The organism is Nannocystis pusilla (assembly GCF_020073745.1).
GTDB lineage: Bacteria > Myxococcota_A > Polyangia > Nannocystales > Nannocystaceae > Nannocystis > Nannocystis radixulma.
This window is the reverse complement of sequence record NZ_JAIRAU010000060.1, coordinates 1-54,324: the sequence shown is the minus strand read 5'-3', so window position 1 is coordinate 54,324 and position 54,324 is coordinate 1. Positions and strand designations below refer to the sequence as shown.

Here is a 54,324-nt window from a genome sequence, read left to right as displayed (position 1 = left end):
AAGGCCGAGCCCGAGCTCGTCGAAGAGATCGAAGAGATCGAAGACGTGATGGATGACGGCGCCTGATCCACAAGAAGTGGCGCTCGTCGCCGCCGCCGCCGAGGTCCGCGGCGCCGCCCGCTGTCCGTACAGCGGCTTCGCCGTCGGCTGCGCCCTGCGCGACCGGAGCGGCCGGATCTGGACCGGCGCCAACGTCGAGAACGCCAGCTACACCCTCGGGCTGTGCGCCGAGCGGGTCGCGCTCTTCTACGCCCTGACCCACGGCGCCGACGCCATCGAGTCGATCGCCGTCGTCACCGGCGCCGACCGACCCGCCGCACCGTGCGGCGCCTGTCGCCAGATCTTGTTCGAGTTCGCCGCCGAAGCCGACCTCGTGCTCGTCACCACCGGCGGTGCCGAGCTCCGGACGCGCGTCCGCGACCTGCTGCCCTTCGCGTTCGACGCCAGCTTCCTCGCGCCGCGCGAACCATGAGCCCCGAGCGTCCCCACGAGACGCTGCCCGCGAGCGCAGCGTTGCCCACGCTCGTCGCCACGCCGTCGGTCGACGACGAGGTCGTCACGATCCCGCCCTCCGAAGCGCCGCCGCCGCCGGCGACGCCCTCGCCCGCGACCAGCCGCCTGCCGCAGATCGATCGCAGCACCTACGTGATCGCCGGTCCGTTCGCGCAGGGCGGCATCGGCCGGATCTTGCGCGCGCACGACCCCAGCCTCGATCGGCCGGTCGCGCTCAAGGAGCTGCTCGTCCACGGCCGCCCGGTCGACGAGGAGCGGTTCGTCCGCGAGGTCCTGCTCACCGCGCGCCTGCAGCACCCGGGCGTCGTCCCGGTCTACGCCGCCGGTCGCTGGCCCACCGGCGAGCCGTTCTTCGCCATGAAGCTGGTCTCCGGCCGCTCCTTCGACAAGGTCCTCGCCGAGGCGCGGACCCTGGGCGCGCGCCTGGCCCTCCTGCCGCACGTGCTGGCGATCGCCGAGACCGTCGCCTACGCGCACAGCCAGCGCATCATCCACCGCGACCTCAAGCCGCACAACGTGCTCGTCGGCGCCTTCGGCGAGACCGTCGTCATCGACTGGGGCCTCGCCAAGGAGCTCGACGTCGCCGAGCTCGCGCCGGCCGGGCCCATCAATTCCGCCGCGCCCGGCAAGGACCTCACCTTCGTCGGCGCCGTCGTCGGCACGCCCGGGTACATGTCGCCCGAGCAGGCCGAGGGCGCCGAGGTCGACACCGGCACCGACGTCTACGCGCTCGGGGCGATCCTCTACCACCTCCTCTCCGGTCACCTGCCGTACGACGCCGGCAACGCGATGGAGATGATCTACAAGACCGCCTTCGAGTCACCTGTCCCTTTGCGCAGCCGCGAGCCCGACGCGCCGGAGGAGCTGGTGGCGATCGTCGACAAGGCGATGGCGCGCGACCGCAGGCGCCGCTACCCCAGCGCCAAGGAGTTCGCCGACGACCTGCGGCGGTTCCAGACCGGCCAGATCGTCGGCGCTCACCGCTACACCGCGTGGGAGCGGGTGCGCCGGTTCGTCCGCCGTCACCGCGCCGTGCTCGGCCTGGCGGCCGTCAGCGTGCTCCTCATCGTCGGCGTCACCGCCCTGAGCTTCGCCCAGGTCCGCGAGCAGCGCGACCTCGCCGAGAGCGCGCGCGACCTCGCCGAGGACGCCGAGCGGCGGGCCCAGGCCGCCCAGGTCGAGGCCGAGCGGCGCGCCGACAACCTGTCCTTCGAGCAAGCTCGCCTCGTCCTCGACAGCGACCCGATCGAGGCCCTGCGGCTGCTCGACGGGCTGTCGCCCGCGGCCGACTGGCGGCGCACGCGGCAGCTGGCCGCCGACCTCGACGCGCGCGGCCTGCCGCGGGTCCTCCGCGGCCACCGGGCGGCCATCAGCCGCGTCGCCTTCTCGCCCGACAGCGGCCGCCTCGCCACCACCAGCGACGACTGCACCCTGCGCGTCTGGGACATGTCCTCCTGGACATCTCGCGTCTTCCGCGGCCACACCAGCGACGTCTGGCGCGCCGCCTTCTCGCCCGACGGACGCAGGGTCGCGACCACCAGCCGCGACCACAGCGTGCGCGTGTGGGACCTCGACAGCGGCGAAGCGCAGGTGCTCATCGGCCACACCGACGGCGTCCGCAACGTCGTCTTCGGGCCCGACGGGCGCACCCTCTACACCGCCGACGACGCGCTGGCCGTGCGCCGCTGGGACCTCGACACCGGCGCCGGCGAAGTCATCGACCGCTGCTTCGCCAACACCGTCCCGTGGACCGCGCGCCAGATCGGCTGCATCGACGTCGACCGCAACCGCGCCTACCTCCACGACCTCGTCAGCGGCGCGCGCACCGTCGTCGACCCCGGCGACGACGTCGTCCTGACGCAGGCCGGCGGCGTCTCGCCCGACGGGCGGTGGTTCGCCGGCACCGTCGCCGACGGCGGCGTGTGGCTGCACGACACGCGCAGCGGCTCCGGCAGGCTGCTGCGGTGGACGCTGCCTGCCGGCCAGTCACAAGTGGGTTCGTTGCGCGAGATCCGGTTCTCGCCCGCCTCCGATCAATTGCTCGCGCCGGCCACGATCTTCTACCTGCGCCACTACGACCTCGTCGCCGATCGCGGCCTGCTGCTCACCCCGAACGAGGGCTACGTCCGCCGCGCCGCGTTCTCGCCCGACGGCAGCAAGGTCGCCTCGGTCGGCGGCGACTCGCGCGTCGGGATCTGGGACTTCGCCACCGACACCGCCTATCCGCTCGCCGTGCCCGCGCACATGCTCGACGCCCAGTTCTCGCCGGACGGTCGGTGGGTCGCCGCCGTCGGCAACGACCCGCGCGTGTTCGTGTGGCCGGCCTCTACGTTCGCCCGGGAGCAGTGGGTCGCGCCCGAGCCGGTGGGGCGCGGCGCGATCGCCATGGCCCCGGCGGCCACGCGGCTCGTCCTGGGCGGTGCGACGGCGATCCACGTCCTCGACACCGCGAGCATGCGATCGATCGCCGCGATCCCCACGCCGCGACCGGTCCAGCGGGTCGCGCTGGCCGAGGACGGCCGCCACGCGCTCGTCCTCGACACCGGCGGTGAGTTGCTCGGGCTCTCGCTCCCCGACGGCGCCGTCGTCGTCCGCACCCAGCTGGGCGCCGGCTGCGATGGTTTTCGCGCCGGCGTCGATCCGTCGCGCCCGCGCTTCAGCGTCGCGTGCGAGGACGGCCGGCTGCTGCTGGTCGACCTCACGGCCTCCGAGCCCGTTCGCGCGCTCGAGCGGGTCGACGGCGGCCCGCCGACGCTGTTCTTCCGCGGAGAGGAGGCGTTCCTGCTCGGCGGTCCGCAAGGTCAGCTGCTGCGCCACGATCCCGGGGCCCCGGGCTTGCGCGAGCTGTTGCGCGTGCGCCAGCGGATCGCCGCCCTCCGCGGGATCCCGGGCACGCGTGAGCTCGTGTTCGCCGCCGAGGATCACGTCGAGCACGTCGATCTCGACGGCCGCCGGCTCGGCGAGCTCCGCGGCCATCGCTTGCAGGTCGGCGAGCTCGGCGTGTCGGGCGACGGCCGGTGGATCCTCACCGTCAGCCGCGACAACATCCTGCGCGTGTTCGACCGCGTCAGCCACGAGCTGCGCATTCAGCTCGCCCCGCCCGATCTCGTCGAGCGGATCGCCGCCATCTCGCACGACGGCAGCCGGATCGCCGTCGCCCTCACCAGCGGTGACCTCGTCTTGTGGGACATCGGCGACGAGCCCGATCCGCTGGCCGCCCGCCGCGACTTCCGCCGCCTGCGCGGGCTCGACGAGGTGTCCGCCGCCACGATCGAGAGTGACGGCCGCAGCGTCATCGCCGTCGGCGTCGACGGCCGCGTGATCCGCTGGCGCGACACCCTCCCGACCGACGCCGACAGCCTGCGCGAGTTCATCGCCGCGCGCGCCGACGCCGACGACTTGCCGCCGGCCGAGGTCGGCTGCGCGCCCGAGGAATGACATGCTTGAAGCGACATGCGCGCTCGCGCATGTCGTCTCGATCATGTCCTTGGCGCCATGTCCTCTTGGACATGCCCCTCCAGACATGTTCTGATGCGTCAGGCCTCATGCCGCGGCGTCGAACATGCCGGTCTCGCCGGCCTGGTCGTCGGAACAGGCCGAGAGCACGCACATAAGAAAGATTGATACGCCAAATCTCGAGTAAGCCATGCCGGCAGGCATAGCAGCCTGCCGGTAGGGCTGCACATCGTCAGCCGCCGAGGCGGGCCAGGGTCGCCTGCAGGCGCTCGAGATCGCCGCCCAGCTCGACCAGACGCGCCTCGCCCTTGGCGATCACCTCGGGCGGCGCCTTGGCGCGGAAGCCCGGGTTCTGCAGCTTCGCCGTCAGGCCGTCGGCCTCCTTGCGCGCCTTCTCCAGGTCCCTGGACAGGCGCGTGCGCTCGGCCGCGAAGTCGACCAGACCGGCGAGCGGCAGGATCACCTCGCCGCCGCGCACCACCTCTGTCGCGGCCTCTTTCGGCGCGACCTCGTGCGGCTCCATCAGACGGAGCTGCTGCAGCTTGGCCAGGTGGACCACCAGCGGGTGCAGGCGGGCGATGCGGGCCCGCACCTCCGGGTCGTCGCTGCGGACCAGCACCTCGACGCGCTTGCCCGGCGGGAGCTTGAACTCGGCCTTGAGGCTGCGGGCCGCGGTCGTCAGCTCGACCAGCGCCGTCATGTCTTCGCGGGCGCGGAGCGTGCCCTCCTCGGCGAGGATCGCCCCGACGCGCGCGACCGGGCCGTCGAGCTCGAGCACCTTCTCGCCGTCACGCACGCGCGGGCGGGGGAACGGCGCCAGCATCAGGCTCGCCGGCGCGCCCGCCGGACGCGGCAGGCGCTGCCAGATCTCCTCGGTGATGAACGGGACGATCGGGTGCAGCACCCGCATCACCAGGTCGAACACCGTCGCCAGCGTGCCCTGCGTGGCCCGGCGATCGGCCGGCGGCGCCCCCTCGCGGAGGTTGCTCTTGGCCAGCTCGAGGTACCAGTCGCACAGCTCGTACCACACGAACTGGTAGACCGCGTGGGCCGCGAGGTCGAGGCGGTACTGCGAGAACAGCTCGTCGACGGCGATCGCGGTCTCGAGCGCGCGCGCGAGGATCCAGCGGTCGGCGATCGCCAGCGGTCCGACGTCGGCCTTCTCGATCACCTGCGCGCGGTAGGCCGCGAGCTCGGCGGGGCCGAAGTCCTCGAGGTTCATCAGCGCGAAGCGGGCCGCGTTCCACAGCTTGTTGCAGAAGTTGCGATAGCCCTCGACGCGCGCGCGGCTGAAGATGATGCCCTGGTCCTGGCCGGCCATCGTCGACAGGTAGAAGCGCAGGCTGTCGGCGCCGTACTTCTCGATGATCTCCATCGGGTCGACGACGTTGCCGCGCATCTTCGCCATCTTCCGCCCGTCCTCGCCCAGCACCATGCTGTGGAGGAACACGTTGCGGAACGGCACGTCCCCGCCGAAGTACATGCCGAACATCATCATGCGCGCGACCCAGAAGAACAGGATGTCCCAGCCGGTCTCCATGAGCGCCGTCGGGTAGAAGCGCTGCAGGTCGGCGCTCTGCTCCGGCCAGCCGAGGCAGGTCAGCGGCCACAGCCCGGACGAGAACCACGTGTCGAGGACGTCCGGGTCCTGCTCGATCGCCGTCGAGCCGCAGTGGGCGCAGGCGCTCGGGTCTTCACGACCGACGGTGATCTTGCTGCACGCGGCGCAGTGCCACGCGGGGATCCGGTGGCCCCACCACAGCTGACGCGAGATGCACCAGTCGTGGATGTTCTCCATCCAGCGGAAGTAGTCGCCCTCGCGGTGCTCGGGCAGGATCTTGGTGCGGCCGCTGCGGACCGCCTCGATCGTCGGCTCGGCCAGCGGCCCAGTGCGCACGAACCACTGGTCCGAGGGCAGCGGCTCGCACACCACGCCGGTGCGCTGCGAGTAGCCGAGGTTGAGCTTGTGCGGCTCGACCTTGATCAGCGCGCCCGCCTCGGCGAGCGCGGCGACCACCGCCTCGCGGCCCTCGGCCACGGTCAGGCCGCGGAACCGCTCGGGCACGTTCTCATTGAGCCGGCCGCGCCTGTCGATCACGACCACGAGCTCGAGGTCGTGGCGCTTGCCGACCTCGAAGTCGTTGAAGTCGTGGGCCGGCGTGACCTTGACCGCGCCTGTCCCGAAGTTCATGTCGACGAGGATCGGGTCGGCGACGATCGGCACCTTGCGACCGGTCAGCGGCAGGATCACCCGCCGGCCGATCAGGTGCTTGTAGCGCGGGTCGTCCGGGTGCACCGCGACCGCGGTGTCGCCGAGCATCGTCTCGGGGCGGGTGGTAGCGACCACCAGGACGTCGCTCGAGTCCTCGACCGGGTACGCGAGGTGCCACAGCGAGCCGTCGGACTCGCGGTGCTCGACCTCGAGGTCACTGAGCGCGGTCTGGCTGGCGTGGTCCCAGTTGATCAGGCGGAACGCGCGGTAGACGAGGCCGTCCTCGTAGAGGCGGACGAACGCCTCTCGCACGGCCCGCGAGGAGATCGGGTCGAGGGTGAAGCGGTAGCGCGTCCAGTCGAGCGAGGCGCCGAGCGCCTCGTGCTGGCGGTCGATGATGCCGCCGTGCTCGCGGGTCCACTCCCACGCGCGGCGCACGAACTCCTCGCGCCCGACCTGCTCGCGGCTGGTGCCCTCCTTGACGAGCTGGCGCTCGACCATGACCTGCGTCGAGATCCCCGCGTGGTCGGTGCCGGGCAGCCACAGCGCCGCGTCGCCGCACATGCGGCGCCAGCGGACCAGGGTGTCCTCGATCGTCGCCGTGAGCGCGTGGCCCATGTGCAGGCGACCGGTGACGTTCGGCGGCGGCAGCACCACGGTGTAGGTCGGCCGGTCGGCGCCGGGCGCCGGCTTGAAGTTCCCGGCGTCGCGCCACCACGAGTAGAGCCGGGCCTCGACGGCCTGCGGCTCGTAGACACTGTTGAGCTTCTCCATGCTCCCTCCGGCCCCCATCGGGGCGGCATCTTCACTCGCACTCGTCCGGCCCATCTCGCCGAGACTCTGTCACGTCCCCGCGAGTGCGCATCTTCTTCGCCGCGTCGTGGGCTTATGCGAACACGGCAAAGCCGCCACGCATCGACCTGGGAGCGATCCAGATCGCGCGAGGCGGCCAGTCTGATTCAAGATCCGGGGTCATGCCCCGGGACGGCGCTCAGTGCCGGGCCTGTTGCCCGCGCGCGAGGATCTGCTCGGCCATGTCCGGGACGACCTCCCAGACGACCTGCTCGATGACATCGCGGCTGAGCGACAGCAGCGCCTGGACGGCCTTGGGGTCGAGCCCGGTGCCGGCCCCGCCGGCCGCCTGGAGACGCTTGAGCATGCCGGCGGTCGGCGCATCGGCGGGAGCGAACGGGATGGGGGTCGCGATCGGGATCTTGCTGGCCATATCCTCTCCTGAGGCGAAAGCTGCCGGGAAATTCTTGTTGCCGCCGGTCGCCGTGGCCGCAGCGGGGCGCGCGGCGGGCGTGGCAGCGACCGCGGGCTTGGGCGCCGCGGCCGGAGGCGTGGAAGGAGCTTGAACCGGACGCGCGACGGCCGGCGTCGGGGCGGCAGCCACGGGCGCCGGCGCGGGTACCGGAGCCGGACGCGCGGGCGCAGCCGTGGGCTGCGGCGCAGGCGCAGCCTTCGGGACCGGCTTGCCGCTCGAGATCGACTTGCCCTGCGCCAGCGCAGTGACCTTCTCGAGCATCTCCTGGGTGTCGAACGGCTTGGTCATCGCCCCGTTGGCGCCGCAGGCCTGGACCTGCGCGTCGTCGATGCCGACCTGATTCGAGACCAGGAGGAGCACGGGGATGTGGGCTGTGTCGGGGTCGGCGCGCACCGCCCTGACCACTTCGTACCCCGAGGGCTCGCCGGCGGCGAGCGCGGCGTCGACGATCAGCACGTCCGCTGGCATCTGCTTCGCGCGAGCGACCGCCTCGGAGCCCTTGCTCACCGCGACCACATCATAGTCTTCGGCCGCGAAGGTGATCTTGATGGCGAGGCGCATGGTCTTGCTGTCGTCGATCGCGAGGATCTTGGTCGGCATCGAGGCTCCTTCGAGGGTCCAAGGGGTACCATGGAGCCTGTGAGCGGGTCAACGAATCCACGGTCGTCGGGTGCGAAGGGCCGCCAGGGCGCGGCCGCACCGCCTCCGCGGTCGAGCGAATCGACCTGGTGGGGCGCTCCCGTGCCGGCGATGACAGACCCCGTCCCCAGCGCCTCCGAGCTGGCCCAGGCGCTCGCGGGCGAGGCCGTGCTCCGTCACGTCGCCGGCCGTCGCGTCCTCGACCTCGGCCACGGCGCGCCGGAGATCACCCAGTGGACCCGCCGCGTCGCCAGCTCGGTCTCGGTGGCCCCGCTGGCCGAGCTCGACCAGGACGGCGACACGCTGCAGATCCCGGCCGAAGATGCTGCCTACGACGCCGTGTATTGCCTGCGCACGCTGGCCCACCTCGGCCGCGACGAAGACAGCTCGCTGGCGCTGGTGCGCTCGCTGCTGCGAGAGGCCGTCCGCGTGACCGCTCCCGGCGGACTCCTGCTGCTCGAGATCAACAACCCCCGCAGCCTCCGCGGCCTGGCCCACGGGATCCGGCACCCGATCACGATCGTCGCCGCGGGCGGCGTGCTGGTCGAGGGCGACCACCACGTGACCCGCTACGACTCGCTCGGCCGCCTGCTCAAGCTCGCCCCCCGCGAGCTGGAGCTCGTGCGGGTCTACGGGATCCGCGTCCTCGTGCCGATCTCCCGGATCCTCTCGCTCCCGCTGATCGGCAAGGTCCTGGCGGCCGGTGAGTGGTGGGCCCGGGACAGCTTTCTGCGCCAGTTTGGCGCGCACTTGCTCGCCGTTCTGCGCAAGCCCGACCCCAACGCGGGCCGGATCGCGCATCCTTGAGGCCGCCGGACGGGAGCGCGCGAGATACCCCAGACCGCCGTGCGAATCTGGATCCTTGCATCGGAGCCGAGTGTGATCGAATTTTGAATAAAGTTTACCTAGGAAGTGAAGCGGCCAGCCCCCGCGAGCCGCGTGTCACGCCGACAGATCCAGCAGCCTCCCCCCACCGGCTGGCCTTCGGCCGATCCACCGACGCGAACATGTCCCCCCACGCCCATCGCCCGCCTCCCCCACCACGCCCTGGTCGCGCGCAACGGGGCCTGTCGTCCCTCGACTCGCTGCTCGTGGTCGCGATCGCCGCGATCCTCGCCACGCTCGCGGTGCGCGAGCACGCGGCGATCAAGCGCCACGAGCGTCACACGGAGGCCGTGACGGTCATGGGCGAGCTGTTCAACGCCACCGCCGCCTACTACCACGAGCGCCGGCCGAGCTTCACCGGCGACGGCGCCGAGGCGCCGCACCGCTGCCCGCATCCGCTCGGTCAGCCCGCCGGCGGCGAGACCGGCTTCACGCCGCCGCTCGACGTGGTCTGCCGCGACGCCGACGGCGGCGCCTGCACCCCGGGGGGCGAGGACGTCGCGGGCGCCTACCCGCTCAGCGCGTGGACCGAGCACCCGATGTGGATCGCGCTCGGCTTCGTGCAGACGACCCCGCACGCCCACCATTACAATCTGGTCACGCACAACAGCAACCCCGACGAGCACGGCGTGTGCCGCTTCACCGTGATCGTCCGCGGCGACGACGAGCACGACGCCTGCAACGAGTTCCGCCGTGAGGGCGTCGCCACCGCCGAGGGCGTCGTCGCCGGACCGCTGCAGGCCTGCCCCGAAGCGCTGTCGCGTTGACGTCGGCGTGCGCCGCTGACCCGAGGGCAATGCCCCTCAGGGCATGTCCGATAGAACAGGTTCCATCGGTGCCGCCCCGGAGCCTCGACGGGGGCTCCGAAGCCTCGCTCACGTGACGCGGCTCGAACCGCGGACGCGTCCGCGAGGCCCGCCCATGGCGCTTCACCGTCCAGCATCCTGACCGCTGGCGTCGCGCTCGCGCCGGCCGTCGGTCCTGTTCACCGCCGAGCGGACCGGCCTTGGCGCCTGTCCGAAAGCACAGGACCCGAAGGCGCTTGCCTTCGGGTCCTGTTCGAAGGGCCATGGCCCATCGCACCTGTCCGCGCGGACAGGCAAGGCGCTCGCCTCAGGGCGTGCCCTTGATGACCTGCGCGCCGTCGGTGGCGGTGATCTTGCGCGTCTCGGTCTTGCCGTCGGGGTACTTCCACTTGATGGTGTGCGATCCCGGGGCGACCATCACGGTGACGGGCGTCGGCTTGGCCTGCTTCTGGTTGTCGACCCACACGGTCGCGGGCGGCCGTCCGGGCGCGCTGCCGATCTTGAGCTCGGCGGTCTTGGCCTTCGGCTTCGGCTTGTCGGCCGGCGGCTTCGGCTTGTCGCTCGGCGGCTTCGGCGTCGCGTTGTTGTTGTTGGCGGGCGGCGTGACGACCGGGTTCTCCGGCGTCGGCGGCGTGACGCCCTTGGCCTTGACGAGCACGACCTCGGCGGTGTCGGACGACTCGCCGCTGAAGCTCACCGGCACCTCGCTCGGGTCGAACCCGGGCGCCTCGACCAGGACCTTGTAGGCCACGTTCGGCTTGCGCGACAGCTTGAAGCTCTCGCCGCCCTTGCCGACCGGCAGCGGCGCGGCGCCGGCCTCGAGCAGCTTGACGGTCGCCTCCGGCGGCTTGGTGTTGATCGTCAGCGTGACGTCGCGGACCTGCAGCTTCACCGGCAGCGTGAGCTGCTGGCCGGCCGCGATCGGGACGTCCTGCTCGAACGGCAGGTAGCCGGCGTCCTGCGCGACCACCAGCTTGTGCGTGCCGGGGCCGAGGTTGGAGATCAGGCGCGGCGTGTTGCCGGGGTACTCGACGCCGTTGACGGTGACGCGCGCGTCGGCGGGCTTGACGTCGAGCTGGATGGTCCCGACCGTCGCGGTCGGCTGCGGCGGTGCTGTGTCGGCGGATGCGACCGGATCGGTCGGCGCGCTCGGCGTGCCGTCGCCGCCGCTGAAGACCATGACGACGAGCACGATCAGCAGCAGCGCGCCGATGCCGGCGCCGGCGTACAGGGCGATCGGCGGCGGGCGCTTGCCGGCCTCGGTGTCCTCGACCTCGACCTCGGCGGTGACGGCGTGCGTCTGCGGCTGGGTGGTGGCCGGGCGCGGGGGCGCCGTCGGCCGCGGCCCCGAGACCGCCGGCGCGACCGCGGGCGCGCGGCCCATGCTCGACGACGACGACGGATGCGAGCCCGCAGGCGGGGCCGGCATCGCCTGCGCGGGCCCCTGAGCCACCGACGCGGCCAGGATCACGGCCGCGGCGCTCGGCGGGATCTGGACCGTCGGCGAGCCCTCGTCGGGTTCGGACTCGATCTGGCCGGCCTGCGGCGGCGGCTCGGGCCGCATCGGCCCCTCGCTCTCCCGCTTGGCCTTGGGCGCGCCGACCGGATCGTCGAACAACTTGGTCTCGAGCTCGTCGTCGTCCCAGTCGAGGTCGGACGCCGGCGGAGGCGGCGACTTGGCGGCGGGCGGCGCCGCGGCCACGCGAGCCGCCGCGGCGCCCATCTTGGCCGGCTGCGGCGGCGCGCCGCCCGGGACGATCGTCGACTTGAGCGGGTCCTTGGGGCCCATGCCCGGCGGCAGCGTCGGCACGCTCCCGGTCGCGGGCGTGCCCGGCTTGAGCGTCGACGGCCGGTTCGACGGCGACATCAACATCGTCTTCGACCGCTTGCGCGCCGCGGCCAGTTGGTCCTCGCTCGGCTGCAGCGCATCGCCCTCGGACCTCGGCGTCTGTACGGCCGGACGGCCTCCCGCGGGCGGGATCGGGGCCGACCTCGCGGCCTGCGGCGGCACCGTCTTGTTGCCCGGCGGGCGCGGCGGCGGGGCCTTGCGCGGCGGGGCTCCGGGCGGCGCGGGGCGCTGTCCGGGCGCCGGCGGGGCCTTGCCGGTGCCCTTCTCGAGCTCGATCTCTCGCGCGTACTGCTTGCGCATCCACGTCGCCAGATCCTTGCGACTGTAGAACATGCCGTGCGCGAACATGAAGGCCTGGAGGTCGTCGTGGAGCTCCATGGCCGTCTGGTAGCGGGTCTCGGGCTCGCCCGAGAGCGCCTTCATGATGATGTTCTCGAGGTCCTTCGGGATCTCCGGGTTCTTGGAGCTCGGCGCCGGGACGTCGACGGTGCGCACCATCTCGAGCGTGGCGAAGTCGGTCTCGCCCTGGAACAGGCGGTTGCCGACCAGCACCTCGTAGAGCACGACGCCGAGCGAGAACACGTCGCTGCGGCGATCGAGCGGCATGCCGCGGACCTGCTCCGGGGACATGTAGCCGAACTTGCCCTTGAGGATGCCGGCTTGCGTGCGCGAGACCCGGCCGGCGGCCTTGGCCACGCCGAAGTCGATCAGCTTCACCTCGCCCTCGTACGACACGAGGATGTTGGGCGGGCTGACGTCGCGGTGGACGATGTTGAGGTGGCGGCCGTGCTTGTCGCGCTTGTTGTGGGCGTAGTCGAGGCCCTCGCACACCTTCATCACCACGAAGCAGGCCTGCGCGAGCGGCATCGGCTTGCCCTGCTGCTGGCAGCGGGTGAAGATGTTGCGGAGGTCCTTGCCGGCGACGTACTCGAGGGCGATGTAGAAGCTGTCGCCCTGCTGGCCGAGGTTGTAGATCTGGGCGATGTTCCCGTGCTGGAGCTGGCCGGCGATCTTGGCCTCGTCCTTGAACATCGTGATGAATTCGTCATCCTCGGCGATGTGCGGCAGGATCCGCTTCACGGCGACGATCCGTTCAAAGCCCTCGACGCCCTGCTCGACGGCCTTGTACACCTCCGCCATGCCGCCCACGCTGATCCGCTCCATCAGCTTGTAGGGGCCAAATTGGGTGATCTGATTCAACGCGAACTCCGGCCCATGCACGCGAGGAAGCAGGGCCCCGCCATGTGACCCCGGGTGCGAGCGAAAGTCAATCGGCCGGCACCGGCGGCCCCCCGCGCGCCCTGACAGCGGTCACCGGCAGCGTCTGGGACGGCGCGTGGGGCCGCGTCGTCGGCAGGGCCGGCGGGCACCTCGACGTCGCGCCGCGGTGGTGGCCACCGCCTCGCCGGCGGGTGACCTCGCCACCTCACGCGCGGCTCGCCGGTCGCGCGCGCCGCCCCCTCGGGCGGGAGTGAGCGCGCGCCCCTGACAGCGCAGGCCGGACCTGTTACCTTCGCCGGCGAGACTGATGCGGCCCATCTCCGACGACCCCACGACGGTCACCGGCATCGCCCGCGCCGAGGGTCCGCAGACCGTGGGCGCCGTCGCGGCGGAAGCCGTCGCGCCGGCCGCGTCGACGGCACACGTCGCGGCCAGCGAGGCGCTCGCGGCCGCGGTCGCGGCCGGCGCCCTCGAGCCGGCGGTGGCGGCGGAGCGACTGATCGCGGCCATGGTCGCGGCCCAGCGCCCGACCCGCGTCAGCCCCGAGGTGTGGGCCGCCGTGGAACGTGAGGTCTCGGCGCTCCTGGCCGACGACCCGGCGCTGGCCGATCTCTTGGCCCCGATTTAGTGCCCGGCCCAGGGGTTTTGCCCGGCGCGCGACACGAACGCGCAGACGTCCGACCTGGACTTCGTCGCGCCGATGCTGTTCCGAAGACCAGGCGATCGCACGAGCTGTCCCGAAAGACATGTCCGTGCCGGCGCTCACGCCTCGCCGAGCAGCGCCCGCACCTGCGGCGACACGAAGTGGGCCTCGGTGTCGAAGCCCTTCAGCGAGTCCGCCAGCACCTGCAGGCGCTCGGCCGGCTTGAGGCGCTTGTCCATGATCACTCGCCACTCGCCGCGGACCTTGCACAGGCCGCCGCTGCCCTGCGACAGGCCGGTCATCGCCTCGTAACAGACCCGCACCCCGAGGTTGCTCGCCAGCTGCTCGAGCTCGCCGAGCTGCTTCTGCACGTCGCCCGCCACCGGCCGTCACCTTAGCGCCAGTCGGCCGCGCCTTGGAAGCCCCGGCCGTGAGGCGTCACGGCTTTTTGCCGGCGAACGGCGACAGCGGGTAATGCGTGCAGACCGCCGTCTGCAGCGCGCCCGACACCGCCGCGCCGAAGTCGAGGGCGCCGGACGCGACCTCGTCGATGTCGAACACGGCCCCTCCGGTGGCCGCCGGGATCGCCTGCTGCCCGCGGTAGGGCACGAACAGGCCGGGGCGCACGTCGAGGCACTCGCACTGGCCGCCGACCTTGGCGGCGAAGCTGAACACGCGCACCGCGGCGGCCTGCAGCGCCGCGACCGTCTCGCGGTAGCTGTGCTGCACGGCCTGGCCGCTCTGGATCGCCGGCGCCTCGCCGAAGTCGTCGTCGGTCGCGTGGATCACCGCGCGCAGAGTGGTCGCCGGGTCGCGCCAGGCGAACCGGGTCGCGGCCGCGTGGAGCGCGTCGAGCGTGTTCTCCGGCCAGTCGAGGTTGCTCTCGGGCGCGCCGATCTGGCGGTTGCTCGCCGTGAAGTGCTGCCACTTCGTCAGCTCCTGCTGCAGCGCAGCCAGGTCGGCGAACGGCTGGCCGCCGTGCGTCACCATGACGTCGTCGACGAACACGACGAGGCCGTAGCGGGCGTCGAGGTTGTGCGCGCGCACGGTCGCGTCGACCGCGGCGATCTCGCGGCCGATCTTGCCGAGCATGAAGTTCATCGTCGTCGAGACATCGACCGCGAACACGACGTCGATCTGCTGCTTGCGCACCACCGCGGGATCGGGGCACGACGCCGCGGCGACCGCCGCCGCCACGCCGTCGAGCTCGCCCTTGAGCGCCTCGCCGCTCGGGTCGTCGTGCGAGTGGAGCCCGCCGGTCGTGCTCTTCATCGTGAGGCCCGGGACAGGTCCTTCGGGACCTGGCGCGAGGGCCATGTCCATGGGAACAGCCTCGACGCCGCCGAGCACGCCGCCGACGACCCCACCGACCTCGCCGCCCTCGACGCCCTCGCCGAGGCCGCCGCCACCCTCGCCGCCGAGCGCGGCGATCATGCCCCCGTAGGGGATCGAACCATCGGTGCTGATGGTGTCGATCGTGCCGGAGTCGAGCACGCTGAGCACCGCATACTCGACCAACTCGGGCTCGGGGCGGGCGCGCTTGCTGCGGCGGACGGTCTTGCTCGGGCGCGCCTTCTCGATCGGCGGCTGGTCGGCGTGGTCGGGCGCCGGCGGCTCCCCCTCTTCCGCGCCGACGACGGCGAACCCGAGCGGCGTGGGCCCGGTGGTCACGACGTCTTCGCCGGGCTCGACGGGCGGCGCGGCGGGCGGCGGCGGCGGCGGCAGGTACGCGGCGTAGAACTCGCGGGCACGGACGACCTCGACGGGCTCTTCCGTGGGCGCGAACATCACCCGCAGGAGCAGCGAGTCGACGTCCTCCGCCCTCGGGTCGCCGCGCAGCTTGAGCACGTTCTCGACCGTCTCGACCCGCCACAGCAGGGCCGCCATGGCGACCAGCGCCGCGCCGGTGACCAACTGGCGGGCCAGATCGCGGGCGTGGAAGCGGGCCGACCACGGCAGGTGCTCTCGCGTGACCCGCTGGATCTCGAGCGCGATGTCGGGGTGGGCCGCGACGCGCAGCGAGGCGCGGTCGCCGGGAGCCAGCGTCACCCTGCCCTCCGCCGCCGGCTGCGTGCGCTCGCCGACCTGGAGCTCGCCGACCAGGCCGGCGGGGACGACGAGGGTCGCGCCGTCGGTCAGGACGGTGCGCTCGCCCAGGCCGGGGAGCACGAGATCGCAGTCCTTTCGCTCGCCGAGAGTGATCGGGGCGGCGTCGCCGGCCCCGAGCTGGGCCACCGTGCGTCCGAGGAAGGTGAGTTGAATCCCCCACCCGCAGGGGTCCCCGGGCGCGGCGCTGGCCTTCGGCATCGCCCCGTGAACGTAGCCCTGCGGCGCGAGATTCACCAGCGGCCTGCCGGGGACGGGCGTCCGGGCCGGCCGGGGCTTGTGAGCTACGCCGCGCACGCGCGCGGGTCGGCGCGCGGGGGGAGCCCGTGGTAGAAAGCGCGGGCTGTGTTTGAGACGATCTCGAAGGGATTTCGGTCGGCGCGGGAGCGCCTCACGGGCAAGGGCGAGCTGACGGACGACGTCGTGGCGGCGGCGCTCAAGGATGTCCGCCTCAGCCTCCTGGAGGCCGACGTCGAGTTCAACGTCGTCAAGCGCTTCCTGCAATCCGTGAAGGAGAAGGCGCTGGGCGAGAAGGTCACGCTGGTGGCCAAGAAGCAGGGCGAGACGATGCGGGTCCGGCCGGAGGACCACTTCGTCAAGATCTGCCACGACGAGCTCATCGCCCTGATGGGCCCGGTCGACACCTCGCTGAACCGGGCCCGGCGCGGCTGCACCGGCATCATGATGGTCGGCCTGCAGGGCTCGGGTAAGACCACCACCGCCGGCAAGCTCGCGCGCAAGCTGCAGAAGGCCGGCTACAAGGTCATGCTGGTCGCGGCCGACGTCTACCGGCCGGCGGCGGTCCACCAGCTCAAGGTGCTCGGGCAGAAGATCGGCGTGCCGGTGTTCTCGGTCGACGGGGCCAACCCGGTCGACATCTGCGCCGACGCCACCGACCACGCCGCGGCCGAGGGCCTCGACTTCGTCATCTACGACACGGCGGGCCGCCTGACGATCGACGAGCCGCTGATGAAGGAGCTCGACGACATCAAGGCGCGGGTGCAGCCGGCCAACATCTTCCTCGTCATCGACGCGATGATCGGCCAGGACGCGGTCACCACCGCCAAGACCTTCGACGAGCGGCTCGACGTCACCGGCGTGATCCTGACCAAGCTCGACGGCGACGCCCGCGGCGGCGCCGCGCTGTCGGTCAAGGCGGTCACCGGCAAGCCGATCAAGTTCCTCGGCATCGGCGAGTCGCTCGACAAGCTCGACGAGTTCCGCCCCGAGGGCCTCGCCAGCCGGATCCTCGGCATGGGCGACATCGTCGGCCTGATGAACGACTTCACCGAGGTCGTCGACGAGGAGCAGGCGATGAAGGACGCCGAGAAGATGCTCTCGGGCTCCTTCACGATGGATGACTTCCTGAGCCAGATCAAGACGATCCAGTCGATGGGCAGCATGAAGGACATCCTCGAGAAGATGCCGCTCGGGCAGATGTTCGGCGCCAACATCCCGCCCGAGGCGCTCGAGAAGGCCGCCGACGACAAGGAGCTCGTGCGCGTCGAGGCGATGATCCGCTCGATGACGAAGGAAGAGCGCAAGAACCCCGAGGTGTTCCTCGACGACGAGGGCGACGGCGGCCGCAGCAGCCGCCGGCAGAAGCGCTCGGTCCACAAGAGCGCCAAGGAGAAGGACCCCAACGATCTGCGCCCCGAGGACTTCGTGGCCGCCCGCGTCGCCCGCGTCGCTCGCGGCTCGGGCCGCACCGAGGACGACGTCCGCGGGCTCGTCAGCCGCTTCATGACCATGCGCGGGATGTTCGGCATGCTCGGCGACATGTTCGGCGGCCTCATCCCCGGCATGCCCGCCAAGCCGCAGGGCATGATGGACAAGGTCCCGGGCATGAAGATGCTCAAGCAGATGAACGCGATGCGGAAGATGATGTCCGACCCCAACGCGCTCGGCTCGCTGATGAACAGCCTGGGCGGCGGCGGCGGCATGCCCGGCGGTCTGCCCGGCATGGGCGGCCTGCCCGGCATGGGCGGCTTCCCGGGCATGGGCGGCCTCCCGGGCATGGGCGGCCAGAACGCCGGCGGGTCGGCGCCGCGGCAGACGCCGAAGGTCGACTACAAGAGCCTGGCCGACAAGCGCCGCGCCGAGAAGCTGGCGCGCCGCAAGAACCGCGACAAGAAGTGAGGCGCGCCCCAGGCGGCAGGAAAGGACCTGCTCGAACGGGCAGGTCCTTTTCTACATGTCGCTTCGGTCATGTCTTTGCGAACATGTCTCGGAGAGCAGGCTCGGAACACGCGTCGCGGGCCGCGGTCTCCCACCCTCACCCTCGGCGCCGAGAGCGGGCCGCTCGCTTCACCGCGCGCCAGCGCCACGGCTCACGCCAGGCACATATCGCCGGCGGCCGCGGCTGTCCGGGCCGCGCGCTCGCTACGGGCTCGCCTCAGTTGGCGCCGCGCACCCCGGGCTCCTCGTCGTCGGCCGTGATCGGCCGCGAGATCCGGTAGGCCTCGCCGAGCCAGTTGCCGAGGTCGATCGTCTTGCAGCGCTGGGAGCAAAACGGGCGGTACGCGAAGTCCTCGGGGACCTCCTGCTCCTTGTGACAGATCGGGCAGCGGATCTTCATCGCTGCCGACGCTAGCACGCCCGCACGCCGACGCCAGCAGCGCCGCCGAGGCCGGCGTCGTGATGGAGGCACGCGAGACGGCGCGCGCGCACCGATCGCGGGGCGGCGCGAGCCTCGAACTCCGCCGTCGCTGTTCAGCACCCGGTCGCCGCGCACGTCGACCCTGCTCGCCGCGACGACCACGGCGCGACTCACCGACGCGACCTCGGCCGCTGCGGCGCGGCGCGAGCACATCCCTATACTGGCCGCGAGCATGCGCCTCGGCTTCGTCTTGCTCGGCCTTTCGCTCGTCCGCGGGCCGCGGCTCGCCGGGTCGACCACGGATCGTGAGCGTGTCCCCGAGAGCGGGCGCGCAGCCGCGGAGGCCACGGCGCACGACGAGCCCGGGGCTCTCCGCGCCGCGCCCGACGATCAGCGACGCGAGGCCGCGGGCACGCTCGACAGGCGCCGCGAGTCACGCCACGGATCGATGAAATTCGCGTCGCCGTCCCGCGCGCCCGCTCCTGCCCCGCGCGCCCGGCCGGCAGCGGCCACGGGCTCACGCGAGCCGCAGGGCGTGGGGGCGCCGACGCCGCCTCGCTGGCCGTTGCCGCGGGCCGCCCGGATCCGCCGCAGCGCGGCTTTGTTCGCGCTGGCGGTGCCGACGCTGGCCACGGGCGTCGCGCTGGTGGTGCTGCGGACCCGCAGCTTCGAGCGCCACGTCGGCAGCTGCGCGCTCGGGGCGGACCAGCCGCTGTGCACCGGCTCGGCGATCCGCGATCACGCCCGCGTCGCGGCGGCCGGGGCCGGGCTCGTCGGCGCGGGCCTCGGTCTCGTCGCGGCAGGCATGACCGCGGCGGTGCCCGTGCGCCGACGCGTGTGGATCGCCGAGGCCGTCGTCGGCGGCTCGGCGCTGGCGCTCGGCGTCGCCTGGCTGGCCGCCGAGCGCGTCGCGTATCGCCCGGGCGCCGCCCGCGAGGACCTGGCCCGGCTCGGGCCGTGGTTCGAGCGCCGGGCCGTCGCGGCCTCGCTGCTCGGCGCGGGCCTCGGGCTGGCGCTGGGCGCCGGCGTCGGCCTGCTGCCGCCGGCGCGCCGGGCCCCGCGGTCGGTCGTCGCGCCCACGCTGCTCCCGCCGGGCCTCGCCGTGGTCGGGCGCTTCTGACGACGACTGCTCGCTCGGCGCGCGTCCGGCGACCAAACGGCCGAGGAGGCCGGCGGCCTCCTCGTGCGCGTCACGACAGGTCCTTTCAGACCTGCGCGTCAGAGCATGCTCCTCAGAACATGCTCCTCAGGACATGCCCTTCAGGGCGCGGGGCGATCGGCGCCGGCGTAGTCGGTGGCGCCGTCGGTGCCGGGGCGCGAGTCGCCGTTGAAGTCGGTCACGGGGTCGCCGTCCTTCCACACGGCGAGCTCGGCGATCGCGGTGTCCGGCTTGGCCTTGTAGACGCCGCCGACCTGCGGCTCGAACCAGGCCATCGCGTCCTCCATGAGGGCCGAGATGTTGGTGTCGCCGTCGACCTTGCCCTCGTCGATGGCGGAGTTCTCGAAGGTCACCGTCGGGCAATCGATCGACGGGGCGACGAAGGCGATGACGACCGAGTTGCGGACCGTGGTCGGGCCGGCATCGGCGTCGCACCGCAGCGAGCGCGCGCCGACCTCGGACAGGTTGTTGACGATGGTCGAGTACAGCAGCTGCAGCTCGTGGCCCTGGCCGGTGAGGAGGCCGCCGTAGTTGGACTCGGCGTTGGAGCCGTTGTTCGACACGTAGCTGTTGACGACCGACGTGGCGCCGACGCCGAACGCCGACAGGCCGCCCGAGGTGTTCTTGTAGAACACGCTGCGGTTGAAGGTCGCCGAGCAGTCGGTGCCGACGTAGCCCTGGCGGTTGAGGCTGAAGGTCAGGTCGGTGCCGTGGATCTGCGCGCCGCTGCAGGTCAGGCCGCTGTCGTCGGCGTTGCTGGCGAGGTTGAGCTTGCCGAGCGTGACCTTCGACCCCGGGTTGATCTGCAGGGTGGCCGCGGTGGTCGAGCGGATCTTGGCGATGCCGCCGTCGCCGACGAGCGCGAGCACGCTGTTCTCGGGCACGACCAGCGCCGGCTGGATGTAGTTGCCGGTCTTGACCTTGATGGTCCAGCCGAGCGACGGGTCGCCCGCCGCGACCACGTCGAGGGCTTGCGTGATCTGGCAGAACGGCATCCCCATGGTGCCGTCGCCGACGTCGCACGTCGCGGCGGCGTCGACGTAGACGACGTTCTCGGGCGCGAAGCAGGCGCCCGACTCGGGGTTGCACGCGCTGTCCGGGCAGTCGTCGTGCTCGACGCAGCCGACGCACTCGTTGGTGGCCGCGTCGCACACCGGCGTCGCACCGGTGCACAGACCCTTGTTCTCCGGCGTGCACACGACGCAGGCGCCCGAGTCCTGGTCGCACACGGGCGTGTCGCCGTCGACCTCGGCGCAGGTGGCGTCGGGGTCCGGCGTGCCGTCGCAGCCGACGCACGCCTGATCGACGCAGAACGGCGTGTCGGGGTCGGAGCAGTCGCCGTCGCCGTCGCAGCCGACGGGGCCGGTGGTCGGACCGCTGGTCGACGTGCTCGTGGTGGTGGTCGAGGTCTCGGGCCCGGTGGTCGGCTCCACCGACGTCGTCGAGGTCGTCGTCACCTCGGGCGTCGTCGCCGTCGAGGTTTCGGATGCCGCCGTGTCGGTCTCGGCCCCGCTCTCGGTCTCCCCGGGGGTGTAGGTCGGCGGACAACCAGCGACCAGCGGCACGCAGGCCAAGAGTGCGACGGTCCAGTGCGTTCGTGTCATCGGTAACTCCTAGTGCACAAAGGGGATCGGCGGCCAGGATGCACCGGCCCACGCGAGTTGTCCACAAACCCCGCCGCGACGCGGCGAAACCGGCCGCCGGCCCGCCGACCGCGGCGTAATTCGCCTGATTCCGCGCTCATGGCGGGGGCTGATCCGCGCCGGGGAAGCTCAATTCGTCGGTCGGCCGCGGATCTCCCTCAAAGTCGAAGTCGGGGTCTCCACTGGCGAACTGCGCCACCGCGTCGAGCTTGGTGCCCGGCATCGGCCGATACACGCCGGGCAGGCCGGGATCGGGCGCGATCAGCATCGGCACCTCGGCCGTCGCCACACCGACGTTGTCGTCGTTCGGCTCGTCGCTCCCGGCCGAGAACGCCGTGTACGTCACGACCTCTGCGCCCTCGCAGTTGAAGGTGCTGTAGCCGACGGCGTTGAAGGCGATCGAGTTGCGCAGCTCGATCGACTCCGCGGCCGCGTCGGGGTCGCACTCGACCGACAGCCCGCCGCCGGTGTACGCGTTGTTGCCGACCAGCGTCGCGTAGACCAGCGTCGCCTGGGCGCCGCCGGCCAGCGCGAGGCCGCCGCGCGGGTTGTCGGCGTTGAGCTTGTCGCCGTTGTCGCTGATGAACGTGTTCTCGATCCGGACCGAACCACCGGACACGAACAGGCCCTCGCCGAGGTTCTTCGTCAGCACGCTCGTCCGGACCCGCACGTCGCAGTCGACGGCCGCGACGCCGCTGATGTTGTGCTGGCGGATCAGCGAGCGATCGATCCAGAGCAGTTCGCCGTTGTTGCAGCCGACGCCGCTGCCGACGTCGTTGCCGCGGATCTCGAGGCCGTCGAGGTACACGCGGGCGTTCGCGCCGATCGCCAGCGCCTCGTCGCCGGTGCCCGTGATCTCGACGTCGCCGGCGCCGACGCGGACGACGGCGACGACGGCGTTCGCGGGCACCACCAGCGGTTCGCCGTACGTCGCGGGGCGCACCAGGATCGCCCGCGGGGCGTCGGCGGCGACCCGCGACAGCGCCCCGGAGATCGTGCACAGCGGGTCGTCCTCGCCGCCGCCGGCCCCGTCGTCGCAGTCACCGGCGCCGTCGACCCATAGGGTGTCGGCGGCCGGGAAGCACGCGCCGGTGGCCAGGTCGCAGGCGCCGCCGGAGCACTCCTCGTGCCGGGTGCACGCGTGGCACGTGTTGGTCGCAGGGTCGCAGATCGGCGCGCCGTCGGTGCAGCCCGAGGCGTCGCTCGCGGTGCAGGCGACGCAGCGGCCGCTGTCGGCGTCGCAGGCCGGCTTGCTCGGATCGATCGCGGCGCAGCTGGTGATGCCGGAGCACGCCACGCACTCGCCCTGCTTGCTGCAGTACGGCTCCGCGGCGTCGCACTGGCCGTTCTCCTGCTCGTTCATCGGCTCGCACTCGCCGACCGACGTCTCGCCGCTCGTGGGCTCGCTGGCGGACTCGGTGGCGACGCCGGTGCTGGTCTCGTCGAGCGGGACGCAGATCTTCGACGCGCACACCAGCGCGCCGTCGCAGGTGCCGCCCGGCGTGCACTGACAGCCGACGCTGCCGATCGGGCAGTCGGGGCTCTCGGTGGTCGTGCCGGTGCCTTCCGTGGTCGTCCCGGTGGGGCCCGTGCACGCGACGCCGAGGGAGACGCCGATTCCGAGCCAGAAAGCCAAATGCGCTGGCGAAAGCCGCATGAGTCGCTCGAGTATTCCCGTTCGCCGGTCCGCTCGCAACCTGTCCCTCAGGACACCCCATGAAACCGCGCAGGCGCGCGAGCGCGCGCCGCGAACGCTCGCTCGATCGCCTCGCGCGGGCCGAGGAACGGCGATCGCAGGCGAGATCGAGGCGTCGCGTGCTCGCGGTCGATCACGCGACGTCGTCGATCACGGCAGACGATCGGCACCGGCCCAGTCGGACGCGAGGTCGACGTCGGGCCGCGGATCGCCGTCGTAGTCGACGGCGGGATCGCCAGAGCGCCAGCGTCCCAGCTCCGCGAACGGGGCGCCCGCCTTGACGTGGAAGTCACCGCTCGCTGCGCCCGTGAACCAGGACGACTGCGCGCTGACCTCGACCGTCACGTTGTCGCCGGCGAGCAGCGTGCTGTCGACGATGCTGTCGCTGGCGACGGCGCCGTCGCAGCTGACCGAGGTCGCCTGCGACTGGCCGAACAGGACCGCGTTGCGCAGGGTGACGGTGCCGGGGTCGAGGCAGTGGAGCGAGTCCGCGGTGGCGTCGCTGTTGTTGCCGACGATCGTGGCGTAGACGATGTTGAGCTCGCCGCCGCTGACGACGTGGATCCCGCCGTACTGCGAGAAGTTGCTGCCGTTCGAGGTGACGAAGGTGTTCTCGATCCGGGTCGTCCCCTTGTCGACCTTGATGCCGCCGCCCGGGTTGGCGTACACGCGCGAGCGCCGGAGTTGCAGCGTGCAGCCGATCGCGTCGATCGCCACCGACTCGCGCGACGAGAAGTCGACCGAGTCGGTCCACACCTCGGCGTTGAGGCACACCACGCCGTTGCCGGCCGACATCGAGGTGCCGACGAAGCGCAGGTCCTTGAGGTAGACGCGCGCGTCGTCGTTGACCAGCAGCGCGTCGACGTCGACGTCGATGGTGGCCGCCCCACCCTCGCCGACGATCGCCGCGATCACGTTGCTGCCGACGTCGATCTTGGCCTTGTACGCGGTCGGCCCCGGCACCACGCGCACGAGCGTCGGCGTGTCGGTGGGGATGACCTCGATCGCGTCCTGGATCTCGCAGAACGGGGCCTCCTGGGTGCCGTCGCCGTCGCAGCTGGCGGCCTTGCGATCGACCCACAGCGCATCCTCGAAGCACGCGCCGGTGGCGATGTTGCAGGCGCCGCTCGGGCACTGCTCGTGGTCGACGCACTTCGTGCACGCGTTGGCGGCCGCGTCGCATACCGGCGTGTTGCCGCCGCAGGCAGAGGCGTCGTCCGCGGTGCACTCGACGCACAGGCCGCTGTCGGCGTCGCACGCCGGGGTGGACACGTCGATGTCGGCGCAGCTCGTCAGCCCGGCGCAGCCGGAGCAAACGCCCTCGGCCAGGCAGTACGGGGTCGGATCGGGGCACGTCTGCGACATGCCGGGGCCGTCGTTGCACTGCGGGGCCTCGGTGGTCATCGAGCCCTCGGTGGGCTCCGTGGTGTCGGGCTCGGTCTCGCTGACTGAGGTGGGGGTCGCGGAGGTCGACGTGATCGTCACGTCGGTCGTGGCCTCGCTGCCCTCGACGCAGTAGCCGGAGGCGCACACGAGCCCGGGGTCGCAGCCGTTGGCCTCGCACACACAGTTGAGCGAGCCGGGCTGGCAGGAGTCGGTGTCGCTCTCGGACGAGGTGTCCGTCTGCTTGCCGCCGGGCGTACACGCGGCCGCGATGAAGCCGAAGCCGAGGCCGAACCCGACGCCCCGCCAAAACAAGGAGATACGCATGGTGCCGGCATTATCCCCATGCGTTCCGCGGGCCGCAACGCGGGCAGTTCGCGCGCCCTCGTCCGCGGGGAGCGCGCAGCCGCGCACCCTCCCCGTGCAAGGGCGTTCACGGCTTGGCGAGCACGTCGGCCCCGACGGGCTCGGGCTGCATGTGCTTGGCCTGGCGCGGGTCGCCATCGAAGTCGACCTGCGGATCGCCCTTCTCCCACATCGCGAGGTCGAGGTCCGAAGGATCGAGCTGGTCCTTCTCCTCCTGGGTGTCCCCCGGATCGGGGTCGATCGGGCGGGCCCCCGTGATCAGGTTGTCCTGGAAGTACTGAAGGATGGTCTCACCGGCCTTCTTGCTGTTGCCGTCCTTGAATTCGTCGCTGTCGATGAGCGAGGTCTTCACCGTCAACATCTGGATGTCGCACTTGATGGAGGACATGTTCCCCATCGGCTTGCGCCCGATGACCGAGTTGCGGATCATCCCGCCCACGTTGTCGCCGATGCAGTGGATCGAGTCGCCCCGCGCGGCCGGATCGTTGGCATCGACCTCGGCGTTGTTGCCGAGGATCGCGCTGAAGTTGATGTCGAGCGTGGCGTTCTCGGCGACGATGCCCCCGCCGCCGTCGCCCTGGAAGTGCTGGTTGTCGGTGAGGTAGCTGTTGACCATGTGGAGCTCGCAGTGCTGCTCGGCGCAGTTGAGCTCCACGCCCTCGGTCTTGCTGCTGTAGACGCTCGAGCGGCGCAGGTACAGGTCGCAGCCGAACGAGCGGATCCCGGCGCCGCGGGTGCCGCGGATGAAGCTGTCGTCGAGGAACACGGTCGAGTTCGACTGGCACAGCACCCCGACGCCGTTGTCGCTCTGGGCGACGCTGTAGACGGCGAAGTTGTCGACGTACGCCGTGATGTTGGCGCCGATGTTGATCACCGGGTTGCTGGACTGCAGCTGGGTGTGCTGGTGCTGGCTGGCATTCTCCTGCGAGTACTCGCCGACGTGGACGAACGCGTAGCTGATCGGCTCGTCGACCTGGACGGAGGGGGCCGTGATGCTGCCGTGGAACGAGTTGAAGATGGCGGCCTCGAGGAACTTGAAGGTCCAGCCGCTGCTCGGCCCCTCGGACTGCGCGTGGGCGATCGCCAGGTTGGCGTTGCAGTACGGCGCCTCTTCCGTCCCGCCCAGGGGCACCGTGTCGGTGCAATGAGGGGGCATGGCCTGCGAGGAGCCGTGGCGGATGTACATGATCCGGTCGCTCGGGAAGCACTCGCGCTTCAGGATGTCGCAGGCGGTCTCGGGGCAGTGGCTGTGCTCGAAGCAGCCCTCGCAGGCGTTGGTGGCCGGGTTGCACGCCGGCGTGGCGCCGCCGCACAGCGAGGCGTCGTCGAGCGTGCACTCGACGCACTTCCCGTCCTCCGGGTTGCAGAGCGGCGTCGACGGGTCGATGATCGCGCACCCGTCGGGCGGCAACACGGTGCAGCCGCCGCACACCAGCGAGTCGGAGCAGTACGGCTGGTCGGCGTCGATGGCCATGCAGTCCGGGTTCGGGTTGCCGTCGGCCGGGTCGCACGGCACCGGAGGCGCAGTCGTCGAGGTTTCCTCGATGGTGGTGCTCGACTCGCCGCCGGTGCTGCTCGTCGAGGTCAAGCTCGTCGGCCCGTCGGTGGTGGTCGGATCGTCGCCGATGCACGTCTGATCGGGCGAGCACATCAGGCCCGGGTTGCATCCGCCGCCTTGCGTGCAGGGGCAGCCGAGGTCCCCGATCGGACAGTCTCCCGCGGTCTCGGTGCTCTGAGTCTGTGCGTCCGTCGTCGGGTCACCGTCGGTCGTCGTCGCCGTCGAGGGCGGACACGCTCCGAGGAGGGCGAGAGCAGAGGCGAGGTACGTCACATAAGACCAGGCACGGGGTGAACGCATGGCAAGTTCGATTATCGCTCACCCCTCCACGACCGACAACCGCGGCGAGCCACGGGCGCGTCACAAGCCACGCTGCCCGCGAATCACTGAACGAAAGTCCAGACGCACGCCACCCCCTCGGCTGGGCGGCCGAACGGAGCGGACGGAGCAGGAGTGCCCTGCGATCAGGGGGGCTGGCGAGCGCCGGCGAAGCTGGGCTCGTCGGTCGGGATCGCCGCCAGGAAGAAGTCGAACTTCGGGTCGCCCTGCTCCCACATCGCCATCCCCTCGAGCGGCCCGTCGTTCTTCGGCGTGTAGACGTCGAGCTGCGGGGGGTTGAACCACTGCGACATCAAGTTGTTGGCCGTCGCTAGGTCAGGGACCTCTTCCTTCGTGCCGTTCTCGAAGACGAGGGTCTGCCCCATCTCTTCCTTGCAACTCGTGAGCGGGGCGAGCCCGACGACGGCGGAGTTCCGCACCACGATGTTCTGGCCGGAACCCATGCAGGCGAACGTCGAGACGCCGTTGATCACCTTGTTGAGGCCGATGGTGGAGTAGGTGATCCGGGCCTTCACGTCGTTCAGCAAGTTGAATGCGCTGAACCCCCCGACGCCGTTCTGCATGATGAAGCTGTTCTCGACCAGCAGTTCCCCGGAGGAGGCCTGGATGCCGGCGCCGCAACGAACGATGCGCGAGCGGTGGATGAACGTCTTGCACGAGGAGGCTTCGAGCGCCTTCGAGCCGTGCATTCCGTTGCCCTCCCAGGTGGTGTCGTGGGCGTAGAACGACCCGGCGGCGCACCTGACCATGTACCCGGTCGGCGTCGAGAAGCGGAGCTTGATGCCGGAGACGTAGAGACGGGCGCCGGGCGAGACCACGAGGGTCGGCCCGCCGATGGCCTCCCCGTTGATCTCGGGGGGTTGCATCCCCTCGCGCACGAGCGCCACGGCCTTGCCGTCCGGCACCGTCAGCGACAGCGGCGAGGTGGCGCCCGGCAGCAGACGGATGGTCGTCTTCGTTTCATTTAGCTGGACATCGGCGAGCGCGCAGAAGGCGGTCTGCGCCGACTTGCCGTCCTTGTTCTGGCAGTCGCTGAGGCTGCCCTGGACGTAGAAGATGAACTCCGGCTCCTCCGGGAAGCACTCGCCCTCCTGGATGTCGCAGGCGGAGTTCGGGCACTGCGAGTGCTCGGTGCAGGGGACGCAGGTGTTGGTCTCGTCGTCGCACACGGGCGTGCTGCCGCTGCAGGCCTGCGGCGCGTCCTTCGTGCACTGGACGCACTTGCCCGACTGCTGGTCGCACGCGGGCGTGGCCTCGTCGACGTCGGCGCAGGTCTTGTCGGCCGGGAGCGAGGTGCACCAGCCGCACTGATTCTCGGCGACGCAGTACTGCTCGCCGCACGCCGGATCGTCCAGGACGTCGGCGTCGCAGGTGGCCATCATCGTGGTCGGGGGCGCCTCGGTCGTGCTGGTTTCCGTCGTGGTGTCGACCGGCTCGGTGGTCGGACCGGCGGTGGTGGTCGTCGTGGTCTCGGTCGTCGTCGTCGGCTCGGTCGGCAGCGAGGTCGGACCGGCGGTCGGCTCCGTGCCCTGCGTCTGGGTCTCCGTCGTCGTCACGCCGTTGTCGCGGCACTGCATCGGGATCGCGTCCGCATCGGCCTTGGGCACGCAGCCGTTGTTGTCGGCGGCGCACACGTTGCAGACCATGTCGGCGGGACAGGGGTTGTTGGACCCGTCCTGATGGAAGCCGCAGTGCGACGTGTTGGTGATGAAGCAGCCGCCGCCGAACCCGATCAGCGCGCCTGCTCCGAGCACCACGGAAAGCGTTCGCACCCCAAGACCACGCACATCAAGCTGCGACATAAGCAAACCTCGAGCCTCGACCCGTCAGGGTATCAGAAGCGGCCGGACCACTGCAGCCCGAGCATGCCGGCGCCGAAGCTGGGCACGAGCGCGGTCTGCGGCGCGCGGGACTTGCGGTGGCCGACGATGAACAACGCCACGCCCGCGAGCGCGGCCGCGCCACCGATTCCGAGCGTCACGTATCCAGGAAGCTTGGTGCTGCGAAGCTCGTAGCCGATGTCCGGATCGATCTGTCGATCGGGCAGCACCGCGAGGCCGATGCCCACGCCCAAACCGATGACGCCACCAGCCATGAGGCCGATGCCGGCCTTGCACAGCGGGTGCATCGGCGGCGCCTCGCTGCCGGGGGCTGCGCCCACCGGCGCCGCCTCGGCCGCGCCCCCGGCCGCGGGCGCCGGCTCGGCCGCCGCCTCGGCCTGCTTGTTGTCGGCGTCGACCTTGGCGTTGTACTCGTCGATGTAGACGCGCAGCTGCTGCAGCGCGAGGCGAGCGTCGGTGCCGACCTTCTCGACCAGCTCCTTCTCGATGCAGTCGACGCAGTCGCCGCGCAGGCTGCCGCCCGAGATGGGCTGGTCGCTGCCGTGGCGGACATCGATGGTGTAGTGCCAACCGATCGCGTCGGCGCCCAGCTCGCTGACCTTGATCGCCACCTGCGGCAGACCAGGGTCCTTGCCCTCGGTGATGTTGAACGCCTTCATCGCGTCGACCAGCCGCGCCGAGATTCGCGGGTTCATCAGCTGGCCCTCTTCACCGGCCGCGCTGGTGTCGATGGCGACCGAGGCCGAGGCGGCCAGGCGCTCCCGCTTGGTCGGAGGCGGCTTGGGCACGCCGCGCGGACTCGGGGGCAAAAGGACGCGTCCGGGCTCCGCCGGCTGCGGCGACGCGCTACGGCAGACCCCAGGCGCAGGCGAGAGGACGAGCGAGAGGGCGACCAGGATCGAGGCGTACATGAGCGCGGGGGGACCCAAAGGGCCGGGGACGGCGGGCTAAGGTGACACCACCTGGCCCATTCTGACAAGGGACGCGCCAATTATGGCCCCACACCTCCCCGCGCGTCCACTTCTCCGGGGCTTTGGCGGGCGCGCGTTCGCGCCTTGATCCCGGCGCGATCACGCGGGCCCGAACTTGCGCATCACCCGGCCTCGCGTCGCTCGCAGAACTTGACCCACTTAACGACGTCGGCGTCGGTCTGTCCGCGGCCCGCGCGAGCGCAGTCCTTCCACTTCTCGAGCTCTTTGTAGGCGTAGGTCTTGAGCTTGGCCGACTCGGCCTTGCTCTTCCAACAACCTGGCTCTGCGTTCAGGTAGCGCAGCATCTCGGCCGGCTTGCCGCCGGCGCGGGCCGACTTGACCTTGTCCTGCGTCAGCTTGCAGAACTCGCTGTTCGGGTCGCGGCCCGGCCGCGGGTCGCTGTTCTTCTTCTCGCTCTTCTCGACCTTGTCGTCCTTGGTCTCGCCGTCGGTGTCGCCGGCCTTCACCTCGGGCACCTTGGCCTCGGGCGGGTTGAGCAGCTTGGGGTCGACGACCACCGCGCCCCACTGCGGGTTCGACTTCTTGGCGGGCGGGTCGATGTTCGGCTGCGGCTGCTTGGGCGTCGGCTCGCCGGTGGTCTTGACCGCGACGGCCCCGCCCTCGTCGCCCTCGGCGTCCTCGGGGCTCGGACCCCAGCGCAGCGCGATCCACAGCAGCGACGCCGCGAACACGACGATGCCGGCCATGCCGAGCCGCCGCTGCGTCTCGTACTTCATGCCGGGCGGCGGGGCCGGCGTCGGCATCGGCACGGTGGCGGCCTGCTTGTCTGGCTCTTTGGCCATGGCCGAAGGGCCAGGCACGGACAGCAGCTTCTCGCGCCGCACCGGCGCGACCACCAGCGAGGCGCCGGGGTCGTCGGTGTCGAGGTCGTGCTCGTCCGGCGGCAGCAGGCGGATGACCTCCTCGAGGCGGGTCAAGAACTCGCGGGCCGACTGCGGGCGCATGCCCGGGTCGATCTCGAGGCAGTCGTCGACGAGCTTGATCAGCTGCCACGGCAGGTCGGGCCGCCGGTCGCCGAGCGACGGGGCGCGCTCGGTGGCCTTGCGCGCCATGATCTCGACCATGTTGTTCGACACGAACGGCGGCTCGCCGACGAGGCACTCGAACAGCATCACGCCGAGCGCGTAGATGTCGAAGAACTCGGTCGCGTCCTTGCCCTTGGCCTGCTCGGGCGCCATGTACTCGGGCGTGCCGAGGGCGTGGCCGGGGATGGTGAGCCGCGCCTCGCCCTCGACCCGCTCGGCGCCGGCGGAGATGCCGAAGTCGAGGACCTTGACGTACTCGCCCTCGCCCTCCGGCATGGGCACGAACATCACGTTGTCGGGCTTGAGGTCGCGGTGGATGATGCCGACGTCGTGGGCCGCCCGGATCGCGCGAGAGATGTCGCGGATGATGCGGACGGCCCGGCCGACCGGGAGCGAGCCGAGCTCCTGGATCTCGTCGTAGAGGTTGCGCCCGGTGAGGTACTCCATCACCAGGTAGAGGCGACCGTCGGGCAGTTGGCCGGCGTCGAACACCTCGATGATGTTGTGGTGACCGGCGGCGCTGGCGGCCCGCGCCTCGGCCCGGAACCGCTTGGCGACCAGCTCGTTGCGGCTCCACTGGTGGGTCAGGACCTTGATGGCGACGCGGCGGCCGACGGTGGTGTGCTCGCCGAGGTACACCGTGCCCATGCCGCCGCGGCCGATCCGGCTGACCACGCAGTAGCGGTCGGCGATGATCGTGCCCGGCTGGATGTACTCGATGTCGTTGACCGGGTCGTCGTCCTTGTTCTTCTCGCGCGGGCGACGGACCGCCGCCGCGGCGACCGCCGCCGCGGGCGGCTGGACGCGATCGGGGGGCAGCGGGATGATCTTCTTGCTGCCCATGCTGACATCGGCGGTCTCGTCGAAGTTGTCGAGCGCCAGCTCGAACTCCTCCTCGTCGACCAGCGTGTCCTTGTTGTCCTCGCGGCTGACCGCGGCCTGCGTCGTGCCGGCGAGCTCCATCAGCAGGTACTCGCGGTTCTCGGCCTCGCGGGCGGCGGCGTCGCCGAACAGCATGCCCATGAAGTCGGCCGCGGCCTCGGTGCCGGTGAAGCCGGGGTAGTTGCGCTGCAGCCAGCCGCCGAGCGCCTCCATGAACTCGTGCGCCGACAGGTAGCGGTCCTCGCGGTCGCGGGCGAGGGCCTTGATGACGACGGCGTCGAGCTCGGGGTCGACCCGGCTCGAGTACGTCGAGGGCGGCGGCGCTGTGAAGTGCGACACGTCCTCGGTGTCGACGCCGTCCCCCCCGCGCAGCGGCCGCCCCGTCAGGAGCTCCCACAACACCGCGCCGCAGGCGTAGACGTCCGCCCGCCCGTCGAGCGTCTCGTGGCGAGCTTGCTCGGGGGACATGTACCCGACCTTGCCGAACACCACGCCGGGCACCGTGAGGCTGCCCTTCAGCGTCGACGTCGCCAGGCCGAAGTCGGCCAGCAGCACGCTGCCGGTCCAGTCGATCAGGATGTTCGAGGGGGACACGTCACGGTGCACGAGCCCGAGTCCCGGGAACGTGTGTGCGTAGTGCAAACCCCGCAGGATGTCACGGATGATGTGCACCGCGATCGGGACGGGAAACGCCTTCCCGACCGCCGCGCAGCGGTCCCAGATGTCCGCGAGATCGCGCCCTTCGACCAGGCTCATGACGATGAAGAGCTGCTGCTCGAACTCTCCGGCCTCACGCACCTCGACGATGTTCGGGTGGTGCAGCCGCAGCACCAGCTTGGCCTCGTCGAGGAAGCGCGTGCGGTAGTCGTGGTCTGGGAGCCCGGGCCGCAGGAGCTTGACGGCGACGAGCCGGGCGGACGTCCCGAGGCCTAGCGACGCGAGATAAACGGTCGCCATCCCGCCCTCGCCCAGCGCAGCAAGCAGGGTCACGTTGCCCAGCTGGCGGGGGGGGTTCAGTCGCTCAATCTCGCCCATGACCATGTGTGTGCCAAACGCTACCACGACTCGGAACTTTCCGAGTATCCTTTGCCGCAGTCATGCCAGCCCCGTCCGGCCCGTCCCAGCCCGGGATTCTGTACTACGACCCGAATACGACCACGGCCAAGCTGGCGACGGCGGGCCTGCGGCTGGCCGGCTACCAGGTGTTCAACGCGCACACGCAGCAGGACGCGGTCGAGCTGTGCAAGCGGCACGGCCCGGCGGGGGATCGGGCGATCATGGCCCTCCTGCTCGACGCCGCCGCCGACCCCGCCGCCTCGGCCGGCGTGTTGCGGGCGCTGGTCCAGATCCCGGGCGGTGCGCAGCTCCCGGGGATCCTGCTCGTCAGCCGCTCGAACCCCAACCCGATCCCCGGCGCCGAGGACCTGCCGGCCCTGCGGCGCCCGTTCAGCACCCCGGCGCTGATCAAGATCGTCGAGGAGGCGCTCGAGGGCCACGTGCCGGCGGCGTCCAAGGCGCCGGCGCAGTCGCCCCTCGATCCGGCCGTGACCCGGCTCAAGCACCTCCTGGGCGACCATTTTCCTGGCCAGGAGTTCAGTGACGCCGACGTCGATCACTTCGTCCGCGCGCTGCGGCACGACGAAGAATTCGCGATCCAGGCCGACAAACCGGCGATCCGCGGCTCGCTCGGCGGCGTGCGCCTCGAGGCCGTGCTCGAGATGCTCGGCAACTCCGGCGTGCGCGGGGTGCTGAAGGTCGAGCAAGGCTCGTCGTGGGGCAAGCTGCACCTCGACGCCGGCCGGATCCGCCTGGCCGAGGTCAAGGGCACCGAGGAGGACCTCAAGCTCGGTCGCTTCGTCGTCGAGGGCGGTTTCATGCGCGACGAGCAGCTCGAGGCGTTCATCGTCGGCAAGGACCCGGAGCAGCGGCCGCTCGGCTCGCGCCTGGTCGAGGGCGGCTTCCTCAGCCCGGCCGAGCTGGCGCAGATCCTGGTCGACCAGGCGCGCGCGCTGATCTCTCACCTGCTGGCGTGGAAGCAGGGCACCTTCACGTTCACGCCGACGGTCGAGCTCGACCCGATGGCCACCGCCGCGGCCGCCCAGGGCCGCGCCGAGCTGACGATCGCCGACGCCCTGCTCGACGGCCTGCGCCTGCTCGACGAGCAGGCGCTCATGGGCCCGCACATCCCCGACGTCGACGACGTGTACCTCCGCATCGACGAGCAGGTGGCCAAGTTGAGCCGCGAGGCGCTGCCGCGCGACGAGCTGGCCGTGCTCGAGCTCGTGAACGGCAGGAACAGCGTCAAAGAGATCGCGCGCAAGACCCGCACCGGCACCTTCGCCGTCGCTCGCGTGCTCTACCGCCACGCCAAGGCCAACCTGGTGCGCAAGCGGGTCATGCCGGTGACGGTGTGAGGCGAGCATGAGCGAGCCGCGCCACGTCGTCGTCGCCGACCCCGACCCGCGCGAGCGGGCCCGCGTGCAGGAGCTGCTGCGCGTGCCTGCCGAGGAGCTGGGCCTCGCGCTCGAGGTCCACGCCGCCAGCGACGGCCAGGTCGCCCTGGCGCTGATCGAGCAGCGCAAGCCGGCGCTGGTGCTGAGCGAGGTGCTGCTCGAGGGCCTGTCCGGCCTGTCGATCCTCCGCCGCCTGCGCGCCACCCTGCCGCCCGGCAAGGTCCCGCCGTTCGTGTTCATCACCACCATGGCCCGCGAGAGCGACCGCTACTGGGGCCTGCGCAACGGCGCCCACGGCTACGTGATGAAGCCGTACGAGGACGACCTGCTGCAGAGCCGGATCCGCGACGTCCTGCGCGAGGTCCAGCCCGAGAAGCTCGGCATCCTGTGATGCCGTCGTCCGCGGCCAGGCCGTGACCATAGGGACATGTCCGCAAGCACATGCCCATGAGAGCATGTTCTGATGGGCATGTCCCGCAGGACATCTCAGGCGCTTGCTAGCAGCCCTGCGGCGGGGCGTCGATCGCCGGCGTGCCGTCGGTCGCCAGCACCGCCGACTGCGACACGCTGGCGCCGCACTGCCAGCCGACCACGGCGGCCTTGCACTGCGAGCAGGTGACATTGTCGAGGCGGAGCTCGACCGGCGCGTCGACCCACACGGCCGGCTCGGCGCCGGTCTGGGTCAGCAGCACGTGCTGCAGCGCGCTCGCGGTGGTCTTGCCGTAGAGCTTGATGCCCCGCCAGACCCCGGCGGTCGCCCGCAATTCGATCGGCGCGTCGGCGGTCCCGCGGGCCAGCAGCGCGGCCGGCGTGTCGCCGCCGACCTCGAGCACCGCCTCCGGTCCGGCGAGCACGCGCAGACCTGCCTCGAGGGTCAGCTCGGCGCCGACCTGGACCGCCCCGACCAGCTCGAGCGGCGCGCCGTGGGCCGCCCACGTCGTCTTGGCGGTCACCTCTCCGGGGGCGACGACGATCCGCGCGTCGCTGTCGAACGCGTTGCCCTCCCCGAGCGCGCCGACCAGGTTGGCCGGCAAATCGATCGCCCGCGGCGTCGCGGCGAAGCGGTTGTCGGCGAACGCCCGCAGCGTCGCCTGACCGCGCACCGCCACGCCGGCGCGGTTGCTGCGGAACGTCACCTCGCGCAGCGACAGCGCCCCGTCCTCGACCACCAGCGCCGCGCTGCTCTCGTCGCCGCCGCCGGCGAACTCGAAGGCCGCGTGCTCGAGCGTGACGTCGCCGCGAGCCCACACCTGCAGCCCGCTCCAGCCCCCGGCCTCGCGGCGGTCGCCGGCCGTGAACGTGATCGGCGCCTCGCCGGTGCCGCGGGCCTGCAGGCCGCCCTCGGTGCTGCCGCCGATCGACAGCCGGCCCTCGGGCCCGAACTGCAATTCTGTCCCCGGGGACAGGCTCAGCACGGCCCGCTCGGGGCCCTCGGCGTCGATCCGGATCGTGTCGTTGATCCGCAGCGGCACGCCCGGGTTGGGCCAGGTCGCCGGCTTGCCCAGGTAGCCGCCCTCGACGTGGATCACCGCCCCGCCGTCGTAGCGGTTGCCGCCGGCGATCCCGACCAGCGCCGTCGCCGGGGCCACGATCGCGGCCTTGCTGCCGAGCTTGCGCAGCGTGTTGCCGGCGAACGACGCCAGGCTGCCCGCGCCCTCGATCCGGATCGCCGGGCCCTTGGCCTCGCGGATGGTCGTGTCGGCGAGCGCGACCTCGGCGGCCGCGACCAGCAGCGCGCGCTCCTCGGTGCCGGCGAACTCGATCACCGCGCCGATGATCTGCGAGCGCGCCGCCTTGTCCCACAGCTCCACCCCGCGCCACGCCCCCGCGGCCTTGTCGCTGGCCGAGGTCAGCGTGACCGGCTCCTGCGGCGTGCCGGTGACGATCAGCTTGGCGCTGTCGGACCCGCCGACGATCAGCGCCGCGCCGTCCTTGAACTGCAGCGTCGCGCCGGCCTCGAGCGTCAGCGAGCCGTTGTCGACGCGGTAGTCCTCGACCACCGTCACCGGCCCGCAGTCCTTCGAGATCACCCGATCGATCTGCGACTCGGACCCGCCGAGGGTGCGCGGGCACTCGGTCACGCGCTGGGCCCCTGCCGTCGGACCGCCGGCCGCGCTCTGCGGTCCACTGCCGTCCGCAGGCGCGGTCTCCGGCTTGCTGTCCTGACCGGGGGTCGCCGCTTCGGGCTTGGTGCAAGCGGTGACGGACAGTGCGAGCGCGGCGAGCCTCAGGAGCTTCATGACCGCGGTTTGTAACCCGCCGGCGCGCGGGCCAGCAAGCCGCCTGCGCCCGCCGAGGCCGCGGCGCGGTCGCGGACGGCCGGCGCGCGGCGGCGCCCCGGTTGTCTCTTGGGACATAGCGCATGGAACCTGTCCTTCGAGCCAGACAGCTACGCCCGTCGCCGCTCGCGGACACCGGCTTCGCGGACCCCGCACTGCCTCACGTGCGTGCCCGCACACGGCCTCCGACAGGCCCGCCCGGGGAAGCTCGTCGGCCGCGCCGCCACGCATCCTCGAGTTGTGGTCTATCCTGCGGGAGTACGCGCCTCTGGCGCAGACGGACGAAGCCGAGAATGGATACGCACGATCCGAGCCGCGCAGAGTCTGCACCACCTCCCCCCTCCTTCGGCGCCGAATCGGGCCGGCTGCGCGACTTCCCGCTGGCCGAGCTGCTGTGGCAGTTCCACTGCGACGCCCGCAGCGGGTGCCTGCGGCTGCGCAAGGGCGCGCTCGAGAAGACCCTGTGGCTGTCCGGCGGCGTGCCGGTGTTCGCCCGCAGCAACGAGGCCGGCGACCGCCTCACCGACCGGCTCCTGGCGCGCGGCCTGTTGACGCGGGCGCAGTACGACCAGGCCCAGGACCTCCTGGCGCGCTCGACCGGCAAGCGGATCGGCGAGGTCCTGCTCGAGAACGGCCTGATCCGCGAGCGCGAGCTCAACGAGGCGCTCGGCGAGCAGATCCTGCGCATGATCGAGTCGATGTTCTCGTGGACCGAGGGCTCCTGGTCGTTCGAGCCCGGGCCCTCGGCCGACCGGATCACCCTCGACCGCTCGACGGCCGCCATCCTGATGAGCGCGGCGCGGCACCGGATCCCGCTGCGCCGCCTGTGGGACGCGATCGGCGACCACCACCAGCTGCCCCGCCTCGACCACGAGCACCGCAGCGACGACGGCCGCGCCGAGCTGACCGCCTCGCTCATGCTCGAGCCGAGCGAGTCGGCCTGGCTGGCGCGGCTCGACGGCTCGCGCAGCCTCGCCGAGCTGCTCGACGACTTCGACGTCGACGAGCACGAGCTGCTCGCCCTGCTCTACACCCTGCGCCTGCTCGGCCACCTCCAGCTCGAGCTCGGCGGCGTGCCGGCCCTGGCGTTCCAGCGCTGACGGCCGGCGCTGCTGTCCGCCGGGACATGTCCCTTCAGTCCTGGCCTTCGCGCCACTCGACGGCGCCGGTCAGCGCCGCGAACTTCTCCGCGTGGGCCGCGAGCTCGCGGTGCAGGCCGGCGGGCACGCGCCCGCGCAGGGCCGCCGCGACCGCGCGGAAGTACCACAGCTGCTTCGGCGCCGGCGCGTTGAAGCGGGCCAGCGTCGCCAGCCCGTGGAGCTCGAGGTCGACGAGCAGCGTCGACGTGTTGTGCAGCTTGTCGCAGGCGATCACGAGCGCGCTGCGCGGGCCGATCGCCTGCAGCCGCTCGACGTAGGCCCGCTTGCGCTCGAGCCACGGCCGCTTGCGACCCGGCGCCTCGTCGGCGCCGGTGTCGGTGCACTCGGCGACGATCACGCCCACCCCGCCCCCGAACGCGTCGACGACCTCCTGGATGGTCACGGCGGTGTCCTCGACGACGTCGTGCAGCAGCGCCGCGGCCGCCTGCTCGAGGTCGCCGCCCCACTCGAGGACGAGCCCGCTGACCTGCAGCAGATGGCTGACATACGGGACGGTGGTGCCCTTACGGGTCTGTTCGCCGTGGGCGACGAGCGCGAACTCGAGGGCCCGCGCGAGCATGAGACGGTCCGCTGCCATGGTCCTCACTTTAGCGCACGGCTTCGCTATGCTGCCGCTCATGCTCCGCTCGCTCGCGCTCCTCGCCCTGGTCGCCGTCGCCTGCGACTCGTCCCCCACCCCGTCGAAACCCGCGCCGGCCGAGCCCGCCAAGGCCGCCCCGGTCGCCGCCGCCGCCCCGAGCGCGGCCGCCGAGGGCCCGACGATCGACCACGTGGTCGAGACGCTCGACGGCGGCCAGCAGAAGTTCGCCGACCTCCGCGGCAAGGCGATCCTCGTCGTCAACACCGCCTCGCAGTGCGGCTTCACCCCGCAGTACGCCAAGCTGCAGGAGCTCTACGGCCGCTACAAGGACCGCGGCCTGGTCGTCCTCGGCTTCCCGTCGAACGACTTCGGCGAGCAGGAGCCGGGCGACGCCGCCCAGATCAAGGACTTCGTCGCCAGCAAGTTCGCCGTCGACTTCCCGATGATGAACAAGGTCCACGCCAAGGGCCCCGACATCGCGCCGATTTACAAGACCCTGACCGAAGAGACATCCGAGGGGATCCGCGGCGAGGTCAAGTGGAACTTCACCAAGTTCCTCATCGACCCCGCGGGCCACGTGGTCGCCCGCTTCGAGTCGCCCGTCGACCCGCTCGCGCCGGAGGTCACGGCCGCGATCGAGAAGGTCCTGCCGGCCGCCGGCTGAGCGCCGCGAGGCCCACCGGCGCGTCGCATCTGTCCTTTTGGACACATGTCCCCCGGGACAGGTCCGGCCGCCGCGCGCGGCTCAGTCGTCCGCGTCGGGCGGCGGCGGGTCGAGGCGCGTGTGCTGGCGCGGCACCAGGTACGGCGGCAGCTCGGCGACCATGAACTCCTCGAGGTCGTCGAGGGCGGTCGAGCCGGTCGCCCTGTAGCGCAGGTGCACGAAGGGGTTGCCGTCGACGTCGTACTCGACCTCGGCCTCGGCCTCGGTGATCCGCCGGTGCTTGCGCATCGCCGCCTCGATGCTGCGCAGGCTGGCGCGCCGGCCCTCGAGGTTGACGAGGCTGTCCGTGCGGCCAGGTACCTCGCCGAGCGAGCCGTTGGCGCCGAAGTGGCCGGCGTAGCCGGTGTGGATCCACGCCGTCTCGCCGGCCATCGGCCCGCCGGGCTCGCCGGGCGCCAGGGCCGGCCGCGTGCGCACCGGGTGGGGCGGGCGCGCCAGCACCTCGTGGCCGCCGTCGCTGGACTTGCCGGGCCGCAGCTCGACGCCGGGCGACACCTCGAAGCGCTCGCCGCGGGCCATCACGCGCGTGCCGAGGATCCCGATCTCCTCGAGGCACAGCAGCTGCACCGGCGGCCTGCCGAACACCTGCTTGAGCAGCTTGCCGTGCGAGGTCGCGATCGTCGCCTGCGGGATCACTGCCAGCAGCTCGCGCTCGGCCCCCGCGGCCTTGAGCGCCCGCGCGGTGCGTTGCAGCGAGTACAGCAGATCGACCACGACCAGGCGATCGTAGGTGCCGAGCGGCGGCAGCACCGACTCGAGCGTCGGGTTGTCGGCCATCGCCAGGCGGGCCTCGGAGGCCAGCCAGCCGAGCACCACCGCGTCGAAGAAGCGCGGGCTGGTGAACGCCTGCGAGCAGGCCAGGTGGGTCCCGGCGCCGAGCTCGAGCCGCGCCGCCGCGGTCTCGCCGATCCAGCGCAGGTGCGCCCCGCTGCGGAAGATGTCGTGGACCGCCCCGTTGGGGCTGACCGCCTCCAGGATGAATTCCGTGTCCCCGGGGACAGCCGACCGCAGGGCACCCGGCGGCTCGAGCACGTCGACCTCGAGCAGCGAGCCGCTGAGCTTGCGTCGCGAGTGCAGCGCGTAGCCCTCGGGGTACTCGAGCGGCGAGTTCTCGAGCCCGCGCGGGCGCCGGAGCACCGCGCGGATCGGCAGCCGGCGCGCCGCGGCGAGCAGGCTGCGGTCGCCGTTGGCCGGATCGATCGGCATCGCGATCGCGCCGAGCTTGCTGACCGCGAGCAGCAGGATCACGAACTCGGCCACGTTGCCCATGCTGAGCGCGACGACGTCGCCCGCCCCGACCTTGAGGCCGGCGAGCTCGCGCGCCCGCTTGTCGGCGCGGATGATGAGCCCGCGGCGGCTGAGCGTCGTGTCCTGGCTGTCGAGCGAGCGCTGGCTGCCCGCCCGCGGCACGGCCTCTTCCAGCCAGCGGTAGAACTGTCCGGCGTCGGAGACGGTCATGCGTGCCGCCTCCCGGCGCCACGCTGTCGCGGTGTGCACACCATGTTCGACCTAGAATCGGAACGAGTAACCCGAGTCGACGAGGATGAGCCACCTGGCTCTCGGGACATCGAGCTGAGAGAACGGCGGCTCGCAGCCGGCGGCCGCCGTGCCCTGTCCGAAGCCGAGGATTGCCGAGGAGAGCCGCACGCCGATCTCGTGGTTTTTGCGCGCTCCAAGTAGCACGTGAAGACCGACGCGTCCACCCGCGCCCGCCCCGCCCCGCTGGCTGACCAGCGATCCGCTGGAATGCGCCGCACACTGCGGGCGTTGTGCCTCGGCGCGGATCCGCAGGGTCTCGCGTGCGCCGACGAGGAAGCCGCCCGTGACGATCTCGAGTCGCCGCGCGCGACCGACCGGATGCAGCACCTCGACGTCGAGCATCACCGCTTGCATCTGCAGGGCGAGCTTGTCCTTGGCCGTCTCGGCAGCCCCGGCGACGAGGCCGGCGCCGCCGAGATAGACCCGACGCCGCGCGCCGAGGAGCACGCCGAGCCGCGCCATCGCGAAGCCCTGCACCGCCCCGTCGAGGCGCGACGCCCCGATCTGCGGCTGCCCGTTAAGCCCGAAGGTGGCACCCACGCGGCCGCGGAACAACGGCGTTCCTTCGACCGGCGACGTCGACTCGGGCGCCGCCGCTCCCGGCGGCGGAGCCACGGGGGCCGGATCGGGCGCAGGTACCGGCGGCGTGGGTGCGGGCCCGGGCGTCGTGGCGGCACCTTCGCGATCGGCAGGTGCTGCGTCGGCGGGCGGGAACGGGATCGATTTGAGCTGAAATTGCGTGAGCGGCGTCCCGCCGAGATCGCGGATCGTCGCCTCCACCTCGAGGCGATCTTCGGCGTCCGGCACCTCGCGGAGGTAGGCCTTGTACGCCTCGACCGCCGCGGCCGCGTGCGCCGACTCGGCCGCCTCGTCGCCGCGATCGCGGGCGGCGAGCATCAGCTGCTGGCGGCACACGCCGATGTTGTAGTGGATCTTCGGCGACGGCCGCAGCGACATCGCCCGCTCGAACTCCGCCAGCGCCCGCTCGTAGTCGCCGGCGCCGAACGCCTTCGCCCCGGCCTCGAACGCCGCGCGCGCGTCGGACGGGGCCGCGGCCGCGGCAGCGAGCTGTCCCGAGAGGCAGATCCACAAACCTAGCCCGAGGGACAGGACCCAACGGACATGGCCCGAACGACACGCACGAGACGCGCGGGGGACGGCTGCGGCGCTGGCTCGCACCGCGCCATCTTCGGGCGCGGCGGGCCCGGGCGCAAGCGTGCACGCCGGCGCGCGCTCAGACGCCGCTCGGCGCCTTGCCGCTCGCCGCCTGCGGCCTTGCCACAGGGCCGGGCACGGGGGGCAGCGCGTCGGGGTCGGGGCGGGCGGCCGGGGCCTTGCGGGCGGCCACCGCGTCGGGCGGCGGGGGCTTGCTCGGGCTCGCCGCGGGCGCGGGCTTCTTGCCCTCGACCGGCAGTTCGACGCCCTTCTTCGTCAGCCTGGCGACGCGGTGATCGGCGATCGCGTCGCGCCGCTGGACGTAGATCTGGACCAGCCGGCGGGCCGCGTAGTGGGCCTTGATCTGCCACTTCGGCTCGTTGGCGAGGAGCACCGCGAACGCGATCTCGGGCCGGTCCGCCGGGGCGTAGCCGACGAACCAGTTGTAGTTGAGGCCCGGCGCGCGCTTGCCGGTCAGGCTGCCGGTCTTGCCGGCGACCTGCACGTTGCCGATGTACGAGTTGCCCTGGCGGTCGACGAAGCTGGCGCGCGCGGTGCCCTCGGTGGTGGTGCGCACCATCATCGCGCCGACCGCCTCGGCGACGTCCTTCGACAGCACGCGCTCGGTCTTCGGCAGCGAAGGCGTGCGATCGGTGCCGTCGGGCCCGAGCACCTGCGAGATTACGTGCGGCGCCTGGTACACGCCGTCGCGGGCGAACACGCTGGCGAGCAGCGCCCCGTGCAGCGGGCTCATGTCGACGTGCCAGAAGCCCGCCGCGACCTTGGCCCGCTCCTTCGCGTCGGCCGGGATCAGCGCCGGCGAGCGCTCGACCGGGAATTCGAACGGGATGTCGCTGTCGAACTTGAACGAGCGCACGGTCGCCTGCAGCGCGTCGGCGCTGAGGTGCTTGAGCGCGAGCTTGGCGATCACGACGTTGTGGCTGTGGGCGACCGCCCCGCCGAGGTCGTCGCAGCGCTCGTCGCGGCGCGGGTCGTCGAGCAGCAGGTCGTCCGTGATGCCGTGGAGGCCGCCGCTGAAGCACACCCGCGTCTTGTTGTTGACGTGCTTGTTGGCCAGCAGCGACGCCGCGGTCACCAGCTTGAACGTCGACGCGGCCGGCGCCCAGGCCGTGGTCACGATCTCGAGCGGGTCGACCTCGGGGTCCATGCTCGAGTGCCCCGCCAGCGCGAGCACCGCGTTGTCGCGCACGTCGAGCACCACCGCCGCCGCGTACGGCACCTCGCGGTTGCGGAAGATCTGCAGCGCCGCGTCCTGCAGCACCGGGTCGAGCGTGTAGAGGATCCGGTGGCCGTCGCTCAGCTCCTGGACCAGGCGCGTGCGCGCCAGGTCGGTCGCCAGCGACGGGAAATCGGGGTCGCCAGACTTCGTCGTCTTGGTCGGCGCCGGCGCGTCGGGCCCCAGCGGAGCGGGCGTCGCGGCCGCGAGGTCGAGGCGGTCCTGCCACGGCAGCGCGGCCACCGGCGCCTCCTCCGGCGCGGCTCGCGTGCCGGTCGCCGCGGTGCGCACCACGTCGTGCGTCTCCGGGACCTCCTGGCGCTGCACGTAGAATGCGATGGCGCCGAGAGTTCCGACGAAGAAGAGCGCGCCGAGTCCGCTGAGTCGGGTGTTGGGGGCCGACATGTCGGAGGGTCATAGCAGCGCCCTTGCGGGCTCGGCAAAATTTCCGAGATCGCTGCGGCGCGAAGACACGTGCGCGAGCCGCGACGAACACCGAAATTTTCTAACATCCCGCGAACTTACACAGCGTGACCTGAGACGGGGGGTGCGGCCCCGAACGCGCCATATTGAGCCTACATCGCCGGACCGATACGCACCAGATTCCGCCCTCGCGCTCCGCGTGGTGCTCCGGCTCTGGTAATTTGACCAGCGCAGAGGGGGCGCCCCTCGAGGACTGCCGCGGGCCTATGCGGGACGAGACGATCGTTACAGTCATCAACAAGAGCGACGAAGGCGGCGGCAAGGGCCCCAAGAAGGAGGCTTGTCTCGTCGTTATCTACGGCGCCGAGCTCGGGCGCAAGTATCACATCGACGGGCGCGAGATGACGATCGGTCGCGGCACCCTCAACGACATCTGCGTCAGCCAGGACAGCGTCTCGCGCACCCACGCGACCCTGCGGGTCGAGGATCACGGCGTCAAGCTCCGCGACAACGAGTCGACCAACGGCACCTACGTCAACGACCACAAGATCCACGAGGCGTGGCTCAAGGACGGCGACCTCATCAAGATCGGGCGCGCCATCTTCAAGTTCCTCAGCGGCGACAACGTCGAGAGCCTCTACCACGAGGAGATTTACCGCCTCTCCACGGTCGACGGCCTGACGCAGATCTTCAACAAGCGCTACTTCCTCGAGACCCTCGAGCGCGAGCTGTCACGGGCCCGCCGCTACGACCGCCCGCTCGCCCTCGTGATGTTCGACATCGATCACTTCAAGGCCTGCAACGACACCTTCGGCCACCGCGCCGGCGACTTCGTGCTGCGCGAGGTGGCCGACGTCGTGCGCGAGCGGGCCCGCAAGGTCGACGTGCTGGCGCGCTACGGCGGCGAGGAGTTCGCGATGATCCTCCCCGAGATCGACATCCGCGGCGCCACGCAGTTCTCCGAGAAGATCCGCACCATGATCGCGGAGTCGAAGTTCATGTTCGAGGGGCGGCACATCCCCGTCACCATCTCGATCGGCGTCGCCGAGCTGACGCAGGACGTCGCCACCTACGACGACCTGATCAAGCGGGCCGACGCCCGCCTCTACAAGGCCAAGCAGAGCGGCCGCAACCGCGTCGTCGCCGACTGACGCGCGCGCAGCTCCTCACGGCGGCGACGCGCTCACGCCTTCGCTGTGAACGTCAACGCCAGCATCCACCCGCCGATCACGACGAACAGCGCCCCGGCGACGCGGTCGATCATGACCGGCTCGACGCGGGCGCGCAGCCACTCGCCGGCCAGCACCGCGATCAGGCTCGACAGCACCAGCGCCAGCGCCGAGGCGCCGAACACCAGCCAGCGCTGGCCGCTCGACGCCGCCATGCTCATGGTGGTGAGCTGGGTCTTGTCGCCGAGCTCGGCGAGGAACACGAGGCCGAAGGTCGTAAAGAACGCGCGGAGGTCCATGGGATCACCCGGGGTGAGGCCGCGACCATAGCCTCCGCACCCCCGCGGCGGGCGCGCTGGCGCGCGGGGCCTTGCGCCGGGGCCTCCGGTCGGCCTAACTATCCCGCGTGAATTCGCCCGCCCCTGCCGCCTCAGGTCGGATCGCCGTGCTCGGGGCGCTGGTGATCGACCAGATCGCCGCCGGCGAGGTCGTCGAGCGCCCCGCCTCGGTCGTCAAGGAGCTCGTCGACAACAGCCTCGACGCCGGCGCCACGCGCGTCGACGTCGAGCTCGAGGACGGCGGCCTGGCCCGGATCTCGGTCCGCGACAACGGCCGCGGGATCCACCCCGACGACTTCCTGCTGGCCGTCACGCGCCACGCCACCAGCAAGCTGCGGTACGCCGCCGACATCGCCGACATCGCCACTCTCGGCTTCCGCGGCGAGGCGCTCGCCAGCGTCGCCGCCGTCGCCCGCGTCGACCTGCGCAGCCGCCAGCCCGGCGCCGCTGTCGGCGTGCACCTGCACGGCATCCCGGGCGAGGCCCCCACCCTCACCCCCGCCGGCATGCCGGTCGGGACCCAGATCGACGTCCACGCGCTCTTCGCCAACGTGCCCGCCCGGCGCAAGTTCATGCGCGCCGAGGCGACCGAGGTCGGCCACTGCAGCGACACCCTGCTGCGCCTCGCCATCGTCCACCCCGGCGTCCACTTCACCCTGCGCCACGGCAAGCGCGAGCTGCTCAACCTGCCCCGCGCCACCCCCGAGGGCCGCGTCGCCCAGGTGCTCGAGCGCCGCGTCGCCGGCCCGTTCTTCGCCTTCCGCGGCGAGGACGACGGCGTGCGCGTCGAAGCCTTCCTGCCCCACCCCACCGCCGCCGCCCGCGGCCGCGGCAGCCCCTACCTCATCACCCGCCAGCGCGTCGTCCGCGAGCGCAGCCTCGCGCAGATCCTCACCCAGGCCTACGGCCTCGGCGGCGAGGCCCCCTCCGCCTGTCTGTTCGTCGAGCCGCCCGCCGGCGCCGTCGACGTCAACGTCCACCCGCAGAAGGCCGAGGTCCGCTTCAGCGAGCCGCAGCAGGTCTACGCGGCCGTGCGCCGGATCCTCGCCGCCGCCGTCGCCGCCGCGCCGTGGGCCGGCGAGCTCGCCGGTGCTTCGGGACATGTCTCGAAAGACCTGTCCTCTACGCCAGCCAACCCCGAGGCCGACGAGTCCGCGCGCGAGCGGGCGACCGTGCCGCCGGGCCGCGGCGGGGCGATCCCGATCGGCTTCGCGCCGGTGCGCGTCAGCCCGGGCGCCGGCGAGGCCGCCAGGGCGCGCGCCCGCGTCGACGATGATGGCGACGACCTCCCCGACGACGGCGGCTCCGCGCCCGGCGGCCGTCGCGGTCACCCCGCCCGACCTGCGCGGGACGAGGACATGCCTCGCCGCGCCGCGGTCGGCGTTCGCTCCGCGCCCGACGAGGACGAGGACGAGGCCGCCGAGACCGGCCCGGCCGTGCGTCGCGTCGAGCAGGCCGCCGCTGCCGCCGCCGCCGGGCGCCGGGCCGAGGCCGAGGCGTGGCTCAGTCGCGCCGAGGCCTCGATCGACGCCGCGAGGCGACCGCTCGTCGAAGCCGAGCGCCCGTCCGCCGCGCCCGCGCGCGCGGCTCGTCCGGCGTCGGGCCCCGTCGCCGCGGCGGCCGGCGCCGACGCCGGCTGGGACCTCGACCTCGCCGACGCCCCTGGCGATCGAGACATGTCCCATCGAGCAGAGGGTGACGCGCGCGATCCCCATGTCTCTCCAGACATGTCCGTTCGCGCCGATGGCCGCCCCGCGGGTGAAGCTGTGGCCCGCGAGGCCCATGCACCTGCGGCCGCTCCTGCGAGGACGCCGTCCGGGGCCGCGGAATCGCATGTCTCTCCGGACATGTCCGTCCCAGCCGCTCGGCGCTCGAGCCCGTCCGGACCTGTCCCCACGGACATGTCCGTTCGCACATCCGATTCGCCGGTCGACCCTGTCCCTGCGGACATGTCTCTCCGCGACGTCGACCAACCCGCCCGTGGTGACGACCGCGGAGCAACCGCCTGGATGACCCGCGCCGGCGCCGCGAGCGACCTCCCCGACCCGGCCCGCGAGCGCGCCGCCGCGTGGGCCGAGCGGGCCGGCGCCGAGCTCCCGCCCGACCTGCACGCCGGCGCGGACCCGCTGCTGCGCTGGTCCGAGCGCCAGCCCGACCCCGAGCCGCGCCCGCAGCAACCTGCCTCCGAGGACAGGCGCCCCGGCGCCTACCGCCTGAGCACCCGCGCCCTCGACCACGGCTACGACCGCCACAAGCGCTCGGTCATGGACGCGGCGGCGGCCCTCCGCTCCGACGGCGCCGCCCCGCGCGCGGCCGGGCCCGAGCGCGACGAAGCGCTCGCGCTCCTGCCGGTCGACGCCGGCGACATGCCTGTCCCTCGGGACATGCGCGAACAGACCGGTCCCATCAGTCAGCCGGCGGCGCCGCCCCGGCCCGACATCCCGGCGCTGCTCGCCTGCCTGCCGGGCCCCGTGGCCGTGTTCGCCGACCGCGACTCCCTGCTCGCCGTCGACCTCCGGCGCGTCCGCTCGCACCTGGTCTACCTCCGCCTGCAGCGCGACCTCGTCGGCCGCCGCGCCGTCGCCGTCCAGGGCCTGCTGTCGCCCGCCGTGGTCCAGCGCCCGCCCGCCGACGTCGCGCTGATCCAGGCCGCCCGCGCCGAGCTGCTCGGCCTCGGCGTCGACCTCGACGTGTTCGGCGAAGACGCCGTGGTCGTGCGCGGCGTGCCGGCGCACCTGCGCCACTGCGTGGACGATGCCGACGCCGCCGATCTGGTGGCGCGCATCGTGCCGTGGCTGCGGATCCGCTCCGGCGACGGCGACCGGGCGGCCCGCGAGCGCGGCCTGCTCGACGCGATCGCGACCACCCACGGCGGCGATCCGGCGCCTCGTCTGGCCCGCCGCTGGCTCGCCGAGTTGGTCGACGCCGGCGCCTCGCTCGAGTCGGTGCCGGGGATCCGCCGCTGGACCGCGAGCGCGTTGCTCGGAGGCGAGTGATGAGCGCGACGACGGCGGATCGCGCGGACGATCTTCCGCGCCTGCTCGCCGTCGTCGGTCCGACCGCGTCTGGAAAATCACGCCTCGCCGTCGCGCTGGCCGAACGCCTGCAGCTGCCGATCTTCTGCTGCGACTCGGTGCAGATCTATCGCGGCCTCGACATCGGCAGCGCCAAGGTCGACCTCGCCACGCGACAGCGCGTGCCGCATCACCTCCTCGACCTCGTCGATCCCGACGAAGACTTCAGCGCCGGCGACTACCAACAGGCCGCCTGGCAGCTGCTCGCGCACAGCGCGGGCCTCTTCGTCGGAGGCACCGGCTTCTATCTGCGCGCCGTCGTGCGCACGCACAGCGGCGCCGATCCGGTCGCCGACGCCCCCGCCAGCGATCCGCGACGCGCCGCTTTTTCTGCGCAGTGGGAGGCACGCGAACGCGAGCGAGCGGGCGCCGTACACGCGGAGTTGGAGCGCCGCGATCCACAGGCCGCCGCCGCGATTCACCCGCGCAACGTCGTGCGCGCCCTGCGGGCGCTGTGGCTGTGCGAAGCGCACGATCGACCGGTGAGCCTCGTCCGCGCCGAAGATCCGCAGCGTGCGCGGGCTCGCCTGCTCGCCGTCGTCCTCGAGCCCGAAGTCGCCGCTCTGGACCGCGCGATCGATGACCGCTGCGACGCGATGATCCGCGCCGGCTTCGTCGCCGAGGTGGGCAACCTTGTCCACGCTGGGTATGATTCGCGCCATCGATCCATGCGAAGCCTGGGCTACCGCCAGATCCTCGATCACCTCGCCGGCCAGAGTCTCGGCGACGCCGTCGCCGCCATCAAGCAGGAGACGCGGCGCTACGCCCGACGCCAGCGCAGCTACTTCCGCCACCAGCTGGCCCCCGAGCGCACGCTCGCGGTCCCGCGACCGATCTGGCTCTTGAGCCAGGCCGAGCTCGACCGCGAGGCCGACGGCATCGCCGCTGCTGCCGCCGCGTTCCTCGCCGGGGAGGCCTCGCCATGAGCGGCAAGGTCCTGGAATTCGAGCGGCCGATCGTCGAGCTCGAGACGAAGATCCGCGAGCTCAAGGATCTCTCGGGCGGCAACGCCGAGATGGCCGACGAGATCGCGCGGCTCGAGCAGCGAGCCGTCGAGCTGCAGCGCGAGCGGTTCGCCGCGCTCACCCCGTGGGAGCAGCTGCAGCTGGCCAAGCACCCCGATCGCCCGTACACGCTCGACTACATCGGCGAGGTCCTCACCGACTTCGTCGAGCTCAAGGGCGACCGCGCCTTCGGAGACGACCCCGCGATCGTCGGCGGCATCGGCCGCCTCGACGGCCGCTCGCTCGTGGTGCTCGGCCAGCAGAAGGGCCGCAACACCAAGGAGAACCTGCACCGCAACTTCGGGATGGCGCGCCCCGAGGGCTACCGCAAGGCGCAGCGGCTGATGAAGATGGCCGACCAGTTCGGCCTGCCGCTCTTGTGCCTCATCGATACGGCCGGCGCCTACCCCGGCATCGGCGCCGAGGAGCGCGGCCAGGCCGAGGCCATCGCCACCTGCCTCGAGCTGATGGCCGGCCTGCGCGTGCCCTCGATCTCGGTCGTCATCGGCGAGGGCGGCTCGGGCGGCGCGCTGGCCATCGGCGTCACCGACCGGATCCTCATGCTCGAGCACGCGGTCTACTCGGTCATCTCGCCGCGCGGCTGCGCCTCGATCCTGTGGAAGGACGCCGAGGCCGAGCGCACCGCCGCCGAGCAGCTCAAGATGACCGCGCAGGACCTCGTCGGCCTCGGGATCTGCGACGAGGTCGTCCCCGAGGCGCTCGGCGGCGCCCACCGCGGGCTCCCCGCCACCGCCGCCGCGCTCCACGACGCCCTCCGCCGCCACTATGGCGAACTCGCCGCGCTCTCGGTCGAAGACCGTCTCGAGCGGCGCTACGCCAAGTTCCGGCGCATGGGTCACGTGGAGATGCAGACTTAAGGTCGGCGTGGCGCTCTATCAGAACCTCCTGGTCCTCGCTGGGCTCGTCCTCGCGATGGTCCTGCTCCGCACGATCCGCCGGCCGGGCGGCCCGCGGGGCTACGCGGCGGTGCTGGCGCTGCAGCTCGCGCTGACCTTCGCCGCGATCGTCTACGAGGACAGGTACCTCGGGACAGTAGCGATCTCCCTGTGCGCCCTGACCGTCGTCGCGCCGGCGCTGCTCGAGCGCGGCGCCCGGCAGATGTTCGCGCTCGGGCGCCCGCGCCTGGCCGTGCGTCTGTCTGGCCTTCGGGCCATGTTGATGCCCGGCGCCGGGCTCGGCCGCCAGCAGCAGATCCTCCGCGGCTTCGCCCTCCTCGACCGCGACGGCGTCGACGCCGCCCTCGCCTACTTCCGCGGCCTCGTCGCCGCCGCCGAGGATCCGACCGAGCTCGCGGTGATCCACGAGCAGATCGTCGCCATGCTGCTCTTCGACCACCGCTGGAGCGAGGCGGTCACCCACTACGAGAGCCACTTCCACCCCGGCTACGCGGCGGTTCGGCCCACGCTCGCGCTCGGGATCCTGCGCGCCTTCGGCGAGCTCGGCCGCCACGACGCCGCGGCCGCGCTGCTGCGCGCGATCGAGGACGGCCCACTAGGTAGCGAGGCCGGCGCCGCCGAGCTGCTGGCCCAGGCGCGCCTCACCTTCCTCGCCCACGCCGGCGCGCTCGGGGTCGTCGAGGACGCGCTGGCGCGCGACCGCGGGCGCCGGCTCGGCCTGTCCCCGGGGACAGCCACCCTGTTCCTCGGCATCGCCGCCGCCCGCGCCGGCGACCCGGTGCGCGCCGACGCCTTGCTGCAGCAGGTCCCCGGGCTCGCCCGGCGCAGCGAGACCCGCCTCGCCGCCGCCGCCCGCACCGCCCGCGCCCACGTCGACGACGCCGTGCCGGCCCTCGCCGACGACGTGCAGGCCTTCGTCCAGGCCGTCGGCGAACGCTTCCGCGCCGCCTTCCGCGAGCGAGCCGGCACCCGCCGCCTGCAGCCGCTCGTCATGACCACCGCGCTGATCGCCGTCTCGGCCGGGTGGTACGCCTTCACCCTGGCGGCCGGCTGGGCCGGCGTCGGCCTCCTGCACGCCGGCGCCCTGACCGGCGAGCTGTGGCGCGCCGGCAGCTGGGGCCGCATCTTCACCGCCCTGTTCGTCCACGCCGACCTCGTCGGCCTGCTGCTCGACTGCTACTCGATCTGGCTCGCAGGACACGTCCTCGAGCGCATCCACGGCTGGGCCCGCACCGGCCTGATCGCCCTGCTCGGCGGCGCCGCCGGCATGTGGGCCGCCGCCGTCGCCGACCCCGAACCCGCGCGGCTGATCGGCGGCGGCAACGCCCTCGCGGTCGCCGTCCTCGTCGCCACCCTGTGGACCCTGCTGCCGGCGCGCACCCCCGGCCTCCTGTCCACCGTGCGCCGCAGCGTCGTCCTCACCCTGCTGTTCCTGCTCGGCGCGCACGTGTTCGCCTGCATCCCCGGGGCCTACGGCCTGCGCTCCACGCCCCTGTCTCTCGGGACCTCCGCGTTCGTCGCCTCGGTCCTCGCGCTGCTCCTGCCGCCGACCCTGCCGGCGTGGACGCGCCGCCCGCTGGCCCTCCTGTGCCTCGCCGTCGTCGCCGTCGTCGGCTTCGCCGCCGCCCAGGTCGCGCGCGAGGACCCGATCGCCTTCGCCGTCGCCCACCGCGAGCGCCGGGTCGTCGAGCACGGCGTCGCCCTCGGGCTGCCCGCCAGCTTCGAGCACGTCGACGCCGGCGAGCGCCGCCACCCGCTGCTGCCGGTCTTCGCCGGCTGGATCGACACCCAGGCGCTGCGGGGCGGTCACCTGGTCCAGTTCGTGGTCGTCGAGGACGTCCCGGCCGAGGGCAGCGCGCTGTTCGTGCTCGCCCCCAACCTCGCGCACGAGCTCGTCGTCCGCCCCGAAGCCGCGCCCGCGCCCGCCTTCGCCGGCTTCGCCAACTACACCCTGCAGCGCAACGGCGAGGCGATCGCCCGCGTCGTCGAGCGCCGCCTCGGCGCCCGCGCCCTGCTGCTCCTCGCCGCCCCGGAGGCCGCCCTCGACCCGGCCCCCGAGCTGTACGCCGCGATCCTCGGCGACGCCGCCCTCGCCGACGACTGACCGGGTACGCTCGCCGCGTGCACATCGTCGTCGATCACCTGTGGGACGGCTCGCCCGCGACGCCGGCCGAGCGGATCACCCTCGACCTCCGCGTCCGCGCCGGCGCGCTCGAGCTCGACGTCGACGCCCCCTTCCACGGCGACCCTGCCCCGCCCCATCCGCCGGGGTCGACGCCCGGCCTGTGGAATTTCGAGGTCGTCGAGCTGTTCCTGCACGCCCCCGGCGACCGCTACCTCGAGATCGAGCTCGGCCCGCACGGCCACTGGCTCGCGCTCCAGCTGCACGGCGTCCGCAACATCATCGACCCCGCCGTGGCGATCGCGTTCACAGCAACGCGCTCCGAGCCCCACCGCTGGCGCGGGAGCGCCTCGATCCCCGCCTCGGCGCTCCCGCCCGGCCTCGCCCGCTGGAACGCCCACGCGATCCACGACCAGGGCGAGGCCCGCCGCCACCTCTCGGCCCTGCCCGCAGGCGGCGCCCGCCCCGACTTCCACCGCCCCGACGTCACCGCCGCGCTCGACCCGGCCCTGCTGCGCGACCTGTCCTTCAAAACATAAACAACCGCGCATGCCCCATAGGCCATGCGCTATCAGACATGCCCCCGGGGACATGCCTTCAAGGACAGCCACCGTGAGGCTTGAAGACGGCGCCGCGCGGCGGCCTCGCGTGACGCGTCCCCTCAGGGAAAAATTCAGCCCGCGGTCTTGCGCAGCGCGTCGCGGAACACCGCCTCCGGCTGCGCCCCCGACAGCGCGGTGCGCCCGTCGAAGATGAACAGCGGCACCCCGCGCACTCCGCTGCGGGTCGCGTGCTCGGCTTCTTGCCGGGTCTGGGCCAGCTCTCGCGGATCGCTCGTCAGCGCCTTCACCTCGTCGGCCGAGAACCCGTGCGTCGCGGCCACCTCGGCCAGCACCGCCGGATCGGCGATGTTCTTCGCTTCCAGAAAATACGCCGCGAACAGCGCCCGCGACAGCGCTCGCTGGGTCCCCTTCGCCTCCGCGTGGCGCAGCAGCGTGTGCGCGCGGACGGTCGGGTAGCCCATGCGCACCTTCTCGAAGTCGAGCGCGATGCCCGTCTCCTGCGCCGCGCGCTCGACCGCCGCGAACGCCGGCGACGGGTCGCCGCCGAACTTCTGGCGCAGGCGCGCGCGGATGTCGGTCCCGCCCTCGGGCCCGTCGGGGTCGAGCAGGTACGGGTGCAGCGTCACCGACGCCGCCACCCCGGTCTCGGCCAGCGCCCGCTCGAGGCGCTCGATGCCGATGAAGCACCACGGACACGCGATGTCGGACACGATGTCGATGCGCACGCTCGCCTCCTCGTCCTGCTGCGGTCTCAGCTCGCCGGCCGCACGCGGGCCATGTAGCTGTTCTTGTCGGCGAGCAGCTTCATGAACAGCCCCGGGAAGTCCTCCGACACCGACGACGTCACCGACGTCCGCGCCGCCAGCCGCCGCGCCCACGCCTCGACCTGCGAGCCCCTGGGCCAGAACGACCAGCCGGTGCGCTCCTCCAGCAGCGCGAAGCGGAACAGCGCCGGCGCCGTCGCCACCTCGACCAGGCCGAAGGCGTCGCTCGCCAGCTCGCCCTTGCGCAGCGCCTCGTCGTAGCGGGCCAGCGCCGCCGTCGCCGTCTTCGCGGCCGCCTCGAATTCCGCCTGCGTCGCCGCCATCATCGTCTTGTACTGCGTCATCAGCAGCTCGCTGGCCACCTCGACCCACGCCCGCTGGCGCGCCCGCGCGAACGGCTCCTCGGGGATGAGCCGCGGCGGGTGGGTCTCGTCGAGGAACTCGACGATCGCCGCCGACTCGAACAGCGGCGTCCCGTCGGCCACCAGCACCGGCACCTTGCCGCGCGGCGACAGGGCCAGGAACCACTCCGGCTTGGCCTCGAGGTCGACGTCGCGGCGGCTGTACTCGACCCCCTTCTCGCGCAGCATGATGCAGGCGCGGTGGACGAACGGGCACAGGGCGTGGCTGATCAGTTCGAGCTGCATCGGGGCCTCCGGGCGATCAGGACATGTCGTGACAGACAGGACTCATGGCACATGTCCGAACGAACATTGTCGTGCGGACATCTCAGCCCGTGCGCGGCCGCAGGCTGGCGAACCCGACCTTGCCGGCGCCGGCCTGCAGGCGGTGGATCAGCTCGGCCTGGCCCTCGGCGTGGTAGCTGCTGCGGACCAGCGGCCCGCTCTCGACGTGGACCACGCCCGCGGCCAGCGCGTGGCGCTTCAGCTCGGCGAACTCGTCCGGGTGGACGTAGCGGTGGACCGGCAGGTGCTTCTTGCTCGGCTGCAGGTACTGCCCGAGCGTCAGGATCGTCAGCCCGAGCGCCGCCAGCTGGTCGATGACCTCGCGCACCTCCGCCAGCTCCTCGCCGAGGCCGAGCATCAAGCCCGTCTTGACCAGCGCCCCGCGCTCGCGGGCCCGCCGCAGCACCGCGAACGAGCGGTCGTAGCGGGCCTGCACGCGGACCTCGCGGGACAGCCGCGGCACCGTCTCGAGGTTGTGGGCGAACACGTCGGGCCCGGCGTCGAGCACCGTGTCGACGTCGTTCAGCGCGCCCTTGAAGTCGGGCACCAGCACCTCGATCGTCATCTCCGGGGCCGCCGCGTGGCACGCGTGCAGCGTCTCGGCCCAGATCTGGGCCCCGCCGTCGGGCAGGTCGTCGCGGTCGACCGACGTGATCACCGTGTGATTGAGCTCGAGCGCCGCCAGCATCGTCGCCACGCGCGCCGGCTCGCCGTGATCGACCGGCAGCGGCCGCCCCGTCGCCACGTCGCAGAAGCGGCACGAGCGGGTGCAGATGTCGCCGAGGATCATGATCGTCAGCGCGCGGTGGTTCCAGCACTCGCCGATGTTCGGGCAGCTCGCGCTCTGACACACCGTGTGCAGGCCGAGCTCCTTCACCATGCGGCGCAGCGCCTGATAGCCGTCGCCGCCGGGCATCGGCACGCGCAACCAGTCCGGGTGACGCCGGCGAGGTGCGGGCGCGGGCTCGGCCTCGGGGCCGGCATCACTGCGGACGATCGGGAGGCGGACGGTCACCGGCAAGGCATAGCACGCGGGACCGCCTCACAGCTCGAGGTC

General features: G+C 72.2%; 39 protein-coding genes. 17 read left to right on the top strand and 22 right to left on the bottom strand.

Translation table 11 applies throughout. The annotated features are described in order from the left end of the window. The first annotated feature begins 52 nt into the window (after positions 1–52). Together cdd and K7C98_RS43140 are read left to right on the top strand one after the other, a co-directional pair. A complete protein-coding gene (gene cdd / locus K7C98_RS43145) occupies positions 53–472 on the top strand; it encodes a cytidine deaminase (protein ID WP_224197815.1) in 420 nt (139 codons plus the stop codon). Continuing rightward, on the top strand, positions 469–3,951 hold the full coding sequence (locus tag K7C98_RS43140; protein ID WP_224197814.1) for a WD40 repeat domain-containing serine/threonine protein kinase: 3,483 nt from the start codon (positions 469–471) through the stop codon (positions 3,949–3,951). The genes cdd and K7C98_RS43140 overlap by 4 nt, the downstream gene beginning before the upstream one ends. Positions 3,952–4,201: 250 nt before the next feature. On the opposite strand, the gene K7C98_RS43135 is transcribed toward K7C98_RS43140, so the two are convergent. Continuing rightward, positions 4,202–6,955 (bottom strand): valine--tRNA ligase, encoded by a 2,754-nt coding sequence (locus K7C98_RS43135; RefSeq protein WP_224197813.1) that lies wholly within the window; start codon positions 6,953–6,955, stop codon positions 4,202–4,204. A 217-nt stretch (positions 6,956–7,172) separates the two neighbouring features. Next, complete coding sequence (locus K7C98_RS43130; protein ID WP_224197812.1) at positions 7,173–8,048, bottom strand: response regulator transcription factor; 876 nt, start codon at positions 8,046–8,048, stop codon at positions 7,173–7,175. A gap of 150 nt (positions 8,049–8,198) precedes the next feature. Here K7C98_RS43130 and K7C98_RS43125 point away from each other — a divergent pair, with 150 nt between their 5' ends. Both K7C98_RS43125 and K7C98_RS43120 read left to right on the top strand, forming a co-directional pair. Next, positions 8,199–8,894 (top strand): class I SAM-dependent methyltransferase, encoded by a 696-nt coding sequence (locus K7C98_RS43125; protein WP_224197811.1) that lies wholly within the window; start codon positions 8,199–8,201, stop codon positions 8,892–8,894. Positions 8,895–9,178: 284 nt separating this feature from the next. Beyond that, complete coding sequence (locus K7C98_RS43120; protein WP_224197810.1) at positions 9,179–9,739, top strand: hypothetical protein; 561 nt, start codon at positions 9,179–9,181, stop codon at positions 9,737–9,739. A gap of 346 nt (positions 9,740–10,085) precedes the next feature. Here the strand turns inward: K7C98_RS43120 and K7C98_RS43115 are convergent, their stop codons facing one another. Further along, positions 10,086–12,827, bottom strand: coding sequence for a serine/threonine-protein kinase (locus K7C98_RS43115; RefSeq protein WP_224197809.1), 2,742 nt, complete (start codon positions 12,825–12,827; stop codon positions 10,086–10,088). Positions 12,828–13,155: 328 nt separating this feature from the next. Here K7C98_RS43115 and K7C98_RS43110 point away from each other — a divergent pair, with 328 nt between their 5' ends. Then, on the top strand, positions 13,156–13,476 hold the full coding sequence (locus K7C98_RS43110; RefSeq protein WP_224197808.1) for a hypothetical protein: 321 nt from the start codon (positions 13,156–13,158) through the stop codon (positions 13,474–13,476). A gap of 134 nt (positions 13,477–13,610) precedes the next feature. On the opposite strand, the gene K7C98_RS43105 is transcribed toward K7C98_RS43110, so the two are convergent. Further along, positions 13,611–13,874, bottom strand: coding sequence for a hypothetical protein (locus K7C98_RS43105; protein ID WP_224197807.1), 264 nt, complete (start codon positions 13,872–13,874; stop codon positions 13,611–13,613). 55 nt (positions 13,875–13,929) lie between these two features. Next, a complete protein-coding gene (locus K7C98_RS43100; RefSeq protein WP_224197806.1) occupies positions 13,930–15,798 on the bottom strand; it encodes a vWA domain-containing protein in 1,869 nt (622 codons plus the stop codon). A 144-nt stretch (positions 15,799–15,942) separates the two neighbouring features. Here K7C98_RS43100 and K7C98_RS43095 point away from each other — a divergent pair, with 144 nt between their 5' ends. Beyond that, positions 15,943–17,736, top strand: a complete 1,794-nt coding sequence (locus K7C98_RS43095; protein WP_224197805.1) for a signal recognition particle protein — start codon at positions 15,943–15,945, stop codon at positions 17,734–17,736. A 256-nt stretch (positions 17,737–17,992) separates the two neighbouring features. Here the strand turns inward: K7C98_RS43095 and K7C98_RS43090 are convergent, their stop codons facing one another. Then, positions 17,993–18,175: a DNA gyrase inhibitor YacG gene (locus K7C98_RS43090; RefSeq protein WP_224197804.1), complete on the bottom strand. Its 183-nt coding sequence runs from the start codon at positions 18,173–18,175 to the stop codon at positions 17,993–17,995. A gap of 253 nt (positions 18,176–18,428) precedes the next feature. Between K7C98_RS43090 and K7C98_RS43085 the strand changes: the two genes are divergently transcribed. Then, positions 18,429–19,316, top strand: coding sequence for a hypothetical protein (locus K7C98_RS43085; RefSeq protein ID WP_224197803.1), 888 nt, complete (start codon positions 18,429–18,431; stop codon positions 19,314–19,316). 140 nt (positions 19,317–19,456) lie between these two features. On the opposite strand, the gene K7C98_RS43080 is transcribed toward K7C98_RS43085, so the two are convergent. The 7 genes from K7C98_RS43080 to K7C98_RS43050 form a co-directional block, all read right to left on the bottom strand. Then, complete coding sequence (locus K7C98_RS43080) at positions 19,457–20,959, bottom strand: hypothetical protein (protein WP_224197802.1); 1,503 nt, start codon at positions 20,957–20,959, stop codon at positions 19,457–19,459. A 136-nt stretch (positions 20,960–21,095) separates the two neighbouring features. Continuing rightward, a complete protein-coding gene (locus K7C98_RS43075; protein ID WP_224197801.1) occupies positions 21,096–22,655 on the bottom strand; it encodes a hypothetical protein in 1,560 nt (519 codons plus the stop codon). A gap of 189 nt (positions 22,656–22,844) precedes the next feature. After that, entirely contained in the window at positions 22,845–24,404 is a 1,560-nt protein-coding gene (locus tag K7C98_RS43070; RefSeq protein WP_224197800.1) for a hypothetical protein, read from the bottom strand. A gap of 106 nt (positions 24,405–24,510) precedes the next feature. Continuing rightward, positions 24,511–26,301, bottom strand: coding sequence for a hypothetical protein (locus tag K7C98_RS43065; RefSeq protein ID WP_224197799.1), 1,791 nt, complete (start codon positions 26,299–26,301; stop codon positions 24,511–24,513). A 164-nt stretch (positions 26,302–26,465) separates the two neighbouring features. Next, positions 26,466–28,112: a hypothetical protein gene (locus tag K7C98_RS43060; protein WP_224197798.1), complete on the bottom strand. Its 1,647-nt coding sequence runs from the start codon at positions 28,110–28,112 to the stop codon at positions 26,466–26,468. Positions 28,113–28,174: 62 nt separating this feature from the next. Beyond that, the gene (locus tag K7C98_RS43055; RefSeq protein ID WP_224197797.1) at positions 28,175–28,969 is read right to left on the bottom strand and encodes a hypothetical protein; all 795 of its coding nucleotides are present in this window, start codon (positions 28,967–28,969) and stop codon (positions 28,175–28,177) included. Between the two features lie 305 nt (positions 28,970–29,274). Next, a complete protein-coding gene (locus K7C98_RS43050; RefSeq protein WP_224197796.1) occupies positions 29,275–32,070 on the bottom strand; it encodes a protein kinase domain-containing protein in 2,796 nt (931 codons plus the stop codon). Positions 32,071–32,177: 107 nt separating this feature from the next. Here K7C98_RS43050 and K7C98_RS43045 point away from each other — a divergent pair, with 107 nt between their 5' ends. Together K7C98_RS43045 and K7C98_RS43040 are read left to right on the top strand one after the other, a co-directional pair. Beyond that, positions 32,178–33,494 (top strand): DUF4388 domain-containing protein, encoded by a 1,317-nt coding sequence (locus K7C98_RS43045; protein ID WP_224197795.1) that lies wholly within the window; start codon positions 32,178–32,180, stop codon positions 33,492–33,494. Between the two features lie 7 nt (positions 33,495–33,501). Beyond that, on the top strand, positions 33,502–33,924 hold the full coding sequence (locus tag K7C98_RS43040; RefSeq protein ID WP_224197794.1) for a response regulator transcription factor: 423 nt from the start codon (positions 33,502–33,504) through the stop codon (positions 33,922–33,924). Positions 33,925–34,030: 106 nt separating this feature from the next. Here the strand turns inward: K7C98_RS43040 and K7C98_RS43035 are convergent, their stop codons facing one another. Beyond that, entirely contained in the window at positions 34,031–35,773 is a 1,743-nt protein-coding gene (locus tag K7C98_RS43035; protein ID WP_224197793.1) for a hypothetical protein, read from the bottom strand. Positions 35,774–36,105: 332 nt separating this feature from the next. Between K7C98_RS43035 and K7C98_RS43030 the strand changes: the two genes are divergently transcribed. Then, on the top strand, positions 36,106–36,912 hold the full coding sequence (locus tag K7C98_RS43030; protein WP_224197792.1) for a DUF4388 domain-containing protein: 807 nt from the start codon (positions 36,106–36,108) through the stop codon (positions 36,910–36,912). Between the two features lie 34 nt (positions 36,913–36,946). On the opposite strand, the gene K7C98_RS43025 is transcribed toward K7C98_RS43030, so the two are convergent. After that, the gene (locus K7C98_RS43025) at positions 36,947–37,549 is read right to left on the bottom strand and encodes an HD domain-containing protein (RefSeq protein ID WP_224197791.1); all 603 of its coding nucleotides are present in this window, start codon (positions 37,547–37,549) and stop codon (positions 36,947–36,949) included. A gap of 40 nt (positions 37,550–37,589) precedes the next feature. Between K7C98_RS43025 and K7C98_RS43020 the strand changes: the two genes are divergently transcribed. Then, positions 37,590–38,216 (top strand): glutathione peroxidase, encoded by a 627-nt coding sequence (locus tag K7C98_RS43020; RefSeq protein ID WP_224197790.1) that lies wholly within the window; start codon positions 37,590–37,592, stop codon positions 38,214–38,216. Positions 38,217–38,297: 81 nt separating this feature from the next. On the opposite strand, the gene K7C98_RS43015 is transcribed toward K7C98_RS43020, so the two are convergent. The 3 genes from K7C98_RS43015 to K7C98_RS43005 form a co-directional block, all read right to left on the bottom strand. Then, complete coding sequence (locus K7C98_RS43015) at positions 38,298–39,734, bottom strand: AMP-binding protein (protein ID WP_224197789.1); 1,437 nt, start codon at positions 39,732–39,734, stop codon at positions 38,298–38,300. Between the two features lie 51 nt (positions 39,735–39,785). Further along, positions 39,786–40,907, bottom strand: coding sequence for a hypothetical protein (locus tag K7C98_RS43010; RefSeq protein ID WP_224197788.1), 1,122 nt, complete (start codon positions 40,905–40,907; stop codon positions 39,786–39,788). A 142-nt stretch (positions 40,908–41,049) separates the two neighbouring features. Continuing rightward, complete coding sequence (locus K7C98_RS43005) at positions 41,050–42,612, bottom strand: penicillin-binding transpeptidase domain-containing protein (RefSeq protein ID WP_224197787.1); 1,563 nt, start codon at positions 42,610–42,612, stop codon at positions 41,050–41,052. A gap of 284 nt (positions 42,613–42,896) precedes the next feature. Between K7C98_RS43005 and K7C98_RS43000 the strand changes: the two genes are divergently transcribed. Continuing rightward, positions 42,897–43,781, top strand: coding sequence for a GGDEF domain-containing protein (locus K7C98_RS43000; protein WP_224197786.1), 885 nt, complete (start codon positions 42,897–42,899; stop codon positions 43,779–43,781). A 32-nt stretch (positions 43,782–43,813) separates the two neighbouring features. On the opposite strand, the gene K7C98_RS42995 is transcribed toward K7C98_RS43000, so the two are convergent. Then, entirely contained in the window at positions 43,814–44,098 is a 285-nt protein-coding gene (locus tag K7C98_RS42995; RefSeq protein WP_224197785.1) for a TMEM165/GDT1 family protein, read from the bottom strand. Positions 44,099–44,205: 107 nt separating this feature from the next. Between K7C98_RS42995 and mutL the strand changes: the two genes are divergently transcribed. The 5 genes from mutL to K7C98_RS42970 are packed head-to-tail and all read left to right on the top strand — an operon-like array spanning position 44,206 to position 51,793. Next, positions 44,206–47,133 (top strand): DNA mismatch repair endonuclease MutL, encoded by a 2,928-nt coding sequence (gene mutL, locus K7C98_RS45405; protein ID WP_224197784.1) that lies wholly within the window; start codon positions 44,206–44,208, stop codon positions 47,131–47,133. Next, on the top strand, positions 47,133–48,137 hold the full coding sequence (miaA, locus tag K7C98_RS42985; protein ID WP_224197783.1) for a tRNA (adenosine(37)-N6)-dimethylallyltransferase MiaA: 1,005 nt from the start codon (positions 47,133–47,135) through the stop codon (positions 48,135–48,137). The genes mutL and miaA overlap by 1 nt, the downstream gene beginning before the upstream one ends. After that, positions 48,134–49,093 (top strand): acetyl-CoA carboxylase carboxyltransferase subunit alpha, encoded by a 960-nt coding sequence (locus K7C98_RS42980; RefSeq protein ID WP_224197782.1) that lies wholly within the window; start codon positions 48,134–48,136, stop codon positions 49,091–49,093. The genes miaA and K7C98_RS42980 overlap by 4 nt, the downstream gene beginning before the upstream one ends. Positions 49,094–49,100: 7 nt before the next feature. Then, entirely contained in the window at positions 49,101–51,236 is a 2,136-nt protein-coding gene (locus K7C98_RS45400) for a rhomboid family intramembrane serine protease (protein ID WP_224197781.1), read from the top strand. A gap of 17 nt (positions 51,237–51,253) precedes the next feature. After that, positions 51,254–51,793, top strand: a complete 540-nt coding sequence (locus tag K7C98_RS42970) for a hypothetical protein (protein ID WP_224197780.1) — start codon at positions 51,254–51,256, stop codon at positions 51,791–51,793. 134 nt (positions 51,794–51,927) lie between these two features. On the opposite strand, the gene K7C98_RS42965 is transcribed toward K7C98_RS42970, so the two are convergent. The 3 genes from K7C98_RS42965 to lipA all read right to left on the bottom strand — a co-directional run bounded on the left by K7C98_RS42965 (position 51,928) and on the right by lipA (position 54,282). Then, a complete protein-coding gene (locus tag K7C98_RS42965) occupies positions 51,928–52,542 on the bottom strand; it encodes a DsbA family oxidoreductase (protein ID WP_224197779.1) in 615 nt (204 codons plus the stop codon). A 26-nt stretch (positions 52,543–52,568) separates the two neighbouring features. Then, the gene (locus tag K7C98_RS42960; protein WP_224197778.1) at positions 52,569–53,228 is read right to left on the bottom strand and encodes a glutathione S-transferase family protein; all 660 of its coding nucleotides are present in this window, start codon (positions 53,226–53,228) and stop codon (positions 52,569–52,571) included. An 82-nt stretch (positions 53,229–53,310) separates the two neighbouring features. Then, on the bottom strand, positions 53,311–54,282 hold the full coding sequence (gene lipA / locus K7C98_RS42955) for a lipoyl synthase (RefSeq protein WP_224197777.1): 972 nt from the start codon (positions 54,280–54,282) through the stop codon (positions 53,311–53,313). Positions 54,283–54,324 lie beyond the last annotated feature (42 nt).

Excerpts from the sequence above, each read along its gene's own strand:
- cdd (WP_224197815.1), top strand. The coding sequence starts at position 53 with ATGACGGCGCCTGATCCACAAGAAGTGGCGCTCGTCGCCGCCGCCGCC.
- K7C98_RS43140 (WP_224197814.1), top strand. The coding sequence starts at position 469 with ATGAGCCCCGAGCGTCCCCACGAGACGCTGCCCGCGAGCGCAGCGTTG.
- K7C98_RS43135 (WP_224197813.1), bottom strand. The coding sequence starts at position 6,955 with ATGGAGAAGCTCAACAGTGTCTACGAGCCGCAGGCCGTCGAGGCCCGG.
- K7C98_RS43130 (WP_224197812.1), bottom strand. The coding sequence starts at position 8,048 with ATGCCGACCAAGATCCTCGCGATCGACGACAGCAAGACCATGCGCCTC.
- K7C98_RS43125 (WP_224197811.1), top strand. The coding sequence starts at position 8,199 with ATGACAGACCCCGTCCCCAGCGCCTCCGAGCTGGCCCAGGCGCTCGCG.
- K7C98_RS43110 (WP_224197808.1), top strand. The coding sequence starts at position 13,156 with ATGCGGCCCATCTCCGACGACCCCACGACGGTCACCGGCATCGCCCGC.
- K7C98_RS43100 (WP_224197806.1), bottom strand. The coding sequence starts at position 15,798 with ATGCCGAAGGCCAGCGCCGCGCCCGGGGACCCCTGCGGGTGGGGGATT.
- K7C98_RS43090 (WP_224197804.1), bottom strand. The coding sequence starts at position 18,175 with ATGAAGATCCGCTGCCCGATCTGTCACAAGGAGCAGGAGGTCCCCGAG.
- K7C98_RS43085 (WP_224197803.1), top strand. The coding sequence starts at position 18,429 with ATGCGCCTCGGCTTCGTCTTGCTCGGCCTTTCGCTCGTCCGCGGGCCG.
- K7C98_RS43080 (WP_224197802.1), bottom strand. The coding sequence starts at position 20,959 with ATGACACGAACGCACTGGACCGTCGCACTCTTGGCCTGCGTGCCGCTG.
- K7C98_RS43075 (WP_224197801.1), bottom strand. The coding sequence starts at position 22,655 with ATGCGGCTTTCGCCAGCGCATTTGGCTTTCTGGCTCGGAATCGGCGTC.
- K7C98_RS43070 (WP_224197800.1), bottom strand. The coding sequence starts at position 24,404 with ATGCGTATCTCCTTGTTTTGGCGGGGCGTCGGGTTCGGCCTCGGCTTC.
- K7C98_RS43065 (WP_224197799.1), bottom strand. The coding sequence starts at position 26,301 with ATGCGTTCACCCCGTGCCTGGTCTTATGTGACGTACCTCGCCTCTGCT.
- K7C98_RS43045 (WP_224197795.1), top strand. The coding sequence starts at position 32,178 with ATGCCAGCCCCGTCCGGCCCGTCCCAGCCCGGGATTCTGTACTACGAC.
- K7C98_RS43040 (WP_224197794.1), top strand. The coding sequence starts at position 33,502 with ATGAGCGAGCCGCGCCACGTCGTCGTCGCCGACCCCGACCCGCGCGAG.
- K7C98_RS43035 (WP_224197793.1), bottom strand. The coding sequence starts at position 35,773 with ATGAAGCTCCTGAGGCTCGCCGCGCTCGCACTGTCCGTCACCGCTTGC.
- K7C98_RS43030 (WP_224197792.1), top strand. The coding sequence starts at position 36,106 with ATGGATACGCACGATCCGAGCCGCGCAGAGTCTGCACCACCTCCCCCC.
- K7C98_RS43025 (WP_224197791.1), bottom strand. The coding sequence starts at position 37,549 with ATGGCAGCGGACCGTCTCATGCTCGCGCGGGCCCTCGAGTTCGCGCTC.
- K7C98_RS43020 (WP_224197790.1), top strand. The coding sequence starts at position 37,590 with ATGCTCCGCTCGCTCGCGCTCCTCGCCCTGGTCGCCGTCGCCTGCGAC.
- K7C98_RS43015 (WP_224197789.1), bottom strand. The coding sequence starts at position 39,734 with ATGACCGTCTCCGACGCCGGACAGTTCTACCGCTGGCTGGAAGAGGCC.
- K7C98_RS43005 (WP_224197787.1), bottom strand. The coding sequence starts at position 42,612 with ATGTCGGCCCCCAACACCCGACTCAGCGGACTCGGCGCGCTCTTCTTC.
- K7C98_RS43000 (WP_224197786.1), top strand. The coding sequence starts at position 42,897 with ATGCGGGACGAGACGATCGTTACAGTCATCAACAAGAGCGACGAAGGC.
- K7C98_RS42995 (WP_224197785.1), bottom strand. The coding sequence starts at position 44,098 with ATGGACCTCCGCGCGTTCTTTACGACCTTCGGCCTCGTGTTCCTCGCC.
- miaA (WP_224197783.1), top strand. The coding sequence starts at position 47,133 with ATGAGCGCGACGACGGCGGATCGCGCGGACGATCTTCCGCGCCTGCTC.
- K7C98_RS42980 (WP_224197782.1), top strand. The coding sequence starts at position 48,134 with ATGAGCGGCAAGGTCCTGGAATTCGAGCGGCCGATCGTCGAGCTCGAG.
- K7C98_RS42960 (WP_224197778.1), bottom strand. The coding sequence starts at position 53,228 with ATGCAGCTCGAACTGATCAGCCACGCCCTGTGCCCGTTCGTCCACCGC.